58 protein-coding genes (2 of these 58 running past the window's edge) are annotated in these 54,140 nt (G+C 74.4%); 17 read left to right on the top strand and 41 right to left on the bottom strand.

The window, feature by feature from the left end:
* On the top strand, nt 1-36 hold the 3' portion of the coding sequence (locus FJR00_RS04985) for an HAD family hydrolase (protein WP_141337732.1). 786 nt of this gene lie to the left of the window's left edge; the window shows 36 of its 822 coding nt (coding positions 787-822); the start codon falls outside the window, past its left edge; the stop codon is at nt 34-36.
* A gap of 11 nt (nt 37-47) precedes the next feature.
* On the opposite strand, the gene FJR00_RS04980 is transcribed toward FJR00_RS04985, so the two are convergent.
* The 5 genes from FJR00_RS04980 to FJR00_RS04960 all read right to left on the bottom strand — a co-directional run bounded on the left by FJR00_RS04980 (nt 48) and on the right by FJR00_RS04960 (nt 6,308).
* Nucleotides 48-377 carry a rhodanese-like domain-containing protein gene (locus FJR00_RS04980; protein ID WP_083664087.1) on the bottom strand — a complete coding sequence of 110 codons (330 nt, stop codon included), beginning with the start codon at nt 375-377 and terminating at the stop codon, nt 48-50.
* A gap of 62 nt (nt 378-439) precedes the next feature.
* The gene (locus FJR00_RS04975; protein ID WP_141337731.1) at nt 440-1,300 is read right to left on the bottom strand and encodes an Fpg/Nei family DNA glycosylase; all 861 of its coding nucleotides are present in this window, start codon (nt 1,298-1,300) and stop codon (nt 440-442) included.
* Nucleotides 1,293-2,423 (bottom strand): App1 family protein, encoded by a 1,131-nt coding sequence (locus FJR00_RS04970; protein WP_141337730.1) that lies wholly within the window; start codon nt 2,421-2,423, stop codon nt 1,293-1,295. Before FJR00_RS04970 ends, FJR00_RS04975 begins: the two co-directional genes overlap by 8 nt.
* Nucleotides 2,424-2,485: 62 nt before the next feature.
* On the bottom strand, nt 2,486-4,258 hold the full coding sequence (locus tag FJR00_RS04965; RefSeq protein ID WP_141337729.1) for a peptidoglycan-binding domain-containing protein: 1,773 nt from the start codon (nt 4,256-4,258) through the stop codon (nt 2,486-2,488).
* A 265-nt stretch (nt 4,259-4,523) separates the two neighbouring features.
* Nucleotides 4,524-6,308: a bifunctional metallophosphatase/5'-nucleotidase gene (locus tag FJR00_RS04960; RefSeq protein WP_141337728.1), complete on the bottom strand. Its 1,785-nt coding sequence runs from the start codon at nt 6,306-6,308 to the stop codon at nt 4,524-4,526.
* Between the two features lie 252 nt (nt 6,309-6,560).
* Between FJR00_RS04960 and FJR00_RS04955 the strand changes: the two genes are divergently transcribed.
* Nucleotides 6,561-6,878 (top strand): hypothetical protein, encoded by a 318-nt coding sequence (locus tag FJR00_RS04955; RefSeq protein ID WP_141337727.1) that lies wholly within the window; start codon nt 6,561-6,563, stop codon nt 6,876-6,878.
* A 177-nt stretch (nt 6,879-7,055) separates the two neighbouring features.
* On the top strand, nt 7,056-8,084 hold the full coding sequence (locus tag FJR00_RS04950) for a MerR family transcriptional regulator (RefSeq protein WP_141337726.1): 1,029 nt from the start codon (nt 7,056-7,058) through the stop codon (nt 8,082-8,084).
* Between the two features lie 16 nt (nt 8,085-8,100).
* Here the strand turns inward: FJR00_RS04950 and FJR00_RS04945 are convergent, their stop codons facing one another.
* From FJR00_RS04945 to FJR00_RS04910, 8 genes are all read right to left on the bottom strand, one after another.
* Nucleotides 8,101-9,171 (bottom strand): NAD(P)H-binding protein, encoded by a 1,071-nt coding sequence (locus tag FJR00_RS04945; RefSeq protein ID WP_141337725.1) that lies wholly within the window; start codon nt 9,169-9,171, stop codon nt 8,101-8,103.
* Between the two features lie 34 nt (nt 9,172-9,205).
* Nucleotides 9,206-9,940, bottom strand: a complete 735-nt coding sequence (locus FJR00_RS04940) for a CPBP family intramembrane glutamic endopeptidase (RefSeq protein ID WP_141337724.1) — start codon at nt 9,938-9,940, stop codon at nt 9,206-9,208.
* Between the two features lie 7 nt (nt 9,941-9,947).
* Complete coding sequence (locus FJR00_RS04935) at nt 9,948-10,922, bottom strand: ABC transporter substrate-binding protein (RefSeq protein WP_141337723.1); 975 nt, start codon at nt 10,920-10,922, stop codon at nt 9,948-9,950.
* 64 nt (nt 10,923-10,986) lie between these two features.
* A complete protein-coding gene (locus tag FJR00_RS04930; protein ID WP_141337722.1) occupies nt 10,987-11,619 on the bottom strand; it encodes an HAD-IA family hydrolase in 633 nt (210 codons plus the stop codon).
* A gap of 13 nt (nt 11,620-11,632) precedes the next feature.
* On the bottom strand, nt 11,633-12,322 hold the full coding sequence (locus FJR00_RS04925; RefSeq protein ID WP_075957904.1) for an ABC transporter permease: 690 nt from the start codon (nt 12,320-12,322) through the stop codon (nt 11,633-11,635).
* Complete coding sequence (locus FJR00_RS04920; protein ID WP_141337721.1) at nt 12,319-12,960, bottom strand: ABC transporter permease; 642 nt, start codon at nt 12,958-12,960, stop codon at nt 12,319-12,321. Before FJR00_RS04920 ends, FJR00_RS04925 begins: the two co-directional genes overlap by 4 nt.
* Nucleotides 12,957-14,060: an ABC transporter ATP-binding protein gene (locus tag FJR00_RS04915; RefSeq protein WP_141337720.1), complete on the bottom strand. Its 1,104-nt coding sequence runs from the start codon at nt 14,058-14,060 to the stop codon at nt 12,957-12,959. The genes FJR00_RS04920 and FJR00_RS04915 overlap by 4 nt, the downstream gene beginning before the upstream one ends.
* Before the next feature lie 267 nt (nt 14,061-14,327).
* Nucleotides 14,328-15,512 (bottom strand): M14 family zinc carboxypeptidase, encoded by a 1,185-nt coding sequence (locus FJR00_RS04910; RefSeq protein WP_141337719.1) that lies wholly within the window; start codon nt 15,510-15,512, stop codon nt 14,328-14,330.
* Nucleotides 15,513-15,666: 154 nt separating this feature from the next.
* Here FJR00_RS04910 and FJR00_RS04905 point away from each other — a divergent pair, with 154 nt between their 5' ends.
* Both FJR00_RS04905 and ribA read left to right on the top strand, forming a co-directional pair.
* A complete protein-coding gene (locus FJR00_RS04905; RefSeq protein WP_141337718.1) occupies nt 15,667-16,374 on the top strand; it encodes an HAD family hydrolase in 708 nt (235 codons plus the stop codon).
* Between the two features lie 31 nt (nt 16,375-16,405).
* On the top strand, nt 16,406-17,896 hold the full coding sequence (ribA, locus tag FJR00_RS04900) for a GTP cyclohydrolase II (protein WP_238330307.1): 1,491 nt from the start codon (nt 16,406-16,408) through the stop codon (nt 17,894-17,896).
* Here ribA and FJR00_RS04895 read toward each other — a convergent pair.
* Genes FJR00_RS04895 through FJR00_RS04880 form a run of 4 tightly spaced genes read right to left on the bottom strand, consistent with a single transcriptional unit; the run spans nt 17,810 to nt 21,132 of the window.
* On the bottom strand, nt 17,810-18,583 hold the full coding sequence (locus tag FJR00_RS04895; RefSeq protein WP_141337717.1) for an SAM-dependent methyltransferase: 774 nt from the start codon (nt 18,581-18,583) through the stop codon (nt 17,810-17,812). The two genes, ribA and FJR00_RS04895, sit on opposite strands and share 87 nt — an antisense overlap.
* Entirely contained in the window at nt 18,580-19,737 is a 1,158-nt protein-coding gene (locus tag FJR00_RS04890; RefSeq protein ID WP_141337716.1) for a glycosyltransferase family 4 protein, read from the bottom strand. Before FJR00_RS04890 ends, FJR00_RS04895 begins: the two co-directional genes overlap by 4 nt.
* A complete protein-coding gene (locus FJR00_RS04885) occupies nt 19,734-20,117 on the bottom strand; it encodes a 6-pyruvoyl trahydropterin synthase family protein (protein WP_141337715.1) in 384 nt (127 codons plus the stop codon). The genes FJR00_RS04890 and FJR00_RS04885 overlap by 4 nt, the downstream gene beginning before the upstream one ends.
* A gap of 49 nt (nt 20,118-20,166) precedes the next feature.
* A complete protein-coding gene (locus FJR00_RS04880) occupies nt 20,167-21,132 on the bottom strand; it encodes a zinc-dependent alcohol dehydrogenase (protein WP_202876592.1) in 966 nt (321 codons plus the stop codon).
* A gap of 65 nt (nt 21,133-21,197) precedes the next feature.
* Between FJR00_RS04880 and FJR00_RS04875 the strand changes: the two genes are divergently transcribed.
* Entirely contained in the window at nt 21,198-21,749 is a 552-nt protein-coding gene (locus FJR00_RS04875; RefSeq protein ID WP_181409496.1) for a CDP-alcohol phosphatidyltransferase family protein, read from the top strand.
* Between the two features lie 180 nt (nt 21,750-21,929).
* Here the strand turns inward: FJR00_RS04875 and FJR00_RS04870 are convergent, their stop codons facing one another.
* The 7 genes from FJR00_RS04870 to FJR00_RS04840 are packed head-to-tail and all read right to left on the bottom strand — an operon-like array spanning nt 21,930 to nt 30,055.
* A complete protein-coding gene (locus FJR00_RS04870) occupies nt 21,930-22,568 on the bottom strand; it encodes a mycothiol transferase (protein WP_141337712.1) in 639 nt (212 codons plus the stop codon).
* A complete protein-coding gene (locus FJR00_RS04865; protein ID WP_141337711.1) occupies nt 22,528-24,903 on the bottom strand; it encodes a glycosyltransferase in 2,376 nt (791 codons plus the stop codon). The genes FJR00_RS04870 and FJR00_RS04865 overlap by 41 nt, the downstream gene beginning before the upstream one ends.
* On the bottom strand, nt 24,900-25,838 hold the full coding sequence (locus FJR00_RS04860; protein ID WP_141337710.1) for a WcbI family polysaccharide biosynthesis putative acetyltransferase: 939 nt from the start codon (nt 25,836-25,838) through the stop codon (nt 24,900-24,902). The genes FJR00_RS04865 and FJR00_RS04860 overlap by 4 nt, the downstream gene beginning before the upstream one ends.
* The gene (locus FJR00_RS15685) at nt 25,838-27,034 is read right to left on the bottom strand and encodes a glycosyltransferase (protein ID WP_238330304.1); all 1,197 of its coding nucleotides are present in this window, start codon (nt 27,032-27,034) and stop codon (nt 25,838-25,840) included. Before FJR00_RS15685 ends, FJR00_RS04860 begins: the two co-directional genes overlap by 1 nt.
* Nucleotides 27,034-27,894, bottom strand: coding sequence for a glycosyltransferase family 2 protein (locus FJR00_RS04850; RefSeq protein ID WP_141337709.1), 861 nt, complete (start codon nt 27,892-27,894; stop codon nt 27,034-27,036). Before FJR00_RS04850 ends, FJR00_RS15685 begins: the two co-directional genes overlap by 1 nt.
* On the bottom strand, nt 27,891-28,967 hold the full coding sequence (locus tag FJR00_RS04845) for a glycosyltransferase (RefSeq protein ID WP_141337708.1): 1,077 nt from the start codon (nt 28,965-28,967) through the stop codon (nt 27,891-27,893). The genes FJR00_RS04850 and FJR00_RS04845 overlap by 4 nt, the downstream gene beginning before the upstream one ends.
* Nucleotides 28,964-30,055 carry a glycosyltransferase gene (locus FJR00_RS04840; protein WP_202876591.1) on the bottom strand — a complete coding sequence of 364 codons (1,092 nt, stop codon included), beginning with the start codon at nt 30,053-30,055 and terminating at the stop codon, nt 28,964-28,966. The genes FJR00_RS04845 and FJR00_RS04840 overlap by 4 nt, the downstream gene beginning before the upstream one ends.
* A 192-nt stretch (nt 30,056-30,247) precedes the next feature.
* Here FJR00_RS04840 and FJR00_RS04835 point away from each other — a divergent pair, with 192 nt between their 5' ends.
* Entirely contained in the window at nt 30,248-31,246 is a 999-nt protein-coding gene (locus FJR00_RS04835) for an SDR family NAD(P)-dependent oxidoreductase (RefSeq protein ID WP_141337706.1), read from the top strand.
* A 12-nt stretch (nt 31,247-31,258) separates the two neighbouring features.
* On the opposite strand, the gene FJR00_RS04830 is transcribed toward FJR00_RS04835, so the two are convergent.
* The 3 genes from FJR00_RS04830 to heR form a co-directional block, all read right to left on the bottom strand.
* Nucleotides 31,259-31,531, bottom strand: coding sequence for a hypothetical protein (locus FJR00_RS04830; RefSeq protein ID WP_141337705.1), 273 nt, complete (start codon nt 31,529-31,531; stop codon nt 31,259-31,261).
* Nucleotides 31,532-31,597: 66 nt separating this feature from the next.
* On the bottom strand, nt 31,598-32,446 hold the full coding sequence (locus FJR00_RS04825; protein WP_141337704.1) for a TspO/MBR family protein: 849 nt from the start codon (nt 32,444-32,446) through the stop codon (nt 31,598-31,600).
* Between the two features lie 48 nt (nt 32,447-32,494).
* Nucleotides 32,495-33,283: a heliorhodopsin HeR gene (gene heR, locus FJR00_RS04820; RefSeq protein ID WP_141337703.1), complete on the bottom strand. Its 789-nt coding sequence runs from the start codon at nt 33,281-33,283 to the stop codon at nt 32,495-32,497.
* 157 nt (nt 33,284-33,440) lie between these two features.
* Here heR and FJR00_RS04815 point away from each other — a divergent pair, with 157 nt between their 5' ends.
* Both FJR00_RS04815 and FJR00_RS04810 read left to right on the top strand, forming a co-directional pair.
* Nucleotides 33,441-34,802: a cryptochrome/photolyase family protein gene (locus tag FJR00_RS04815; protein ID WP_141337702.1), complete on the top strand. Its 1,362-nt coding sequence runs from the start codon at nt 33,441-33,443 to the stop codon at nt 34,800-34,802.
* Between the two features lie 82 nt (nt 34,803-34,884).
* Nucleotides 34,885-35,187, top strand: a complete 303-nt coding sequence (locus FJR00_RS04810; RefSeq protein WP_141337701.1) for a putative quinol monooxygenase — start codon at nt 34,885-34,887, stop codon at nt 35,185-35,187.
* A 37-nt stretch (nt 35,188-35,224) separates the two neighbouring features.
* Here the strand turns inward: FJR00_RS04810 and FJR00_RS04805 are convergent, their stop codons facing one another.
* A complete protein-coding gene (locus FJR00_RS04805) occupies nt 35,225-36,142 on the bottom strand; it encodes an aminoglycoside phosphotransferase family protein (RefSeq protein ID WP_141337700.1) in 918 nt (305 codons plus the stop codon).
* 136 nt (nt 36,143-36,278) lie between these two features.
* On the opposite strand from FJR00_RS04805, the gene FJR00_RS04800 reads away from it, so the two are divergent.
* Complete coding sequence (locus FJR00_RS04800) at nt 36,279-37,694, top strand: GntP family permease (protein WP_141337699.1); 1,416 nt, start codon at nt 36,279-36,281, stop codon at nt 37,692-37,694.
* Nucleotides 37,694-38,200, top strand: a complete 507-nt coding sequence (locus tag FJR00_RS04795; protein WP_238330303.1) for a gluconokinase — start codon at nt 37,694-37,696, stop codon at nt 38,198-38,200. The genes FJR00_RS04800 and FJR00_RS04795 overlap by 1 nt, the downstream gene beginning before the upstream one ends.
* A gap of 67 nt (nt 38,201-38,267) precedes the next feature.
* Here the strand turns inward: FJR00_RS04795 and FJR00_RS04790 are convergent, their stop codons facing one another.
* From FJR00_RS04790 to FJR00_RS16495, 4 genes are all read right to left on the bottom strand, one after another.
* Complete coding sequence (locus FJR00_RS04790; protein WP_141337698.1) at nt 38,268-38,801, bottom strand: pyridoxamine 5'-phosphate oxidase family protein; 534 nt, start codon at nt 38,799-38,801, stop codon at nt 38,268-38,270.
* 3 nt (nt 38,802-38,804) lie between these two features.
* Nucleotides 38,805-39,542, bottom strand: coding sequence for a hypothetical protein (locus tag FJR00_RS04785; protein ID WP_141337697.1), 738 nt, complete (start codon nt 39,540-39,542; stop codon nt 38,805-38,807).
* Nucleotides 39,539-40,720 (bottom strand): zinc-dependent alcohol dehydrogenase, encoded by a 1,182-nt coding sequence (locus FJR00_RS04780; RefSeq protein ID WP_141337696.1) that lies wholly within the window; start codon nt 40,718-40,720, stop codon nt 39,539-39,541. Before FJR00_RS04780 ends, FJR00_RS04785 begins: the two co-directional genes overlap by 4 nt.
* A gap of 153 nt (nt 40,721-40,873) precedes the next feature.
* Nucleotides 40,874-41,008: a hypothetical protein gene (locus tag FJR00_RS16495; RefSeq protein WP_272949566.1), complete on the bottom strand. Its 135-nt coding sequence runs from the start codon at nt 41,006-41,008 to the stop codon at nt 40,874-40,876.
* Nucleotides 41,009-41,101: 93 nt separating this feature from the next.
* Here FJR00_RS16495 and FJR00_RS04775 point away from each other — a divergent pair, with 93 nt between their 5' ends.
* Complete coding sequence (locus tag FJR00_RS04775) at nt 41,102-41,758, top strand: helix-turn-helix transcriptional regulator (RefSeq protein WP_141337695.1); 657 nt, start codon at nt 41,102-41,104, stop codon at nt 41,756-41,758.
* 29 nt (nt 41,759-41,787) lie between these two features.
* On the opposite strand, the gene fdxA is transcribed toward FJR00_RS04775, so the two are convergent.
* A complete protein-coding gene (fdxA, locus tag FJR00_RS04770) occupies nt 41,788-42,129 on the bottom strand; it encodes a ferredoxin (protein ID WP_141337694.1) in 342 nt (113 codons plus the stop codon).
* Nucleotides 42,130-42,191: 62 nt separating this feature from the next.
* Here fdxA and FJR00_RS04765 point away from each other — a divergent pair, with 62 nt between their 5' ends.
* Complete coding sequence (locus tag FJR00_RS04765) at nt 42,192-42,971, top strand: thioredoxin domain-containing protein (protein ID WP_141337693.1); 780 nt, start codon at nt 42,192-42,194, stop codon at nt 42,969-42,971.
* 33 nt (nt 42,972-43,004) lie between these two features.
* Here FJR00_RS04765 and FJR00_RS04760 read toward each other — a convergent pair whose 3' ends face one another.
* Nucleotides 43,005-44,030 (bottom strand): DUF3253 domain-containing protein, encoded by a 1,026-nt coding sequence (locus FJR00_RS04760; RefSeq protein ID WP_141337692.1) that lies wholly within the window; start codon nt 44,028-44,030, stop codon nt 43,005-43,007.
* Between the two features lie 42 nt (nt 44,031-44,072).
* Nucleotides 44,073-44,660, bottom strand: coding sequence for a hypothetical protein (locus FJR00_RS04755; RefSeq protein WP_141337691.1), 588 nt, complete (start codon nt 44,658-44,660; stop codon nt 44,073-44,075).
* A 47-nt stretch (nt 44,661-44,707) separates the two neighbouring features.
* Between FJR00_RS04755 and FJR00_RS04750 the strand changes: the two genes are divergently transcribed.
* Nucleotides 44,708-45,283: a GNAT family N-acetyltransferase gene (locus tag FJR00_RS04750; protein ID WP_141337690.1), complete on the top strand. Its 576-nt coding sequence runs from the start codon at nt 44,708-44,710 to the stop codon at nt 45,281-45,283.
* On the opposite strand, the gene FJR00_RS04745 is transcribed toward FJR00_RS04750, so the two are convergent.
* The 3 genes from FJR00_RS04745 to FJR00_RS04735 are packed head-to-tail and all read right to left on the bottom strand — an operon-like array spanning nt 45,232 to nt 48,232.
* Complete coding sequence (locus tag FJR00_RS04745) at nt 45,232-46,668, bottom strand: bifunctional PIG-L family deacetylase/class I SAM-dependent methyltransferase (protein ID WP_141337689.1); 1,437 nt, start codon at nt 46,666-46,668, stop codon at nt 45,232-45,234. The genes FJR00_RS04750 and FJR00_RS04745 overlap by 52 nt on opposite strands.
* Complete coding sequence (locus tag FJR00_RS04740; RefSeq protein WP_141337688.1) at nt 46,665-47,714, bottom strand: acyl-CoA/acyl-ACP dehydrogenase; 1,050 nt, start codon at nt 47,712-47,714, stop codon at nt 46,665-46,667. The genes FJR00_RS04745 and FJR00_RS04740 overlap by 4 nt, the downstream gene beginning before the upstream one ends.
* Entirely contained in the window at nt 47,711-48,232 is a 522-nt protein-coding gene (locus FJR00_RS04735) for a DUF2867 domain-containing protein (protein WP_141337687.1), read from the bottom strand. The genes FJR00_RS04740 and FJR00_RS04735 overlap by 4 nt, the downstream gene beginning before the upstream one ends.
* Before the next feature lie 107 nt (nt 48,233-48,339).
* On the opposite strand from FJR00_RS04735, the gene FJR00_RS04730 reads away from it, so the two are divergent.
* From FJR00_RS04730 to FJR00_RS04720, 3 genes are all read left to right on the top strand, one after another.
* Nucleotides 48,340-48,813 (top strand): CinA family protein, encoded by a 474-nt coding sequence (locus FJR00_RS04730; RefSeq protein ID WP_141337686.1) that lies wholly within the window; start codon nt 48,340-48,342, stop codon nt 48,811-48,813.
* A 99-nt stretch (nt 48,814-48,912) separates the two neighbouring features.
* Nucleotides 48,913-50,079, top strand: a complete 1,167-nt coding sequence (locus tag FJR00_RS04725; protein WP_141337685.1) for a beta propeller repeat protein — start codon at nt 48,913-48,915, stop codon at nt 50,077-50,079.
* Nucleotides 50,080-50,205: 126 nt separating this feature from the next.
* Nucleotides 50,206-51,354, top strand: a complete 1,149-nt coding sequence (locus tag FJR00_RS04720; protein WP_181409492.1) for an acyltransferase family protein — start codon at nt 50,206-50,208, stop codon at nt 51,352-51,354.
* Between the two features lie 15 nt (nt 51,355-51,369).
* Here FJR00_RS04720 and FJR00_RS04715 read toward each other — a convergent pair whose 3' ends face one another.
* The 3 genes in view from FJR00_RS04715 to FJR00_RS04705 are tightly spaced (at most 3 nt apart) and all read right to left on the bottom strand, a layout consistent with a single transcriptional unit that may run on beyond the window.
* The gene (locus FJR00_RS04715; protein WP_141337683.1) at nt 51,370-51,852 is read right to left on the bottom strand and encodes a response regulator; all 483 of its coding nucleotides are present in this window, start codon (nt 51,850-51,852) and stop codon (nt 51,370-51,372) included.
* Nucleotides 51,849-53,798: an ATP-binding protein gene (locus tag FJR00_RS04710; protein WP_141337682.1), complete on the bottom strand. Its 1,950-nt coding sequence runs from the start codon at nt 53,796-53,798 to the stop codon at nt 51,849-51,851. Before FJR00_RS04710 ends, FJR00_RS04715 begins: the two co-directional genes overlap by 4 nt.
* A gap of 3 nt (nt 53,799-53,801) precedes the next feature.
* Nucleotides 53,802-54,140: the 3' end of an SLC13 family permease gene (locus FJR00_RS04705; protein ID WP_141337681.1), read on the bottom strand. 1,041 nt of this gene lie beyond the right edge of the window; only the last 339 of its 1,380 coding nucleotides appear in the window; the start codon falls outside the window, past its right edge; its stop codon occupies nt 53,802-53,804.

Below are 54,140 nucleotides of genomic sequence, written 5' to 3'. Positions count from 1 at the left end.
GGCTGGCAGGCCCGGATCTTCACCCCGCCGTCCTGACGGGCCCCCCGTCAGAGGACGGTGGGCTCCCCGTCGCCCTCGGCGGCCATCGCCTTGCCCTGACGCTTCCAGGCCTGCATGCCCCCGTCGACGTTGACCACGTCGAACCCCTGCATGACCAGCCACTGCACGGTACGGCCCGAGCGGCTGCCGGTGCGGCAGATGACGGGCAGCGACTCGTCGGTGATCGGCACCTCGTCCAGCCGCGCGGGCACGTCACCCATGGGCAGGTGGATGGCACCGGGCGCGTGCCCGGCGGCGAACTCGTCGTGCTCGCGCACGTCCACCACGAGGGCGTCGTCGGGGATCTCGTCGACGGAGACGGTGGGGATCTCGCTCATGTGGGCCATCCTCCCACCGCGACCGACCGGGCTCCACCGCAGCGGGAACCCCCCCCCCCCCGCTACCGCAGCAGCCGGGACATCCGCCGGTCGGCCAGCTCCTTGCCACCGGTCTGGCAGGTGGGGCAGTACTGCAGCGAACGGTCGGCGAAGGAGACCTCCCGCACCGTGTCCCCGCAGACGGGGCACGCCTCGCCCGTGCGCCCGTGGACGTTCATCCCGGCCCGCTTGGCGTCCTTGAGCTCGGCGGCGGGCCGCCCCTCCGCGGCCATCACCGCGGCGTTCAGCGTCGTGCGCAGCGCCTCGTAGAGCCGGGCCACCTCCTCCTCGGTGAGCGTGGCGGCGATCGCGAAGGGCGACAGCCGGGCAGCGTGAAGGACCTCGTCGGAGTAGGCGTTGCCCACGCCCGCCAGCACCGACTGGTCGCGCAGCAGCCCCTTGACCTGGGTGCGCCGGCCCTCGAGGAGCGCGGCGAACTGCTCGGGCCCGAAGTCGTCGGCCAGCGGGTCCGGCCCGAGGGAGGCGATGCCGGGGACCGCGGAGGGGTCGGGCACGACATACGCCGCCAGGCCCTTGCGCGTGCCCGCCTCGGTGAGGTCGAAGCCGGAGTCGTCGTCGAGCCGGACGCGCAGGGCGATCGGGGACTTCCCGGGGCGGACGCGGGTGGCGGGGACCTGCTCGTACCACCGCAGCCAGCCCGCCCGGGCCAGGTGGAAGACCAGGTGGGTGCCGTCGACGTCGAGGTCGACAAACTTGCCGTGCCGGTGCACCCCGTCGACCGGGCGGCCCACGAGCGAGTCCGGCGGCGGGTCGAAGGTCTTGAGCACCGCGATCGAGCCCAGCTCGACGTCGGTGACGACCCGGCCGACGGCACGACCGCCGAGGAAGTCCACGAGGGCCTGCACCTCGGGCAGCTCAGGCATCCTCGCCCTCCTCCACCTCGGCGTCCGGGACGGCGGCCAGCCCGCTGCCCGGGTCGGGCGTGGCCGGCCCGTCGACCTCCCGGCGGTGCTGGCGGGCCGCGACGAGCAGCTGGTGCAGGCCGTAGCCGTTGGGCGCCTTGAGCATCGGGGCCTTGGCCCGCTTGCCCAGCAGCTCGTCGGTGGCCACCGGCAGACCGCTGGAGAGCACCTGCTCGGCGGGGGTCAGCTCGCGGATGCAGATCGCCTCGACCGCGTCCGGGTGCTCGGCCGCCAGGGTGCCGTAGATGACGGGGTCGTGCTGGCCGTCGTCGCCGACGAGGATCCAGCGGATGTGCGGGAACTCCTCGACCAGCCGGCGCAGCTCGCGCTCCTTGTGCTCCTGCCCGGAGCGGAACCACCCGGTGTTCGTCGGCCCCCAGTCGGTCAGCAGCATCGGGCCCACGGGGTAGTCGTGCCGGCGCAGGAAGCGGGTCAGCGCCGGGGCGGTGTTCCAGGCGCCCGTGGACAGGTAGAACAGCGGCATCCGCGGGTCCTCGGCGACCAGCGCGCGGTACATCGAGCCCATCCCGGGCACCCGCTCGCGCACCATCTCCGAGCGGACGAAGGTGTTCCAGCCGGCGATGAGGATACGTGGAAGGTGGGTGATCATCACCGTGTCGTCGATGTCGCTGACCAGCCCCACCTCGGCCTCCGGGTCGACGACGTGGACGGACACCGTCACCGAGTCGCCGTTGGGCAGGGAGACGCTCGCGTCGTGCCAGCCCGGGGCCAGCCCGTGGCCGGGCACCTCGACGTCGACGTAGCCGCCCCGGTCGCTGGTTGTGGTGACCGTGGCCCGCCCCATCCGGACGACGACCTCGGCACCGACCTCGGGGGCGGTGAGGAAGACGCGCCAGCCCCGCTGGGCGATGTCGAGCAGCGAGTCCTGCGCGTGGGTCAGCGCGGTGCGTTCGTGCGGGTCGTGGCGCGACAGGACGACCCGGGCGAACACGCGGGCCCGCTCGGTGCTGGCGTAGCCGGTGTAGCCGAACAGCCGCTGCTGCCACCCGCGCTTCACCAGGGACGACCCGACCCGGGCGCGGACGGAGTCCTCCAGCCGGGCAGCGATGTGGGGGCGCGCCATGGGGATCAGACTAGCGGCGCCCACCGTCAGGTATGCGGCGCGCGTGCGCTTCGGCGCCTGCGTCAGTCGGCCGCGGCGACGGAGGCGTCGTGCTCGGCCGCCGCCTGCTCCTCGGCGGCGCGCTCGGCCTCCCGCCGCTCGCGGGCCGCCGCGGCACCGGGCGCACCCTCGACGGTGCCGGCCTCCAGGGCGACCTGCTCGACCGCGACCCAGGTGGGACCGTCGACGACGCCGGTGACCTCCAGGCCGGCCGCCTGCTGGACCTGCCGGACCGCCTCGGCGGTCATCGGGCCGAAGCTGCCGTCGGTCTCCAGGTCGAGCAGCCCCTGGAGCAGGGCCACGGCGCCCCCGGCGTGGTCGCCCTCGGGCCGGAGGGTGCCGTCCGGGTCGGCGACCCGGTCGAGGTCGCCCTGCTCCAGCTCCAGGTCCCGCACGGCGGAGGTCGGATGCGCGGTACGCTCGGCGGTCAGCCAGGTCAGCGGGGTGACCACGGCGGCGTCCTCGGCCCGGCGGTCGGCCTGGGCCTGCAGCACGGGCACGGTCGCCTCCCACTCGGCCAGCGCGGCCGCGGTGATCGGGCCGAAACTGCCGTCCGTCTCGACGCCGAGGAACTCCTGGAGGACCGTGACGGCCTCGCCGGTGTCGCCCTGGGCGAGGGTGGTGCGCAGGTGGGGCGTGAAGGCCGTGGTCTGCCAGTCGGCCCGCTCGGGGGGTCGGACCGTCGCGGGCAGCTCGCCCAGCTCCCAGCCGAGCAGCGCGGCGTAGGTGAAGTCGTCGGCGATGCCGGTCACGGGCAGGTCGTGCTCGGTCTGCCAGGCGATGAGCTCGGTCCGGGTGCGGTCGTCGAGCACGCCGCTGACCGGGAGCCCGAGCTGCTCCTGGAGCATCGCCACGCCGCCGCCGGACTCCCCGGGGCGCACGCGCTGCATACCCGTGGCCGGCGCCGCCGTCAGCGCACCCTGCTCGCACGCGGTGACGCGGGGCAGCTGGTGCAGCGGGGCGTACTGTCCCGGGACCACGTCGCACGGGCCCAGGTCGGGCTCGGTCACGGCGACGCCCGTCCACCACGAGGTGCGCATCTGGGCACCGTCCCAGGTGAACGAGAAGTGGATGTGGTCGGTGTGCGGGGTGCCGGTGTAGAACTGCCATCCGCGGCCGTCGCCGTGCCAGATGAGGCCGTTCCAGATGAGGTACTCCAGGCCGAACCGGTCGGCCATCTCGCCGTCGTTGTCGGTGAGCCACACGATGACCGAGTCGGCGATCTGCCGGTCGGCCGGGTCGAAGGCGTTGAGCGGCCAGTCCAGGCCGCGGCCGTCGTGGTGGAAGCTGGCGTAGTCGATGCAGGGCCGGGAGCCGAACCACGTGGGCCGGTCGTAGTGGCCGGTCACGAGCAGCGCGAAGGCGACCACCCCGGGGCGGTCGACCGGGTCGCAGGAGACCTGCTGGGCGAACGGACCGCGCTCGTCGACCTCGACCGGCAGCGCCTCGTTGACCGGCGGCTGCGGGACCACGGCCGGGTCGGCCGGGACCGGGGAGAAGACGGCCGGCCCGCCCGCGTTGCCGTTGGGCACGTAGCCGGTGGCCGTGGGCGGCGGGGAGACGGGCGCCGGAGCGGGGGCGGGTTCCGTGGTGCCCTGGTCGGCAGGCGGCGCGGTGGCTACGCCGGGATCCGCCGGCTGGGCGGGGGCACCGCCCTGGGGATCCACGGGCACGGGCTCGGGGTTGGCCAGGGCCGGCGAACCCCCGAGGGCCAGGGCGCCGGCGAGCAGGGCCGTCGCACTCCACCGGGCGGCTGCGGCCACCGTGCTCCGGCGGGATCCCCCTGCTGCTGACATCGCTGCTCTGCTTCCTGTCACCACTGACGACCTGCACGAGACCCGTCACGGGGGCCCGCGTCGAGGCAACTCTATGCCGCCGTCGGCCCGCTGACCAGAGGGTTCGCACCCTCTTTGCCCTCCTGTGACCAACCAGTCACCGGCGCGAGTCCCACCTGCCACATGGGCCCCATCCAGGGGTCGCCGGAGACGGCGGACGGGCCACCCCCGAGGGGATGGCCCGTCCGTCGTCGTGCGTTACTTCGGCCGGCGGCCGCTCAGCGGGTCACAGCCCGTTGACGCGGTCCTCCGGTGCCTCGAGGTCGGGGTGGGCCTCGAGGTAGGCGACCAGGTTTGCCAGGTCCTCCGGACCGCCGGCGACCAGGGTGCCCTCGGTGAAGGCGGTGAACGAGTCCCCACCCTCCGCCAGGAAGTTGAGGGTGCCCACACGGTAGGTGGCATCGAGGTCGATCGGTTCACCGTGCAGATACATCGAGCCCTCAACGACGGACATGGTGTCGGGGTTCCAGGTGTAGCTGAACCCTTCGGAGACCCCGAGGGCCAGCATGGGTCGCGTCCCGCGGTCGTCGATCGGCTGGTACTGCTGGTTGAGGACCTCCTCGATCTGGGCACCGGTCATCTCCAGCGTGACCAGAAGGTTGCCGAAGGGGGCCACGTCGTAGGCCTCCGCGTAGGTGATCTCCCCGGGGGCCTCGCCCGCGCTGATCTCGTCGACGAGGAGCTCGCTGCGAACTCCTCCGACGTTCATGAACGCGACGTCCGACTCGGCGTCCTGGGTGCCCCAGAGGATGACGTCGGCGATGAGGTCCGCCATCGGCGTCTCAGTCGCACGGCTGCTGTTGGAGTCGCCTGTGATGTCCTCGGCCACCGTCCCCACCACCTGCGCGGCGAAGACGTCGGAGAGGGCCATCCACTTGTCCACGATCGACTGAATGGCCGGGTCACCCACCCCCTCGAGGTCGACGACGTGGTTCGTGGCGTCGACCGAGTCCCGGACCACGTCGCCGCTTCGACGGTCGACCTGCAGGTCGATCTCGGTCAGGACGCGCGCGTAGTCGCCCGAACTCGTCACCGGACGGAGAACGCCGTCCGGGTCGGGCAGGTCGCAGATGTAGGCGGCGTGGGTGTGCCCGGTGAGCAGCCCGTCCACGGCCGGAGTCACTGCCTCGTTGATGTCGAGCACCGCACCAGAGAGACCGTCGCAGCCTGCGTTCACGGACTCCGTCGTGATGACATCCGGGTAATCCCCGGCGTAACCACCCTCGTGCATGGTGACGAAGATGGCGTCGATTCCCTGGGCCTGCAGCTCCTCGGCGTAGGCGTTGATGGTCTCGGCCTCGTCGAGGAAGTCGACGGCGGCGACCCCGGAAGGGGAGACCAGGGCAGGCGTGGTGGACGTGACGATCCCGATGAAGGCGACCTCCACACCCTGGATGCGCTCGACGTGGTAGGGGGGCAGGATGGTCTCCCCGGAGTCCTTCCAGACGACGTTGGCTGCGAGGTACGGGAAGTCCGCGCCCTGGTAGGGGGTCTCGAGGTACTGCCCGTCCTCCGGGTGGTTGCCACCGTGCACCATGCGCATGAGCTCGTCGACCCCCTCGTCGAACTCGTGGTTGCCCACGGAGGCCGCGTCGAGACCCAGCTCGTTCAGGACGTCGATGGTCGGCTCGTCGTGGAACAGGCCGGACTCGAAGGTGGATCCTCCGATGTTGTCGCCGGACGAGACGGTCACCGAGTTGCGGTCGCCGGCCTCGGCCCGCAGCTCGTACGTCAGGGCCCCGAGCTGGGGGGCGTGCTGGATCCGGCCGTGGAAGTCGCTGGTGTGCAGCAGTTGCACGTCGACCATCTGGCCGGGGGGCGTGCCCTTCTTGCCGTTGTTGCTGCCCGGGCCCTTGTTGGGGTTGTCGGCCTTGTCGTGCCCCTTGGCCTTGCCGTGGGGGGCGGTGTGGGCCTTCTCGTTGGCCTTGTCGCTGGGCGCTGCGACCGCGGTGGCGCCGACCATGGAGGTGGCCGTCACCGCGGCGAGCGCGAGGGCGAGAGTTCGCTTCATTGCTGGATCTTCTCCCTGATGCTGTTCGTGGGGGACCGTCGCACGGTACCCCGTCCCCGAGCCAACGACGACCGTACCCGCCGACCGCCCGCTTGTCTTCCCCCTGCGTTCATCCGGGCGACACCGACGGTTCCCGGCCTGGGGCCACAGCCATTGAACCGTCTTTAGACAAACACTTGACAAACCTTCGTGGACAGGTTCATTCTGGGATCACCGGGTCGACGCCGACCCCCACACACCAGGAGGAACCCCATGAAGAAGATCGCCGGCCTTGCCACCGCCACCGCCCTCGCCCTCACCGCCCTGGCGGCGCCCGCCGCCAGCGCCGCCCCCGCGGGCAAGCCCGACACCGCCTGCATGCAGGCCGGGATCGCCACCCTCAAGGAGGTGGGCCTGTTCTCCACCGTGGCCAAGGAGGGCTTGCCCATCGCGGCGGCCGTCTCCGTGGGCGTCACCGTCCGTGAGGGCGCCGACATCTCGGGCCTGCCCGAGGTCCTGCCCCTGTCGGTCGTCCTCGCCGACCACCGCGCCGGCGACGACAGCCTCTTCGTCTACCCCTGGTGCAACTGACGCCTGGTACCGATCCCCGCACGGTCCGCGCCCAGGGCCCGGAGCACCATGCTCCGGGCCCTCGGTGCGTCCGCCCCGCACGACCGACCTGACTGTCCAGCCTCCGTCCAACCCTCGGGCTAGGCTGGGGCACCACCACCCCGCAGGTCGACCCCGGAACCGAACCCAGGAGGTGCCATGACGGTCCGCTACACGGTCAAGCAGGTCAGCGGACTCACCGGCGTCGCGGCCGACCGGCTCCGTGCGTGGGAGCGCCGCTACGGCGTCGTCGAGCCCGGGCGCAGCGAGTCGCGCTACCGCCTCTACGACGACGTCGACGTGGCCCGCCTCCGCAAGATGGCCGAGCTGGTCCAGGCCGGCACCCCGGCCTCCCTCGCCGCCGAGCAGGTCCGCGACCTCCGCGCCATCACCGGCCGCGACGGCACCGTCTCCCTCGTCCGCGCAGGCTCCCCCGGCCGCGGCGGCGAACAGTCCTCCGGTCGCGACGAGGCCGCACACCCCGACGACGGGCAGACTTCGACCCCGACGTCCGACGACGGCGCGTCCCGCCGTGACGGCTGGGTCACCCTGGACCTGTCCTCGACCGGCCTGCCCCCGGTCGAGGCGCTCATCCCGCCCGCGCGCTCCCTCGACCGCATCAGCCTGGACCGGACGCTCGACCAGGCGTTCTCCGTCGGCTCCTTCGAGCTCGTCTTCGAGCGCTGGCTGACCCCGGCGCTGGCCCGCCTGGGCAAGGCCTGGGCGGACGGCCTCATCGACGTGGGCGGCGAGCACTTCGTCAGCGCCGCCGTCCACCGGCGGCTGAGCAGGGCCTTCGAGGCGGCCGGCCCACAGGACGGCGGACCCGTCGTCATCGTCGGCCTGCCTCCCGGCGCCATGCACGAGCTCGGCTCTCTCGCCCTGGCCACGTGCCTGCGCCGCCTGGGCGCCGACGTGCGCTACCTCGGCCGCGACCTGCCGGTCACCAGCTGGACGCACGCGGTCGAGCAGCTGCGGCCGGCGGCGGTCACCGTGTCGGTCCCGGTCGCCAGCGACGACGCGAGCGCCCGGGTCCTCGTCGAGGTGCTCGCCCGCACCCCGGACCCGCCGGCGATCTACGTCGGCGGCCGCGGCTGCGGGACGGACTGGCCCGAGGAGCTCGGCGCGACCCGTCTCGAGGGCGGCGTCGTCGAGGCCGCTCGTTCGATGGTCGCCGAGCTGCGCTGAGCCGCCGGCCCCGGCGTCACCTCCGCCGGGCGAGCACCTTCCCGAGGGCGAGCAGCCCCATACCCGCCCCGACCCCGGCCGCGACCTTCGGGCCGATCTCGCGGACCGGGTCCGGCGAGGCGTCGGCCATCGCCAGCCGCACCGCCTCGCGGTAGGGCGTGCGGCCGCCCTCGGGCTCGCCGACCAGCTCGAGGATGTCGTCCTCCTTGCAGACCACCTCGTGCACGAGCGAGCCGACCAGCGGCTTGCCCACCCCCGCAGACACCGGGGTCACCAGGCCGACCCAGTGCCCCGCCAGCCACGGCGTCAGCACCGGCAGCGTGACGATGAACCGCCGCCGCATCCCGTTGACCTGCGCGAACGCCTGCATCATCTCCTCGTAGGTCAGCACGTCGGGCCCGCCGATGTCGAAGGTCCGGTCGACGTCCGCCGGCAGGGAGGCCGCGCCGACGAGGTAGTGCAGGACGTCGTCGATCGCGATCGGCTGGATGCGGTTGTGCAGCCACTTCGGCGCGACCATGGCCGGCAGCCGACCGGTGAGGTAGCGCAGCATCTGGAAGCTCACCGACCCCTCGCCGATGACCACGGCCGCCTGCAGCACGGCGGTCGGGACGCCGGAGTCGAGCAGGATCTCACCGACCTCGACCCGCGAGGCCAGGTGCGAGGACAGCTCGCCGTCGGGGTGCAGGCCGGAGAGGTAGACCAGCCGCGAGACGCCCGCCGTCAGCGCCGCCGAGGCGAACGTGCGGGCCATCCGCCGGTCCCGCTCACGGAAGTCGCCCTCCCCGTCCATCGAGTGGAGCAGGTAGTAGGCGACCGCCACCCCCTCCATCGCCCGGCCCACGTCGTCGGCGTCCTGGGCGTCGCCCTCGACGACCTCGACCCGGTCGGCCCAGTCCTCGGTCAGCCGGGCGGCCGAGCGGGTCAGCACGCGGACGCGGTAGCCGGCGTCGAGCAGCCGCGGCACGAGCAGGCCGCCGATGTAGCCGGTCGCCCCCGTGACGAGCGCGAGGGAGCCGGGTCCGGGCGGTCCGCCGAGCAGGTCGGCGTCGAGGTCGGTCGGGGCGGGTGCGGCGGGCTCGGTCATCGGGACTCCAGGTGGGAGGAGGGGGTATGCGGTGTCAGCGCAGCAGGGACATCAGGGGTGGCAGGAGGAGCAGCATGCCGGCGGACCAGGTGATGTGGGTGATGATCGGGGCCAGCACGCCGCCGGTGACCCGGCGCTGGAGGGAGCACACGACCCCGATGAGCACGGCGGCGAGGACGAGGAGGGGCACGCCGACGGCGACCGTCACCACGGCATACACGACGACGTTGCCGACGACCGCCCAGTGCCGGGGCAGGGCGGCGTAGAGGGCACCGCGGAAGAAGAGTTCCTCGGCGACCCCGTTGAAGACGGTGATGACCAGGACCACCCACAGCACCCCGGCGCGGGCGTGGTCGAGCAGGCCCTCCACGGGCTCGGCGAGCAGCGGGACCCGTGAGACGAGCAGCGCCCCGGCGAGGAAGAACGCCAGCAGCAGCAGGCCGAGGGCGATGGGCTGGACGACCGGGACGACGTAGCGGGTGCCCTCGCGGGTGTTGGCGCGGCCGCGGCGCAGCGGGCCCGAGGCGAAGGCTCCCCCGGCCCACACGACCGCGAGGACCGCCGTGCCGTAGTAGAACGTCGGGTCGCCCGGGGGCAGCGACAACGACCACCACAGCAGGACGGCGCCGACGGCCAGGGTGAGGACGACGACCACGCGGCGGCGCCGGACGACCTCCGGCGGGTCCTCGGACCGGCCGGGGACCGGCTTGACCAGCGCCGCCTCGACGAAGTCGCGGAGCTCGTCGACGACCTCACGAACCGGGTTCACCGTCGGGTCAGAGGTTCTCGTCGAGGAACTCGCGGGCCACCTCGGCCGGGTCCTGGCCCTCGGTGACGACCTGGACCATCATCTCGGTGAGGTTCTCGGTCGTCAGCGCGTCGGAGACCTCGTTGAGCGCCTCCTCGACCGTGCCGTTGACCTTCTCGGTGCTGATGAGCGGCACGACGTTCTGCGCGGCGAAGAGCGACTCGGGGTCCTCGAGCACGACGAGGTCGTTCTCCTCGATCGCCGGGTCGGTGGTGAAGATGTTGGCCACGTCGACCTGGCCGTTGACCAGGGACTGGACGGTCAGGGTGGCCCCGGCCGACAGCGAGCGGAACTGTGCGAACTCCAGCCCGTAGACCTCACGCAGGCCGTCGACGCCGTTGGGCCGCGACTCGAACTCCGGCGGCCCGCCGAGCACCAGGTCCCCGGCGTGCGGCTCGAGGTCGGCGATGGAGGTCAGCCCGAGCTCGTCGGCGGTCTCGCTGGTGACGACGAGGGAGTCCTTGTCCTCGGCCTCGCTGATCTGCAGCAGCTGCAGGCCCTCGGGGAGGTTCTCCTGCGCCTCGGCGAGGACCTCCTCGGAGGAGGTCACGGTGATCTCCGGGTTGAGGTAGGTGGCCAGGCCGCCGGTGTACTCCGGGATGAGGTCGATCGACCCGTCCTCCAGGCCGGCCATGTAGGTCTCGCGGCTGCCGATGTTGAGCGTGGTGGACACCTCGACGCCGGCGTCGGAGAGCGCGGCGGCGTAGATCTCCGCGAGCAGGACGTTCTCGGGGAAGTTGGCCGAGCCGACGACAACCTCACCGACGTCGCCACCCCCCGCGGCCCCGTCGTCCGTCGAGCCGTCGTCGTCGGTCGACCCGCCGTCCTCGGCCGAGCCCTCGCTCTCGGAGGTCTCGGCGTCCAGCGGGTCTCCGCCGCCGCCGCAGGCGCTCAGCGGGACCAGGGCGGCGACGGTCAGGGCAAGGATCGAGCTGCGCTTCATCAGGGTTCCTCCCCGGTGGTGGATGTCGGGAACCAGCCTGCCACAGCAGGCTCCGCGCGGCTCCTCAGGCGGGGAGCCCCAGGAGCCCGAGGACCTCGCGCAGGTCGGTGATCCGGCGGGCGTCCGGGGCGTCCAGCGGGATCTCGGGCGTCTCCAGCAGCACGCCGGGGACCCCGGCCGCGAGCGCCGCCGCCACGTCGCCGGGACGGTCGCCGACGGCCAGGACGTCGTCGGCGTCGAGCCCGTGGCGGCGCAGCAGCTCCAGCGGCATCTCCGGGTCGGGCTTGCGGGCGAAGCCGTCGGGGGCGCAGACCATGTCGTCCACGTCCAGGCCGAGGGTGCGCAGCAGCTGGGTCGCGCTCTCCCGGTCGCGGTGGGTCGCGACGAGGTTGAGCCCGCCGGCCGCCGTCACCGCGGCCAGCACCTCGTGCGCCCCGGCCACGGCCGGAGGCGGGTCGGTGCGCCAGGTCTCCTTGGTCCTCTCGTATGCCGTGCGCAGCCGGGTCTCGGGGACGCCGTGCCGGCGGGCCAGCGTCTCGATCGCGTGGCCGCTGGAGACGCGGGTGAGCCCGGCGACCTCGCGCAGCTCGTCCTCGCCCACCGCGTCCTCGCCGTGGACGGCGACGGCCAGCGCCCGGTCGACGTCGGGGTAGCTGTCGACGAGGGTGCCGCCGAGGTCCCAGATGACAGATCTCATGGGGCCATTGTGGCTATCCGGCGGAGGCGTGGCGCAGCCCCGGCGAGACGGCGGCCCGCTGGACGAGCGCCAGGACCTGGTCGACCAGGAGCGCCAGGGCGGCGACGGCGATCGAGCCGCCGGCCATCATCGCGTAGTCGCGGCTGGCCTGGCCGTCGATGAGGAACCGGCCCAGCCCGCCCAGCCCCACGATCGCGGCGATGGTGGCCGTGCCGATGATCTGCAGCATCGCCGACCGCAGCCCGGACATGATGAGCGGCAGCGCGCCGGGCACCTCGACCTGGCGGAGCACCTGGGCGCCGGTCATCCCCATCCCGCGGGCTGCGTCCCGGGCCGCCGGGTCGGTGGCCTGGACGCCGGCGTAGGTGCCCGACAGGATCGGCGGGATCGCCAGGAGCACGAGGACGATGAGCGCGGGCGCCTCGTAGGCCCACTCCCCGCGCAGACGGGGCAGGAGGAGCAGCACGGCGATGAACAGCACACCGAGCGAGGGGATGGCCCGGAAGGCGCCGGTGAGGTTGACGGCCAGCCAGCGCAGCCGCCCGGTGTGCCCGACCCACAGGCCGATCGGGACGGCGACGGCCGCGGCCGCCAGGAGGGCGAGGAAGGAGTAGCGCAGGTGGGCCAGCGACTGGGCGAGGATGCCGCCCTGGCCGGTCCAGTTCGCCGGGTCCAGGAGCCACTGGAAGGTCTGGCCGATCATGCGCCCGCCCCGCTCCGCAGCCAGGGGGTCAGCACTTTGGACAGACCGGCGATCGCCGCGTCGAGGGTCACCGCCAGCACCACGCAGGCGAGCACCCCGACGACGATCGGGCCCATGGCGTTGCGGTTGAACCCGTCGGTGAACAGCATCCCCAGCTGGCTGACGCCGATGAGGGCGGCGATGGAGACGATCGAGACGTTGCTGACCGCGGCGACCCGCAGGCCCGCGGTGATGACCGGCACCGCCAGCGGCAGGTCGACCGACACGACCCGGCGCAGCTCGCCGTAGCCCATCGCGGTCGCGGCCTGACGCACGTGCCCCGGCACCGAGCCGAACCCGTCGGCGACCGTGCGGGTCAGCAGGGCGACCGTGTAGAGGGTCATCGCGACCAGCACGTTGGCGTCGTCGAGGATCCGGGTGCCCAGGATCAGCGGCAGCATGATGAACAGCGCCAGCGAGGGGATCGTGTAGAGCAGCGAGGTGCCGGCCACGACAGGGGTCTGCAGCCAGCGGCTGCGCGCGGCCAGCCACCCCAGGGGCAGGCTGACGAGCAGCCCGAGCAGCAGCGGCACCCCCGCCAGGTAGAGATGGCGCAGCGTGAGCTGGCCCAGCGTCTCCCAGGCGACGCCGCCGATCACGGGGTCTCCCCCGGCCTGCCCGGCGGGGTGGCCACGTGGCCCTCCCGGCGCATGGCGGCCAGCACCTCGTCGGCGGTCACCGTGCCCACCAGGTGCCCGTCCTCGACGACCACGCCGCGGCCGCTCGGCGAGGACAGCGCCGCGTCCAGCAGCGTCCGGGCGCTCGCGCCGGCCTCGGCGACGGTGCCGAACCGCCGGACCTTCTCGGCCGGCACCGGACCGCCCCAGCCGGCGACGTCGACCCAGCCCTGCGGCATACCCTCCTCGTCGGCGACCAGCACCCAGCCGGACCCGGCCGCTACGCTCTCGCCCACGCGCACCGTCCGCTCCTGCCGCACGGGCACGTCGGGGGCGGCGAAGCTCAGCGCCCGGTAGCCGCGGTCCTTGCCGACGAAGTCCGCGACGAAGTCGTCGGCCGGCTCGGCCAGCAGCTCGGCCGGGGAGGCGAACTGGGCCAGGTGCCCGCCGTAGCCCATCACCGCGATCTTGTCGCCCAGCGTGAGCGCCTCGTCGATGTCGTGGGTGACCATGACGATCGTGATCCCCAGGTCCTGCTGCAGGCGGCGGACCTCGGCCTGCAGGTCGCCGCGGACGATCGGGTCGACCGCGCTGAACGGCTCGTCCATGAGCACCACGGTGGGGTCGCCGGCGAGCGCCCGGGCGACCCCGACGCGCTGCTGCTGGCCGCCGGAGAGCTGCGCGGGGTAGCGCTTGGCCTGGTCCTGGGTGAGGCCGACCTTCTCGATCGCCTCGATCGCCGCCGCGCGCGCCTTCCCGCGGTCCCAGCCGAGCAGCCGCGGCACGGTCATGACGTTGGCCAGCACGGTGCGGTGGGGGAAGAGGCCGGCGTGCTGGATGACGTAGCCGATGTGCCGCCGCAGCTGGGCCGCCGGTCGCCGCGAGATGTCCTCGCCCTCGAGCAGGATCCGCCCCGAGGTGGGCTCGACCATCCGGTTGATCATCCGCAGGCTCGTGGTCTTGCCGCAGCCGGACGGCCCGACGAGGACGGTGATCCCGCCGCGCGGCACCTCCAGCGACAGGTCGTCGACGGCGACGGTGCCGTCGGCATACCTCTTGGTGACGTCCTCGAACCGGATCATGGGGTCAGACGCTATCGGCTGGGTCGCCCTCCGGCCTCCCGGCGTGTCGCGCACTGTGCAGCCGGCCGCTCGGGCGTCTGCCACCCCCGTCCCGGCGTGTCGCGCACCGTGCAGCCACCGCTGCGGCGTGTCGCGCGCTGGGGCACGGTTCTTGCACAGGCCGTCCCGGCGTGTCACGCACAGGATGCCGTCCGGCCAGCCGAGACAACGAGCAGGACCCGCGCCGCACAGCAGCAACGCGGGTCCTGCTCCAGTCGGTCCGACCGGTCAGTTGCTCGGACGCCGGTCGTCGGGGGCCTCGAAGACCCGGGTCGGGATCTCCTCGTAGTCGTCCGGGTCGAGGTCCGCGATCGAGCCGTCGGCGACCGCCGTGACCAGGCCCTTGAGCCCGATCTCGACCTGCTTGGTCAGGAAGCCGTTGCGCTTCTGCCCGTCGTACTGCGTCTGGCTCGACGTCTCGAAGAGCACGGTGGCGCTGCCGCGGAGGGCGAAGGACCCCAGCGCGGTGCCCGGCAGGTTGATGTCCTGCGGGTAGAGCGTCAGGTGGCCGAGGCCGGAGTTCCCCTGACCCTGGAGCGCGTCGTAGACCGCCACGTTGGCACGTCGGGAGGCGTCGTAGTCGAACTCCGGCCAGTCGCCGAACTCGGTCGGGTCCGCGATGAACCGGCCCGAGATCGACAGCGGCGACATGTTGTTCGTCCCCTCCTGCGAGTAGCAGGACCACTGGTTGTGCAGGTCGACGAAGTAGTCGACGGTCCCGAACTCGTCCTCCAGGCCTCCATAGACGTCGCGGACGGTCTGCGCCTCGGGGGTGATGTACCACCCGGTGTCGGCGCTGCTCCCCGGGAAGTCCTCCGGCTGGGGCACGTAGTCCAGATCGGGGTTGAAGTCGCGGTTGACGTCGAAGCCAGGGACCGACTCCCGGTAGTTCCAGGCAGGCTCCACGCCCTCCAGCTGCGGGAAGGCTGCGAGCACGTCGTCCCAGCTCATGGCGTTCTGCCGGGTGTCGTTCTCACCGCCGTCCACGTTGAGCCGGGGGATGGCCACGATCGTGACGTTCTCCCGGATCATCGCGGCCTCCGCGGTGTTGCCGCCGAACTCCTTCAGCAGGCTGAGCAGCGCCTCGGTGCCGTGGTTCTCGTTGCCGTGGATCTGGCTCTGGACCAGGATCACGGTGTCGCCCGTGCCGACCCTGGCCTGGTAGATCTCCCTGCCCTCGTTGCTGTAGCCGGCGACCTCGACGTCTACGGCCCCCTTCGAGGTGCGCTCGATCCGGTCCAGCTCCTTGCTCAGCTGGTCGTGGTTCACGAAGGCGTCGTTGTTGTTCCCCGGCTCGAGCCCGCAGTGCGAGTTGACCGGGACGGCCGTGGCTGCCAGGGGCGCTGCTGCGGCGGCGGCACCCACGAGGGCGACGGCGGACAGGCTGGCGGTGAGCGACGTGCGGTGTCTCATCGGGTCTCCTTCGACGATGGTGGGGTCCGACCAACCCATCGGCTACCCGCGCGTAGCTCAAGAGCTCTTGGCCGAACCTTGACCGGATCCGAACGCCCCCTTGACCCCGTTGCGCACCGGCCCGGCACGGACCCGCCCGTCTAGTCTCGACGGGGTGACGAACCCCCAGAACGACCGTGCTCGGGCCCTCGTCGACGGCGCCGACGTGCTGCTCGTCGACTTCGACGGGCCCCTCGCCCGGATCTTCCCCGGCACCACCTGGCTGGAGGTGTCGGCGGACCTGCGCCGGTATGCCGTGGAGCGCGCCGGTGCCCACCTCGCCCCGGTGCTGGGGGACGAGCCGGACCACGTGCAGGTGCTGCGGATGATCGGCGAGCACGCGCCGCAGGTCGCTGGCGACGCCGCCGACGTGGTGACCCGGCTCGAGCTCGAGGCCGCGCGGACGGCCCCGCTCCAGCCGGGGGCCCTGGAGTTCCTCGACGAGGCGCTGGCCCGGTCGGCCCGTGTCTTCGTCGTCACCAACAACGACCCGGGCGTCGTCGCCGCCGTGCTCGACCGGCACGTCCCGGGGCTGACCGCCCGGCTCCACGGGGTGCACGGCCGCACGGCCGGCCGCACCGACGACCTCAAGCCCGCCCCCGACCTGCTCCTGCGGGCGCTGGCCCAGGTTCCGGTGCAGCTGCCCTCCGTCTTCCTCGGCGACTCGGTCACCGACGTCCTGGCCGGCGCCGCCGCCGGGGTCCCGGTCGTCGGCGTGGCCCAGGACGCGCAGCGACGCGCCGACCTCCTGGCGGCCGGCGCCCGGGCCGTGGTCGCCGACCTGGGGGAGCTGCTGCATACCCCGGGGGCCGGTCCGGCGTGAGCCGCCCCCGGCCTCGCGAGATACTGGCGGGATGTCGATGGATCCCGTCTCCGAGGACCGCTTCGCCATGATCGAGCGCATGGCGGACACCGTGCTGCCCACCCGGCACGGGACCTTCCGGATGACGGCCTACCGGGACGACACCGGCGAGGAGCACGTCGTCGTCAGCGTCGGCATCCACGACGACGACCCCGTGGACGCCCCGGCCCCGCTCGTGCGCGTCCACTCCGAGTGCCTCACCGGGGACGCCCTGGGCTCGCGGCGGTGCGACTGCGGCGAGCAGCTCCAGCACGCGCTGCACCTCATCGCGCAGGAGGGCCGCGGCGCGGTGGTCTACGTCCGCGGGCACGAGGGGCGCGGCATCGGCCTGGCCGAGAAGCTGCGTGCCTACGAGCTGCAGGACGCCGGGGTCGACACCGTCGACGCCAACCTGCGCCTCGGGCACCCGGCCGACGCCCGGACCTACGACCAGTCCGCCGCGATGCTCGCCGACCTCGGCGTGCGGTCGGTGCGCCTCCTGTCGTCCAACCCGGCCAAGGAGCAGGCGCTGACCGGCCTCGGCATCACCATCGAGGAGCGGCGGCCGCTCATCGTGCCGACCCGGCCGGAGAACCAGCGCTACCTGGAGACCAAGCGCGAGCGGATGGGCCACGACCGGGACGCCCTCGACGAGTGGGAGCTGCTGCGGGCCGGCCGGGTGCCCTCGGACGGGGTGCTGGCCGACCGCTACGGTCCACTGGTCGCCGGCGGCCGCCCGGAGCCCCTGGTGCTCGCGCAGCTCGGGCAGAGCATCGACGGGTTCATCGCCAGCCGGACCGGCGACGCGGAGTACGTCACCGGCGACGCCGACCGCGAGCACCTGCACCGCCTGCGCGCGCTCGTGGACGCCGTCGTCGTGGGCGCCGCGACCGTGGCCGCGGACGACGCCCGGCTCACCGTCCGCGCGGTCCCCGGCGACAACCCCGTCCGGGTCGTGCTCGACCCGCGGGGCGTCCTGCCGCGGGACACCGCCACCCTCACCGACGGCGCCGCCCGGACCCTGTGGGTGGTCGGGCCGAAGGTCGCGGTCCCCGACGGGCTCGCCGACCACGTCGAGGTCGTTCGCTGGGAGGACGACGGCCCGATGGCGCCCCACCAGGTCCTGGAGCTGCTCGCCGCCCGCGGGCTGACCCGGGTGCTCGTCGAGGGGGGCGGCCGGCTGGTCTCGGCGTTCGTCGAGGCGGGTGCCGTCGACCGGCTCTTCCTCACCACGGCCCCCGTGCTCATCGGGGACGGCGTCCCCGGCCTGCGGGTCGGCGGGACCGACCGGCTGGCCGACGCGCTGCGGCCGGCCGCCCGTCGGTGGGTGCTGGGCGAGGACGTCGTCACCGAGTTCGTGCTGAGGGACGGCGCGACCAACGCACCCGAGGGCGGGGCCACGGGGCGGGGCTGGGCCTCACGCCCCCCGCTGCGCTCCGTCGGCCCAGTCCCGGCCGAGGACGAGCAGGTCCACGTGGTCGACCAGGACCCGCAGGGCGCCTGACTCCATCTGCGCCGCACGCCGGGCCTGCCACTCGCGCAGCACCTCGGCGGACGCAGGCTCCTGCCCGGCGGCGTCCTCGACCCGCTCCTCGAGCCAGCGCGCCAGCAGCTCGCGGTGCCGGCCGTCCGGCCCCGGACGGCCGTCCCGCCGCTGGTGGTCGTCGAACGCCCGCGCGAGCACGTCGTCGACCGGGTCGGGCGGCTCCCAGCGCACCTGCCCGGTGACCGACAGCGACAGCAGCGCGATCCCTCCCGTCGCGACGACGCAATCGGCGAGGGCGGCCAGGTCGGCTGTCGTCAGCACGTCGAGCACGGCGTTGGCCACCACGACCGCGGCAGGGCCGACCGGGGCCCCGAGCCCCGCCACCTCCGCGGGCAGGTCCGTCAGCCCGCAGTGGATGCGGCGCGCGCCGTCGTGCCGGGGGTGGTCCAGCAGCTCCCGGTCGTGGTCGACGCAGACCCACTCCTGCTCGACCGGCAGCCGCGGCGACAGGTACCTCCGGTTCGCCCCCGTCCCGGCCCCGACGTCGACGACCCGCACCGGCCCCTGGTCGCGGTCCGGTCCGCGCAGGTGGGCGACCAGCCGCTCCAGCAGGTCGGTCGCCCCCCGGTCCCGCGCCTCCGCGTCGGCGGCCCACCGCAGGTCCAGCCAGTCGGGGCTGGCCCGCTGCGCCGGCTCGGTCGTCATCGCCCCAGTCTGGCGAGTGCGGCGTCCATCCGCTCGGCGGTCCGGTCCCACCCGCGCAGCCGCCCCCGGCGCGACACCGCCGCCTCGCGCCACGTCCGTCGCAGGTCCGCGCCGGTCAGCCACTCCCGCAGCACCTCCGCCAGCGGCTCCGGCCCGGCGACCTCGACGGCCGTCCCGGGAGCACCGCCCGCCGGCGGGTGCCCCGCCACGCCTGCCTCCCCCGCCAGCGCCTCGACCGCGCCCGTCCCGGCCGCCACCACCGTGGGTATGCCGTGCGCGTGCGCCTCGACCACGACCATCCCGTAGGTCTCGCTCCTCGAGGGGTGCACGAGCAGGTCGGTCGCCGCCCACGTGCGCTCCAGCGCCTCGCCGGTCATCGGCCCGGGCCAGTCGACCCGGTCGGCCAGCCCGAGCCCCTCGGCCAGCCGGAGCAGCCGGTCCAGCTGCTCGGGGTCGGGGGCGGGGCCGACGCACCTCGCGGTCCACGGCAGGTCGCGCACCCGGGCCAACGCCTCGAGCAGCACGCCGTGGTTCTTTCCCGGCGTGACCGCCCCCAGGGTCAGCAGCTGCGGACCGCGCGGCGGCGGCGTGCCCCCGGCGAGCGGGGCCGGCTCCGCGCCGGGCTCGGCGACCGCCACCTGCTCCAGCCCGTAGCGTCCCCGCAGGTCCTCCGCCGCGAAGCGGCTCGTCGCCACGACCGCGCCGGCGGCCCGCAGCGCCCGGGCCTCCGACCGGTCCATCGCCGCGGCGTCCTCCCCGCTCGCCCCGGCCCCCTCCGAGAGCACGGCGTGCACGAGCACCGTCGTCGGCCGTCGGGCGGCGCACCGCTCCACGACCTCCGGCGCCGCGCACCCGACCAGCCCGTCGAGCAGCACGGGCCCACCGCCCTCCTCGCTGTCGTGACACATCGGTCGTCGGGACGACCGATGGGTCACCGGAGCGGAGGGAGCCCCAAGCAGCACGTCCGCCAGCCCCGCCAGGTCCTCCTCCGTCGGCCGCGGCCACGACCCGGGCACCGCCTCCACGTGCACCTCGCGACCCCGGGCCCGCCACACGGCGGCGAGGAGCGCGTCATACCGGTCCCCGCCGCTGGGCTCCCCCGCCGGCCGCGCGGGCACGACGAAGGTCAGCGACGCCGCATGCCCCGGGCTCACCCCGTCAGGCTCCGGCGGTAGCTCGCCCACGCGTCCGGGTGCTCCCGCAGCGTCACCGTCAGCGCCTCGGGCCCGGTCGTGCCGACGGCCTCGGCCAGCCGGTCGGCCACCCACCGGGCCATCACCTCGGTCGTGGTGAGCATCCCGGCGAACTCCGCCATCTCGTCGAGGTTGCCGTAGGCGATCCGCCCCAGCACGCCCTTGAGCGCCTCGGTCGCCGCGCCAATGTCCATCACCACCCCGTGCTCGTCGAGGTCGGGCCGCTCGAAGGTCGCCTCGACGACGTAGGTCACCCCGTGCAACCCCTGCGCCGGGCCGAAGAACGGGTCGGGCAGCGAGTGGGCCAGCATGACGTGGTCGCGGACGGTGAGGGTGAACAACGCGGGCTCCTAGCGGTCGGGGGTCGGGGGGTATGCCGTGCGCGCGGGCTCAGGGGTAGGACACCAGGTGGCACAGGCCGGGGGCCCCGTCGGCCAGCCGGTCCATGAGGGCGGGCAGCTCGTCCAGCGGCGTCGGCCCGGCGAGCAGCGCGTCGAGCCGTTCGTCGGTCGCGGCCCGGACCGCCACCTGCCGCCGGTCGGCGTGGTCGCGCCGGGCGGCCCGGTGCGGGCTGACCCGGCTGACCTGGCTGGCGCGGACCGAGAGGCGGCGGGCGTGGAAGTCGGCGCCGAGGTCGACGGCGACGGTCCGGTCGCCGTACCAGGACAGCTCGACGACCTCCCCCTCGTCGCCGAGCAGCTCCAGCGACCGCTGCAGGCCGGCGGACGTGGCGGAGATGTGGAGGACGAGGTCGCAGTCGCCGGACGCCTCCTCCGGCGTCACGCCGACGGCGCCCAGGCCGGCCGCGAGCGCCCGCCGCTCCGGGTCCGGGTCGACGAGCTCGAGCCGGGTCAGCGGCATCCGGCCCAGCAGCGCGGTCACGCAGGCCCCGACCATGCCGCCGCCGACGACGGCGACCCGGTCGCCGTAGAGCGGCCGCCCGTCCCACAGCGCGTTGACGGCCGTCTCCAGGGTGCCGAGCAGGACGGCCCGCCGGTCCGGCAGGTCGTCGGGCAGGGGGGTGAGGGCCGTGACGGGCACGACATACCGGTCCTGGTGGGGGTGCAGGCAGAAGACGCGCAGTCCGACCCAGTCCGGCTCCCCGTCCTCGACGACGCCGACGGAGAGGTAGCCGTACTTGACCGGCCCGGGCAGGTCGCCTACCTGGAACGGCGCCCGCATCCGCTCCGCGACGGCCTCGGGCACGCCGCCGCGGTGCACGAGCAGCTCGGTCCCCCGGCTGACGGCGGACAGCGTCGCCCGCACCAGCGCCTCGCCCGGCCCCGGCGGGGCGAGCTGCTCCGTGCGGACCTCGCCGTGACCCGGCGGGACCGTCCAGTACGCCCGTGCCTCCATGTCCGCCATTGTGGCTGGTCGTCGCGGGCCGCGCCGGGCGGACGGCCCCCGGTAGCGTGCCGGAGGTGACCCGGCCCGCCGACCTGATCACCGCCGGACGTGGCGTGCTGGTGCTCGTCCTCGCGGTGGTCGTCCTGCGCGGGTTCGTCGACGGCGACGCGTGGGCGGGGGGCGACGGGCGGGACGCGTGGGCGTGGACGCTGGTGGCGCTGGCCGTGCCGGCCTGGGCGCTGGACGCCCTCGACGGGTATGTCGCGCGCCGGACCGGGTCGGTCACCGACCGTGGGGCGCGGCTGGACTCGGGCGTCGACGGGCTGCTCGTACTGGTCCTGTCGGTGGCGGTCGTCCCGCTCGCGCCGTGGGCGCTGGTCGGCGGGCTGCTGCTCCCGGTCTTCCTCGCGGTGCAGGTCGTCCGTCCGGCGTGGCGGCGCCCGCTGCCGCCACGGCCGTGGCGGCGGATCGCGGGCGGGACGACGACGGGGACGCTCGTGATCGGCATGGCCCCGGTGTGGCCCGAGGTGCTGGTGCAGGTGGCGGTCGCCCTGGCCGTGGTGCTCGTGACGTGGTCGTTCACGGTGGACGTCCGGTGGCTGGAGCGGCAGGTGGTGGGGGCGTGAGAGGCCCGTCGGCCGGGCTGCCGCGGCAAGTGTCGACGTCCGGTCCTGACGCGCCGTCGGGCGAGACCCCCGGAACACCGGTGAGCCCCCGGATATTTGGGGGGTCTCGCCGCAGCAAGGGGGGTCTCACGTCAGCGCCCCGCCAGGCCCCGTGCTCCGCCGGCGTGCGTCGGCGCTCGCTCAGGTCAGCCAGGACGGCGGGGGCGACCAGTCGGGCGGCGGGTCCTCGCCGACCCGGCCGTCGAGGGCCTCCCGGAGAAGGTCGGCGTGGCCGGTGTGCCGGCCGTACTCCTCGAGCAGGTCGAACAGCAGCCGGCGCAGGCTGACCGTGACGTCGTCCCCGCCGAAGGCCACGGCCCGGTCCAGCCCGCCGTCGGCGACGGCCGCCCGGAAGCGTTCCCGGGCGCGGGCGACCTCCTCGTCGTAGAGCCGGTAGAGCTCCTCAGGCGGGTCGTCGGCCGCGGTCGTGAAGGTCCAGCCGGGGTCGCCCTCCCAGTCGGCCTCGGCCCACGGACTGCCCGGGTTGGAGCCGTCCAGCCGGAAGGTCGACCCGGTCGCCTCGACGCTGGCCAGGTGCTTGAGCAGCCCGCCCATGGTCAGCTGGGAGGCGCCGGTCCGGGACGCGAGCGCCGCGGCGTCGAGCCCGTCGGCCTTCCAGCGGAAAATCATCCGCATCCGGTCCAGGCTGCCGAGCAGGTGGCCCGCCTCGTCGCCGGTCAGCGGCGGCTCCCAGGGCGGGTCGTCGCTCGTGCGTCCGTCGTCGGCCACCCGTCGGTCCTCAGCCGTCGGTGCGTCCGTCCTGCCTGCGTCGTCGCTCATCGTTCAGCCTCCGTTGGCGCCAGTGCTCGACCACGACGTCCCGTGGCACGGGCCTGCTCCAGTCTGCTCCCAGAGCGACCGGACGGGAACCCCTCGCGGCGAGCCGGGTGGCCGCGACGCTGACGGGTCCCGGCGGGTCCTCCGGCGCCGTCGCACCCCCCGCCATCCCGGCCACCACGGACGTCAGCTCCTCCGGCCAGCGCCCCCACGGCAGCCGCAGCACCTCCACCGGCTCACGCACGACGACCTGGGCACGGGCACGAGCCAGGACGTCGTGCCCCGGCAGGCCGACGTGCACCCGCGGATCGGCCGGCACGTGCTTGCCGCCCCGCACCCAGACCCCCACGTCCCCGTGGTCCAGCAGCGTCTCGACGACGACCTCCACCTGGCCCGGGGTCCAGCCCGTCGCCTCCACGAGCGCCACCACGTCGGGGCAGGGGTGCGTCCAGCCGCGGCCGCGGACGAGCGGGTGCGGCAGCAGGGGGGCCAGACGGCCGGTCTCGGCGTTCTTCGTGCGGGCCAGGTGCTCGGCCTCCTCGCCCTCCCGGCCCTTGAGGTCGGGCCCGTCGTGCCAGGCGACGGCTTCCGGCACGTGGGCGAGGTCGGCGCCGGCGAGCCAGGCGCGCCAGGCCAGCTCCCAGTCCTCGCCGCCGTATCCCTTGAGCCGTTCGTCGAACCCGCCCAGGACGTCCCACAGCGCCCGGTCGACCGCCATCACCGCCGAGATGATCCAGCGGAACCCGCCGTCGTCGGCCTCCGCCAGGTCCGCGGTCGCGGCGAACCCCTGCGCCAGCCACTCCGGCTCGGGCAGCTCGTCCTGCGGCGGCCATGTCACGGAGCCGTCCGCCCGGGTCAGGGTGGCGTGCCGGCGGTGGCCGACGGCCAGGGTGGAACCCGTTGTGCGGCAGGCTTTCTGGAGGGCCGCAACGGTCCCGGTCGCCGGCACGGTGTCGCCGTCGACGAAGACGACCACCCGCCCCGCGGCGTGCCGGGCACCCAGGTTCCTCGCCGCCCCCGCGCGGAAGCCGTCCCGCCCCTGCCGGACGACCCGCACGGGCCACCGCCCGGCCGTCACCACCGTCCCGCCCCCGCCGGTCTCAGCGTCGGCCCTGGTCCCGCGCACCGTGGGCGGCTCGGGCGACCCGTCGTCGGCCACGACGACCTCGAGGCCGCCGGCGACCCCCTCCTGCGCGTCGAGCTGGGCCAGGATGACGTCGAGCATCGCCTGACCGCGGTAGTAGGGCACGACCACCGACACCGCCGGACGGTCGACGACGGCGTGCAGCAGCGCCGCCGCCTCGTCCTCGTCCGGCCCGAGCACGACGTCGTCGCCGAGCCAGGTCGAGGCCGGGTCGTGGGCCGCCTCCCGCAGCGCGGCGACGAGCTCCGCGTGCGTCGGCCCGACCAGTCGCACGGCGCCGGGCATCCGCTCGGCCAGCTCCCGGGTGTAGCGGGACGCCACGACGACCGGTCGCCGCCCCGCGGCCAGCCAGCTGTTGATCGACCCGGAGGCCGACAGGTGGCGGTGCGCGGCCACGGGGATGCCGGCGCCGGCCAGCGCTGCGGGCAGGTCGGCGTCGTCGACCCACCCCGTCGCCGACCACCGGGTGCCGGCCGCGGCGGCCCGGCCGGCGAGCTGGTCGACGAGGTCGTCGTGGCCGGCAGAGACCCCGCCGATGTTCACGGCGTCCAGCCCGGCCTCGGCCGCGGCGTCGACCACCTCCTCGACCCCCTTGCCGGGGTAGAGGAACCCCAGCGTGGCCACGGTCGGGGGCGAGGACGGGGCCGGTCTCGCGGGCGAGGCACCGCGCACCACCGGCAGGGGTATGACGTGGGTCCGGTCGAGCAGCGCCCGTGCCCGGGGGCCGGGGAAGGCGTGCCGCAGGACGGCGGCGAGCAGGAGCTCCTCGTGGCGGCTGGCGACCACGACGTCGTCGGCGTCGGCGCAGAGGGCCGCGTAGAGCTCGCTGCGCGGACCGCGGTGGCGACCGTCGGAGGCCTGCGGCAGGTCGTGCAGGACGACGGTGACGCGGACGGCACCGGCGGTCACCCGTCGCCAGGCGGCCAGGGCGTCCTCGCGGCGGGCGGCCAGCACCCGGTCGGTGACCTGGACGACGACCCGCCGGTCCCGCAGCCGTGCCGGGTCGACTTCCGCCAGCAGGTCGGCGCGGACGAGGTCGGTCCTGGCCCGGGTCGCCGCCCGGATCCGCAGCCCGTGCAGCACCACCCCGTGGGCGTCCGGCCCGGGCACGACGTGGACGACCGGCGGCACCTCCACCGGCACCTCCGAGTGGTCGTCGGTCCCGTCGGACGCGGGCGAGGGCCCGGCGCTCACTCCTCCCAGCCCCACGCGGTGAGCAGGGCGGCGTACTTGCCCATCCCCGTCTCCACGACGAGGGGGTGCTCGGCGTAGAACGCCGCGTGCTCCTCGTCCACCTCCTCGTCCGGCACGGTGCGCCCGCCGACGACCCAGGCGCTGCGGGCGTGCACCACGTCCAGGCCCAGGGCGTCCAGCACCACCGGCGACAACGGCGTCTGCACCGACGCCAGCAGGACCCGCCCCGGGTCGACCACCTGCGGGACGCCGCCCTCCTGCCGGTCCAGCACCCCGTCCTCGACGAGACGGTCGAGCACCCGCTGGGCCAGCACGAGCAGCACCGGGTTGCCCGGATGGTCGACCGTCCAGCCGGCCTCGGCGCCGGCCGCCTCGACGGCGTCGCTGATCACGAGCGAGCCCTGCTCGCGCTCCCGTCGCCGCAGCTCCTCCTGCCCGGCCCGGGCCCGGGCCACGACCAGCTCGTGCGTCGGCTCCCACGGGCCGTCCCAGCCGGCGGCCCGGCCGATCCGCCGCACGTCCTGGTAGGGCACGAGCGGCGGGTCGTCGATCCCCTCCCCGCGGACGAGCACCTGCTGGGGGAAGAGCCTGCGGGAGAAGTAGTTCGGCAGCGCCACCAGCCGGGCGTCCCCCGACCGGGCGTCGACCTGGGCGGTGCCGACCGGCATACCCCGGTAGTCGTCCTGGACCGCCTGGGCGAGCACGACGTCGGCCCAGTCCAGCACCCGCTGCAGGTGCGGCAGGTCCTCCTCCTCGAGCTCGTGCACCGGGGGCACGCGGACCGTGTCGAGCGCGTCCGCCGTCCCCAGCGCCACGCGGAGCGCCTCGGCCTGGCAGTTGCCGTGGACCAGCACCCGCGGGCGTCCAGTGCCGGGCAGCTCCTCGAGCCCGTAGAACGCGCCGTAGTGGCGCCGCCGCCCCTCGTCCTGCCCCATCAGCGTCTCCTCGGTCCGTCCTCCCGGGCGGCCCCGGCCCACGGCCCGTCGACCACGCGCGCACCGCCGGCCCGCTCCCGGATGACCTGACGGTAGACCTCCGTGTGCCGGGCCGCCAGCAGCCGCCGCTGGTCGAACCGGTCCTTCGAGGAGATCGCCTGCGGCCGACGGTCCCTGGCGACCTCGAGCAGGTCGTGCAGCCGGTCGACCGAGGGGGGCTCGTCGGGCCGGCCCCAGGCCAGCACCCCGCCCTGCTCGAGCAGGTGGCCGACGTCCGGTGCCAGCACCCAGGTGCCCACGTCGCGGCAGGCCTCGACCCAGCCGGAGTGGGTCGCCCAGGCGTAGGTCAGCACCGAGACGTCGATGCAGCGCAGGTAGTCCCACAGCTGCGGGTCGCTCATCCGCGGCTGCACGTGGACCTCGACGACCGGGTCGTCCTCCAGCGTCCGCAGCGCGTCGGCCACCCGCGGGTCGTAGCGGCCGAAGTCCTCGTCGAGCAGCTCGGAGTGGGCGTGCACGTGCAGCCGCGCGCCCTCCACCCGGCGGACCGCCTCCCGCAACGGGTCGATGACCGGCACCGGGTCGAGGTTGGTGCGCAGGCTCTTCAGGTGCAGCCCGACGCGGAACCCCTCGTGCCGGGGCCGGGGTGCCCCGACGAGCGGCAGCGGCACGACGTGCGGGTGGCGGACCACCTGCGGCCGCCGGCCCCAGCGCCGCTCGACGACGTCGGCGGCCCCCTCGGTGAGGGTCAGCAGGGCGTCCGCCGCGGGCACGAGCACGTCGAGCTGCTCGTGGTAGCTGGTCTGGTCGCGCAGGTGCGGGTGCGAGATGTCGTGCACGGTGAGCACCAGCGGCACCCGGGTCCGGCGCAGGGCGGCCAGCCACTCCACGAGCTCCTCGACCGTCTTCGACTCGGTGCCGAAGTGCACGTGGACGACGTCGAACTCCCCGGCGTGCTCGAGCACCCAGGCGGCGTCCAGGCCCGGGTGCGGCCACCACACGCCCGGCGCGGCCCCGGGCACCGGCGGGTCCGGCAGCAGGACGAACCCCTGCTCGGCCACCGGGTCGGGGTCGAGCAGGTGCTGGACGTAGCTGTGGTCCGACGGCACCGACAGCACGCGCACGGGCCGGCCGCCACCGCCGGGGGGTCCGACGGCCTCGACGGGCCCGAGCGCGGCGGCCGTCCGCCGCGGCATCACCGCGTCACCTCCCAGCGGCCCCCGGCCCCGACGTGCGCCAGCCCGCGCTCCTCGAACGCCGTCAGCCACCCCTCCATCGGCCACCACCCCCACCGGTCGTGGAAGACGCCGGCGTTGCGCACGACCGCCTCCAGGTGCTGCACCGGCGGGGAGGTGCTCTCGTGGTGCTGGTGGTATGCCGTCGCGCCGCCCACCCAGGTCAGGCTCCCCCCGGCCGCGGCGACGGCCTGGGCGAAGTCGGTGTCCTCGCCGCCGTAGCCGACGTAGTCGGCGCAGAAGCCGCCGGCCGCCCGGAAGTCCTGGGGCGTCATCGCGAACGACAGCGACCAGAACATCCGCAGGTCGTCCTCGCGCAGCGTCTCGCCGGGCCCGAGCAGCACCCGGTCCTCGCGGTGGCGGCCGCGCTCGGACAGCCGGTCCAGGTCCAGCTCCTCGCCCGGCCCAAGCGGCGGCAGGTAGGCCACGTCGCCGCACCAGATCGCCGGGGACGGCGGACGGTCGGGTCCGAGCGCGTGGGCCTCGTAGGTGCCGACGAGGTCCGGGCCGGGGATGCAGTCGACGTCGAGGAGGACCAGCAGGTCGGCCCCCAGCTCCTCCGCGCGGGCCGCGGCGGCGTTGCGGGCCTGCGCCAGGGGCAGGCCGAGCTCGCCGACGTCCACGGGCACGACCTCGGTCCGCCAGGGGCCGGTGAGTCCCTCGACCCGGCCGGCGGTGATGTCGTCGTCGCCCATGGCGGCGATGACGTGCAGGTCCGGCAGCCGGCGGGACCGTGCCAGGCCGGCGACCTGGCCGCGGAGGTGGTCGTGGCGGCCGGCGACGATGGTGAGCACGGCGACGCGTGCCGAGGGGGACGTCATGCCGGTCCTTCCGTCGACCCCTGCGGTGGCGGCGTGACCTCGAGCGAGAACCGGTCGGCCAGCCCGTCCAGGTGGGCGGCCGCGGCGAGGGCCCCGTCGCCGCCCCACCGCTGCCAGCCGGCGCCGCCGGTCGCCAGGGCCTCCTCCAGCAGGCCGGGCCACTCCTGCGCCGACGGCCAGCCGACCCCGGTGGCGGCGATGCCCATCCGGGCGACCGCGCGGACCGTCGCCTCCTGCTCGGCGTGCGGCCGGGGCTGGGCGAGGACGACGGCCGGGCGGCGGAGCAGGGCCACGTCGGCGACCGACCCCTGCCCGGCGTGGCAGACGACGACGTCGGCGGTGCGCAGCTCGGCGGCGAGGTCGTCCGCGGCGGGCAGCCGGCCCCCGCGGAAGGTCCACCGCCAGCCGGGCGTGGCCCGCTGGGCCTCGGCGTACCCGCCCTGGTCGGGGTCGTCGCCGCCGGTCCCCCAGAGGACGAGGACGTCGCGGGGCCCGGAGGCGCCCGCGCCGGCGGCGCGCGACGGCATACCTCCCGGGTCGTCCCCGGCGCCGAGGTCGAGCGCGCTGATCCCCCCGACGTGCCAGGTCTTGTCGGTCCAGGCCTGCGGCCACCCGTTGTCCGGGTGGGCCTGCGCGGGCCAGGGCGCCAGCAGCGCCTCGGCGACGTCGTAGGCCAGGCGGTGCGGGCGGTCGGTGCGGTCGCCGGGCATGGCGCCGACGACGACCGGCACCCCGCAGAGCCGGACGAGCAGGGTGACCTCGACGGAGACGTCGACGACGACCAGTGCCGGCCGCTCCTCCTCGATCCAGTCGGCGATCACCCGGTGCCGGGCCCGCAGCCCGGGGTGGTGGCGCGGGACCCAGTGCAGGACACCGCCTGCGGTGACGTCGGCCCCCTCCGGGTCGGTCACCGGCGGGTCGTCGTCCCGGGGCAGCGCGACCCAGGCGCCGTCCCACTCCGGCGGCCGCGGGCCCGACCCCAGGCCGACGACGTCGTGCTGCGTGCGCCGGGCCACCGCGGCCGCCCGGCGCACGTGGCCGGACCCCTGATGGTGGACGTAGTAGCCGATCACGCGATCTCCGCCACCCGCAGCGCGCGCTCGTAGACCTCCAGGTAGCCGTCCACCATCGCGGCCATCCCCAGGTGGTCCTCGGCGTAGCGGCGGCACCGCTCGCGGGGGATCTCCAGCACCCGCGGCAGGGCGGCGGCGGCCCGGCCGACCAGCCGGTCGTCGGGCACGACGAGCGCGCCGACCTCGTCGCGGACGATCTCGCGCAGCCCTCCGCGGGAGAGCCCAAGCACCGGGGTCCCGCAGGCGAGCGCCTCGGCGGCGACCAGGCCGTAGGGCTCGTCCCAGTCGGGGGTGACCAGGGCCGCCGCGCTGCCGCCGACGAGGTCGACGAGCTCGGTGTCGTGCAGGTGGCCGGCGTACTCGACGCCGTCGCCGAGCATCGGCATCAGCCGCTCCCGGGCGTAGCGGGCGTCGGACAGCGGCCCGGCGAGCACGAGCGGCATGCCCGCGGCCCGGGCGATCTCGACCGCCGTGTGCGGGGCCTTCTCCGGGGTGATCCGACCGGTCCACACGAGCCGGTCGCCGCCGGGGCCGGGCGTCCACTCGTCGGTGTCGACGCCGTTGCGCACGACCTCGGCCTCGACGGCGTGCCGCCACGCCCGGGCGGTGTGCGCGCTGACGGCGGTGACGTGCGGCATCCGGCCGACGCCCCGCGCGGCGGACCGGCCGGCGACCTGGAGCGCCGACTCCAGCCAGGGGGTCGGCGGGGTGTGCAGGGTCAGCACGGTCGGCACCCGCAGCGTGGGCGCCATGGCCGTGGGCAGGTAGTGCAGCGCGTGCACGTGGACGACGTCGACGTCGGTGCGCGCCGCCAGGTCGAGCATGAGCGCCAGGTAGGCGTGGTGGCGCTGCAGGTTGCCCTCGTCGGGCATCGAGACGTCGGCCCTGGCGGCCTCGCTCAGCTCGATGGTCTCCGGCTCGAGGTAGTCCACCCCGTCGATCGGCTCGCTGCCCGCCGCGGCGAAGACGCTCACCCGGTGGCCGCGGGCCACGAGGGCCCGCACGAGGTGCCAGGTCACCGACTCCAGCCCGCCGGCGAACGGCCGGGCGAGGGCGAAGCGGGTGTGCGCCACGACGACGACGTGCACCGGCACTCCTTCCCTGCGCCCCGATCGGTCCCTCCCCTGACCACCCCGGGCGCAAACGACGAGGAGGTCGTCCTCGCACCCTAGGGCGGGGTGGGGGCCCCCGCCACCCCTGCAGGGGTGAGGGGGGGTATGACGTGCGCCACCGGTCCGCGCCCGGTCGCGGGACGGCCGACAGGCTCCTACCGTCGAGGGATGGAACCCACGTCAGCCCGTCCTGTCGCCCTGGTCGCCGGCGCGTCCCGAGGGCTGGGCCTGCTCGTCGCCGAGAACCTCGCCGAGCAGGGCCACGACGTCGCGGTCTGCGCGCGCAACCTCGAGGAGACGCGGCGGGGTGCGCAGCAGGCGGAGTCGGAGGCCCGGTCGGCGCAGGGGGCGGGCGCCGGGCGGGTCGTCCCCTACGCCTGCGACGTCTCCGACCGCGAGGGGGTGCAGGCGCTGGTCCGGCAGGTCGAGCAGGACCTCGGGCCAGTCGAGGTGCTGATCCACGTCGCGGGCATCATCCAGGTAGGACCGGCCGAGACGATGACCTTCGGGCACTTCGACGACGCGGTGGGGGTCATGCTCATGGGTCCGGTCAACACCGTCTGGTCGGTGCTGCCGGGGATGCGCGAGCGCGGCCACGGCCGGATCGGGGTGGTGACGAGCATCGGCGGGAAGGTGTCGCCGCCGCACCTCCTGCCCTACGCCACGGCCAAGTTCGGCGCGGTGGGCTTCACCGAGGGGCTGTCGTCCGAGCTGCAGGGCACCGGGGTCACCGCGACGACGATCGTGCCCGGTCTCATGCGCACCGGGTCCCACGAGAACGCGCTGTTCACCGGTGACCGGGCGGCGGAGTTCGCCTGGTTCGGCCCGGCGGCCTCGCTGCCGCTGCTGACGATGGACGCGCGCCGGGCCGCCCGCACGATGGTCGACGGCGTGCTGGCCGGTCGTCCGCACGTCGTGCTGACGCCGATGGCCAAGATCGGCATCCGGGTGCACGGCCTGATGCCGTCGACGACGGTGCGGGTGATGGGGCTGGCCAACCGGCTCCTGCCCGGCGCACCGCCGGAGCAGGACGCGTCGCGGCCGGTCAAGGGTCGTGTCGCCGCCCGCCAGCTGAGCACCGGGGTCGTCGACAAGCTCACGGTGCTGGGGCAACGCGCGGCCGAGCGGCTCAACCAGCGCGGCCCGGGGGCGTCCACGACCGAGTGAGCAGCGACCCGCTCACGACGGGAACGAGAACCCGGACCACAGCAGGCCAAGGGCCAGCACGGCCGCGGCGGCGGTCGCGGTCCAGAACGCGACCCGGCCGCCCCGCACCCAGAACAGGACCAGCACCAGGAGGACGACCGCCACGGGCACGAGGAGCGCTCCGCCAAGCGCCAGACCGAGGCCGTCGAACTTCTCCCCAGAGGTCTGCAGGTCGCTCCAGACCAGCATCAGCCCGGCGACGAGGGGCGGCAGGGTGGACACCGCCGCGACGACCGAGACCACCACGGCCCACCGCGGCGACCACCCCCGCTCCGACGGCCGACCGGCTTCACGCCCAGGGCCGGTCACGGGTCAGGCCGCCACGCGGGTCCGGCCAGGGTCCGTTCCCTTCTTCACAATGAGCACGACGGCCAGGGCGGCCACCCCGACGGCGGCCACGGCGGCGGCGAGCCCGACCGTGGTCGACTCCGGCTCGGCGGTGAGCCGGCCGGCGGCCACCCAGGCCAGGCCCCAGACGACGGCGGCCGCCAGGCCCCCGGCGAAGATGCGCTGGCCGGTCCGGGCGAGCAGCCAGGCGGCGAGAACGACGACGACGGCGATCACGGCCGCGGTGACCAGCTCGGAGGTCGTGCCGGTCTCCGGGACGCCCAGGTCGACGAGGAAGAGCGCGACGTTGGCGCAGGTGGCCACGCAGATCCAGCCGAGGTAGAGCCCATGCGTGGCCGACACGGTCAGGTCGGCACCCCACCCCTCGCGCGGCAGGTGCGCCGTGGCGCGCAGGACCAGGCCAAGGCTGACAACGATGCCGGCCATGACGACCACGGACAGCCAGATCAGGTCGGCCTGGACGACGAGCAGCCACAGGCCGTTGAGCGCGATCGCGATCCCGGCCGGGATGCGGGTGCGCGCCGCCCACCGCGACCGTGCGGTCGACGGCAGCCACTGCCACACGACGTAGGCCGCCAGGCCCAGGTAGATCACCGACCAGATCGAGAACGCCGGGCCCATCGGGGCGATGAGGGTGGCGCTGTCGGAGAACAGGCCGTCGCCCTGCTGCTCGACCCCGCCGCCGATGACGCCGGTCCCGAACAGGCTGCCGACGATCCAGACCACCGCCGCGACGGTCACCCACCAGCGGTCGCGCGTCAGCGTGGCCGGGGGCTCGGCGAGGCGCGGGTCCTGGGCTCGGTCGGTGTCCATGGGACCCACGCTAGTGCCGGCCGGTCGGCTCTCAGGTCGTGCCGCCGCTCAACCCATGAGCGTGCCGACGAAGATCTGCCAGGCCAGCGCCGACTTCGCGGTCAGGCTGAGCACGATGTATGCAGTCTCGCCGGTCAGGTAGTCCCGGAACCGGCCGACCGGCTTGTACTGCAGCCACTGGACCAGCGCGAAGACGTTGAAGAAGAGGAACAGCGAGACGATGATCCCGTAGACGAACCCGGGCGGCTCGGCCCCGCTCGTCGACCCGGGCGCGATCGTGTAGACCACCACCCCGATCCACGGCACGGCCCCGGCGAAGCAGCCGAAGACGAACGGCAGCCACCCGCCGTCGCCGGGCTGGTGGTACTTCTCCTGCAGCCAGCCGAAGAGGATCATCGAGGCGTTCACGCCGAAGAGCGCCAGCAGCGCCACCACGTCGGAGATCCCCACCAGCTGGGCGATGATGACGATCATCAACGAGCTGGACAGGGAGTACTCCACCCACCGGAAGTAGTTGTGCCCCTGCGCCAGCCCGGCCCGGTAGCGCTCGAAGACCCCCGGCGAGGCGACGATGACGTGGAAGACCGCCGACAGCGCCAGGAACGCCGCGATCGCCAGGGCGGTCGGCACGTCCCACAGGGTGACCTGGTCCCCGGGCGGGGTGCCGGGCGGCCCGGACAGGTAGGTCGCGGTGACCGGAAGGGTGAAGTCCGTCGCCAGGACCACCACGGCCACCGCCTGAGCTGCGTGCACCACCGCGGCGATCCAGTTGAACGTGCGCAGCCGCGCGTAGCGCGACGGGTCGTCCTGGGTCCTGCTGGTCTGGGTGCTGCTCACGGGCTCTCCGTCTCGTCGACCCGGTCTGGGATCCCAACGTACTGCCCGCAGCAGCAGCCCCGGGCACCGCCCGACCCGGCGTGACCGGTCGTGGCCCCTGGAGGGGCCACAGGTCGTCACGCGCGTGGGCCGGTCGGCGCCCACCTAGACTCGCGCCATGTCCAGCCTGCTCTGGCTCCGGCGCGACCTCCGCCTGGGCGACCACCCCGCCCTGCTGAGGGCGCGCGAGGACGCCGACGGCGACCTGACCGTCCTGTTCGTCGTCGACCCGGCGCTGTGGGCCAGGGTCGGGCCGGTGCGCACCGCCTGGCTGGCCGCCACCCTGAGGGCGCTCGACGAGGACCTCGACGGCCGGCTCACCCTCCGCGTCGGCGACCCGGCCGAGGTCGTGCCGGCCGTCGCCCGGGAGACCGCCGCCACCGGCGTGCACGTGACCCGGGAGACCACCCCCTACGGCGTCCGTCGCGACCAGCAGGTCCAGGACGCCCTGCCCGGCGACGTGGACTGGGTCGAGACCGGCACGCCCTACGCCGTCGGGCCCGGCCTCGTCCGCAACGGCTCGGGCGACCCCTACAAGGTGTTCACCCCGTTCTCCAAGGCCTGGCGCGCGCACGGGTGGCCCGCGCCCGCGGCATACCCCGAAGGCCTCGAGCCGACCGACCTCGGACGGGACGCCGACGCCGACCGGCTCGTCGAGGAGGCGCTGGCCGCCGACGACGTGCCCGAGCTGCCGCCGGCCGGCGAGCGCGCGGCGCTCGCGCGGTGGGCGGAGTTCGTCGCCGACGACCTGGCCGGCTACGAGCGGGGGCGCGACCGGCCGGCCGAGGAGTCCACGAGCTTCATGTCGCCCTACCTCAAGGTCGGCGCCGTCCACCCCCGGACGCTGCTGGCCGACCTGGCAGGGCGGGGCGGGGCGAGCGTCGAGCGGTTCGTGGGCGAGCTCGCGTGGCGGGAGTTCTACGCCGACGTGCTGCACCACCAGCCGCGGACCGGGTGGGCGGACCTGCGGGAGGAGCTGGCAGGGCTGCGCTACGACGACCCCGAGGACGCGATCGAGGCCTGGCAGCAGGGGCGGACCGGCTACCCGATCGTCGACGCGGGGATGCGGCAGCTGCTGGCGACGGGCTGGATGCACAACCGGGTGCGGATGATCACCGCCAGCTTCCTCACCAAGGACCTGCACGTGTGGTGGCCGGTCGGCGCCCGGTGGTTCCTGGACCGGCTCCTCGACGGCGACCTGGCGTCCAACAACCACAACTGGCAGTGGGTCGCCGGCACCGGGACCGACGCCGCGCCCTACTTCCGCGTGTTCAACCCGGTGCTGCAGGGCGAGAAGTTCGACCCGCGCGGGGAGTACGTCCGCCGCTGGGTGCCCGAGCTGGCGCACCTGCCGGGCAAGGCGGTGCACCAGCCGTGGGACCACGAGGACGGCTACGCCCACGGCTACCCGCGCCGGATCGTCGACCACGCCGAGGAGCGCAAGGAGGCGCTGGCGAGGTACAAGGCGGCGCGGGGCTGAGCCGGGCGGCTGAGCCGCGCGCGTTCACCGGCGTCCGCCGAGGGGGTATGCAGCCGCGCCTCCTGTCCGTAGGTTGGCCACCATGACCTTCGCGAACGTGGGGACGCTCGGCGTGCAGCCGGGCAAGGCCGAGGAGCTCGTGGCGATCCTGACCCGGCGCAACCCGGAGATGGAGCAGGCGGGCTGCCTGGTCTACGAGGTGGGGGTGAGCCAGGAGGAGCCGGACACCGTCTGCGTCGTGGAGCTGTGGGAGTCGACCGAGGCGCACCGGGCCTCGCTGCAGCTGCCGTCGGTGCAGGCGGCGATCGGCGAGGCGCGGCCGTTGCTGACGGGTGAGATGGGCGGATACCGGTTCGAGGTGGCGGGCTCGCCGCTGCGGGACTGAGGCGTCGCCGGCGCGCAGCCGGAGGAGGCCGCTGCGCCTAGTCTGCGAACGCCTTCGCCAGGGCGATCATCCGCGACCTGAACTCCTCCGCCCGCTCCGAACCGCCCGCCGTCTGCACGGCGTTGAGGACCAGCCGCACGAACGTCCAGGCCCGCACTCGATCAGGATCCAGCCCGGCCGCCTCGCCGACGACGGCGGCCCGCAGCTGCACGTGGGCCCGCAGGTTGTGCGCCCGCGCCAGCTCGTCCGGGCGGTTCCAGACGACGGGGGCGACGGCATACGCCCACTCCCCCGCGACGGGCTTGGGGTCGATCGCGAGCCAGTCCCCACGGGCGGGGTCGAGCGGGGCGAGGACGTTGAGGTCGTGCAGGTCCTCGTGGACCAGGCGCGGGGCGGGGGCGTCGGCGAGCAGGTCGGGCAGGGCCGCGAGCGCCTGCTCGGTGAAACGGCGCGGGACGAGCGGGGTCGGCTCCGCCAGCTGCTCGCGCCACCGGACCGCCCGCCCCTGCAGCGTGTCGAGCTGGGGCGTGGCCGGGCGGTCGAGCCGGGTGAACAGCCCGCCGACCACCTCGCAGGCGTCGAGGAACGGAAGGGCGGTCAGGTCGCGGTCGCCGTCGAGCCGCTCCAGGAGCAAGGCGTATGACGCGGGGGCGGCGGCCAGGAGCCGCACCGCCCCGTCCCAGTCCCACAGCCGCAGCGCCAGGTGCTCGTGCCGGGCCTCGGGGTGGGGCCAGGTGAGCTTGAGGGCGGCCTGCTCCCGGCCCCGCCGGACCGGGAGCACGAGGGCGTTCTCCCCGTGCCACGGGTCGCCGTCGACGGTGAGGTCCCACCGGTCGAGGTGGTCGTCCACCAGGCGTGGCAGTCGGCCGAGCCAGGTGTCTCCGTCCGGGTCGCCGGGGGCGTCGGGGGCACGGCCGGTCACGGCACGGCGGAAGCTGTCGGGGAGATGGAGCATCGGGAGTCACGGTAGGTGGGCGACCTCAGGCCACGGTCGCCGGCCCGGACGGCGATGCGCGCGCGGTCCGAGGCGACTGGTCCTACAGTGACGGGAGGGTCTGCTGTGGACTCTGCCCATCGACGAGGAGGTCGCCATGGAAGCCATCGAACCGGCATACGGAGCCGGTGTCCTGCTCCTGATCGCAGCCGTGGCCGTCGCGCTGCTGCTGTTCCTCATCATGAAGGTCAAGATCCACGCCTTCGTGGCCCTGGTCGCGGTCAGCCTGCTGACGGCGGTCGCCGCGGGCATCCCGCTGGCGGACGTGCCCGCGGCCCTGATGAGCGGCTTCAGCGGCACCCTGGGATCGGTCGCGCTGCTCGTGGCGTTCGGCGTGATGCTGGGCCGGCTGCTGGAGTACACCGGCGGCGCCCAGGTGCTGGCCGACACCCTCATCAACCGGTTCGGCGAGAAGCGCGCCCCGCTGGCACTGGGCATCGCCGCCCTCATCTTCGGCTTCCCGATCTTCTTCGACGCCGGCCTGGTCGTCTTCCTGCCGATCATCTTCACCGTGGCGCGACGCTTCGGCGGCTCCATCCTCAAGTACGGACTGCCGACCGCCGGCGCCTTCGCCGCGATGCACGCCATCGTCCCGCCGCACCCGGGCCCGGTCGCCGCCGCCGACCTCATGGGCGGCGACATCGGCATCACGCTGCTGCTGGGCATCCCGGTCGCCATCATCGCCTGGTTCGTCGGTGCCTACCTGGTCGGGACCAGGCTGGGCGACCGGTTCGACGTCGACATCCCCGACCTGCTCTTCGGCGAGGAGAACGCCGGTGTCGACGAGACGGCGGACGGCTCGGGCGGCAGCACCGCTGTCCGGACCAAGGTCCCGGCGTTCGGGGTCGTCCTCGGCCTGCTCCTCCTGCCCTTCCTGCTCATCGCGCTGAACACCGTGGTCGGCACCCTGCGCACCGGCGGTCAGATCGCCGACGACGCCGCCTGGGCCAGCGGTCTGCAGCTCATCGGCCAGACCCCGGTCGCGCTCCTCATCACGGTCATCGCCGCGGTCGTCGTGCTCTCCCCCGGGCGGTTCACCATCCCGGCGGCCACCAAGCTCATGGACGAGGCGCTCGGCCCGATCGCGGCGATCATCCTCATCACCGGTGCCGGCGGCATGTTCGGCGGCGTGCTGCGCGCCAGCGGCATCGGCCAGGCGCTCACCGAGTCGCTGTCCGACGTCGGCCTGCCGCTCATCCTGCAGGCCTTCCTCATCGCGACCGCCCTCCGCGTGGCCCAGGGCTCGGCCACCGTGGCCCTGACCACGACCGCGGGCCTCATCTCTGCCCAGGTCGCCGCCGAGGGCCTGTCCGACGTCAAGATCGCGCTGCTGGTCTTCGCCGTGGCCGCCGGGGCCACCGTGCTCTCGCACGTCAACGACTCCGGCTTCTGGCTGGTCAGCCGGTTCTTCGGGATGGACGAGAAGACCACGCTGAAGACGTGGACGGTCATGGAGACCACGCTCGGTCTGGCCGTGTTCGTGCTCGCCGCGCTGCTGTGGCTCGTGCTGTAGTGGCCGCCCCGCGGCACGTCGTGGTGATGGGCGTGACCAGCACCGGCAAGACGACCATCGGCGAGGCCGTCGCCGAACGGCTGGACGGAGTCTTCGTCGAGGGCGACAGCTATCACCCCCGGGCCAACGTCGAGAAGATGTCGGCGGGGATCCCCCTCGACGACGACGACCGCCGGCCCTGGCTGAAGGCCCTGGCCGATCGCATCCGCGAGCTCGACGAGAAGGGCGAGATCTCGGTCACCGGGTGCTCGGCCCTGAAGCGGATGTACCGCGACTGGCTGCGCGAGAGCGGTGCGGACCTCTTCTTCGTGCACCTGCACGGCGACCAGGAGGTCCTGCTCGAGCGGATGGAGAAGCGGGAGCACTTCATGCCGCCCTCGCTGCTGCAGTCGCAGTTCGACACCCTGGAGATGCTCGAGGAGGACGAGCAGGGCGCGCTCGTCGACGTCGGCGGGACGGTCGACGAGGTCGTCGCGGAGTCGATGCGGGTGATCCGGGAGGGCTGAGGCCCCTCGTCCGGACGTCCCTCCACCCCGATCACCCGGGCCATCTCGAAGGTCTCGCCCGCACCCGTCAGGGCAGCTCCACCACGGTGGCGCCCTCGTCGTCGTCCTTCTTGCCGGTCACGGCCTTGACCGTGCCGACGACGGTGCCGACGAGCGACTCGCCACCCCAGCACTCCGCCGTGTCGCCGTCCACGCGCAGCACGACGTTGTCCGGGTTCTCCGGCCCGCCGTCCATGAACGCCGAGGCGCCCTTGTTCCACAGCTTCTCGACGAGGGCGCGGTCGCGCACGACCGTCGCGTGCCCGGCGAGGGAGACCCACGCCTTCATCGACGAGTAGGCCACGTTGACCTGCGGGTTGGCCTCCACGTCGCGCACGACGGCGCTGCTGTCGCGCACGAGGAAGATCACGTCGCCGTCCTCCTCGGCCACCTGCGTCGACAGCGGACGGCTGGTCAGCCGCCCGTGCGAGGAGCTGGAGTCCACCGTCGTCAGCATGGCGATGTCCATGCTCTCGATGAGCTCGTGGACCTTGCGCACCTCGTCGGGGTCGTCGCTGACGTTCACCGGGTCGGCGGGGCTGCTGTCGTGGTGCTCGGTCATGTCCTACTCCTTCGGTTCGACGGTCCTGGCCTCGACCTGCTGGCTCGCGGCGTACGCAGGGTCGCGCAGCCGCGCCCACAGCGGGTGCGTCCAGGCCCCGGCGGGTGGGTGCCCGACGGGGTCGTGCCGCCGGGCGCAGTCCCGGTCGGTCCAGGTGATCTCCAGCCGGCCGCGCTCGTGCCAGGGCCGCCCGGGGGCGGCCACGAGGAGCCGGTATGCCGTGGGCGGGTCGTCCACGTCCTCGCCCCGGTCGGGGGCGGGCTCGGGCGGCCGGGCGTCGTCCGCAGGGTCCAGCCGCAGCAGCAGCGGACCGCGCTCCGTGCTCAGCGGCAGCAGCGTCGTCACCGGCCCGTGGTCGTGCCGGTCGCGCACGGTGAGCACGTGCCGGCCCACCGTCCCGGTGCCGGTGGAGGCGAGCAGGACGTCGCCGGACGCCGGCCCGTCGACCCGCAGGGCCAGCCCCTCGAGGTCCCGCCCCTCCCGCTTCCCGGTCGCCCGCGACCAGCGGACGAGGCAGGGGTGCGGGCCGGGGTCGTCGAGCAGCACGACGCCGCTGCGCGGACCGGGCGTGACCGTGATGGCGCCCGTGCCGCATACCCCGACCGGGTGGAGGGCGCGGGTCCCGCGCAGCCGCGCGGTCAGCCCGAAGGCGGCGGCGACCACCGCTCCCCCTGCCCGGCCCACCGTCTCGGCCGCCAGGTTGGCCGGTGTCGACACGCGCTCGCGATGCGCACCGGTCACGGCTGGAGGACCACCTTGATGCAGCCGTCCGCCTTGTCGTTGAACGTCTTGTACATCTCCGGGGCCTGCTCCAGCGGCACGCGGTGAGTGGCGAGGTTCTCCAGGTCGAGGACGTCCTCGGCGCCGCTGACCAGGTCGTAGAGCTCGTCGGTCCAGTGCTTGACGTGGCACTGGCCCATCCGCACCTGCACGCCCTTGTCGAAGAGCTGCATCATCGGCATCGGGTCGGCCATGCCGCCGTAGACGCCGCTGATCGAGACCGTCCCGCCGCGACGGACCGCGTCGATCGCGGTGTGCAGCGCGGCCAGCCGGTCGACGCCGGCGGTCTCGATGGCCTTGCGGGCGATCGGCTTGGGGAGGCGCTTGGCCGCACCGACGGCGGCGCCGAGGAACGGGCTGCCGTGCGCCTCCATGCCGACGGCGTCGATGACGCTGTCCGGCCCCCGCCCGTCGGTCAGCTCGCGCAGGGCGTCGCCGACGTCCTTGACCGAGCTGAGGTCGACGACCTCCGCGCCGAACCCGCGGGCCAGCTCGTTGCGCTCGGGGACCCGGTCGACGCCGACCACGCGGATACCCTTGTGCCGGGCCGACCGCACGGCCAGCTGCCCGACCGGGCCGAGCCCGAGCACGGCGAGGGTCCCGCCCTCGGGCACGTCGGCATACTCCAGGGCCTGCCAGGCGGTGGGCAGGATGTCGGAGAGGTAGAGCACCCGCTCGTCGGGCAGGTCGGAGTCGACCTTGATCGGCAGGAAGTCGGCGAACGGCACGCGCACCAGCTCGGCCTGCCCGCCGGGGACCGCCCCGTAGAGCGAGGTGTAGCCGAACAGGCTGGCGCCCTTGCCCTGGTCGTAGTTCTGCGTGGTCTCGCACTGGGCGTACAGGCCGCGCTCGCACATCCAGCAGCGGCCGCAGGAGATGTTGAAGGGGATGACGACCCGGTCGCCGACCTGCAGGTTCTCCACGGCGCTGCCGACCTGCTCGACGACGCCCATGAACTCGTGGCCGAGGATGTCGCCGGGCGTGAGGTAGGCGGCCAGCACGTTGTAGAGGTGCAGGTCCGAGCCGCAGATCGCCGTCGAGGTCACGCGGACGACGGCGTCGGTCGGCTGCTCGATGACGGGGTCGGGCACGTCCTTGACCTCGACGTCCTGAAGTCCTTGCCAGGTGAGTGCTCGCATGAGGCCCACGCTAGGACGGGTATGCCGTTCCGGCACCTCGGAAGGCCGGTAGGGAGCGGGGAACCGGCTCGGTCGCCAGCCTGCGGCGGCCCCGAGTCGCCGCCGACGTCGAAGCGTCGACCTGTCGAAGCAGCGGGATGGTCGACCGACAGGTCACGCCAGATCGAGATCAGCCTTGACCTGGTCCCAGGGAATCGTCCCCTCCTCGGCGATCTCTGCACGCGCGGCCCTGGCCGCCTCGACGTCAGCGAGATCCTCAGCCATCTCGACGGCGGACTGTTCGCTCATGATGACCATCGTGCCTCACGGGTGACGGACGGTGTCGTGACGCGGGATTGTGCTCGGACACCCAAGCAGGTTTCCCCCACGTATGCTGGACAAATGCCGAGCCAGGAGCCGTCCCCCACCGCGCGTGGCCGGGCCGGCGAGCGCCGGGCCAGCATCCTGGAGGCGCTGCGGGGGACCCGGCACGGGCTGGGGGTCAAGGACCTCGCCGGACTGACCGGGCTGCACGACAACACGGTCCGCTTCCACCTCGACCAGCTGGTCGCCGACGGGCTGGTCGACAAGCAACCGGGGGTGACCGACCGGCCGGGGCGGCCACCGCTGACGTACGTCGCCCGGCAGGAGCCGGACGAGGCGCGGGACAACTACGCGCTAATCGCCCGGGTGCTGGGGAACGCGCTGGCCGGGTCGACCGGGGACGCGGCGCAGGTGGCGCGGGAGTCGGGCCGGGCGTGGGGGCGGGCCGAGGGCGGACGGACGCAGGACTGGGACACGGCGCTGGACCGCCTCGTCGCGGTGCAGCAGGCGGAGAGCTTCTCGCCGGAGCTGGTGGAGGACGCGGACGGGACGGCGCTGCGGGTGCACCACTGCCCGTTCCTGGCGCTCTCCCGCGAGGACCGCACGCTGCCCTGCTCGGTGCACCTCGGGCTCATCGAGGGGGCGCTCGGTGACGCGGGGGTCGTCGACCGGCTGGAGCCGTTCGTCACGCCGTCGCTCTGCGTCGCGCACCTGGCGCCGGCCGACGGCGCCTGAGCCGGGCCGGCGACGAGGCAGCCTGGCGCTCACTCCTGCGGCGGAGCCTGCGCCACCAGCGGCGTGTCGACGCCGAGCGCACCCATCTTGGCCGCACCGCCCGGCGACCCGAGCGGCTCGTCCCGCCCGGGCAGCGCCTCGAAGAAGAAGTCGGCGTTGTCCTGCAGGTAGGGCGTGAACTCCGCCGGCAGGTCGTCCTCGTAGTAGATCGCCTCCACCGGGCACACCGGTTCGCAGGCGCCGCAGTCGACGCACTCGTCGGGGTGGATGTAGAGCGCCCGCTCCCCCTCGTAGATGCAGTCGACCGGGCACTCCTCGACGCAGGCCCGGTCGACGACGTCGATGCAGGGCTGGGCGATGACGTAGGTCATGGGCGGCCTCCTCGGCTCTCGGGGTCTTCCTTTTACACGAATTCTACTGTAGAAATAGACCTATGACCACGACCCAGACCTGGCTCCCGCACCTGTTCCACCGGCGGCACAACACGATGCCGCGGGTCCCGATGCCGCCGGTCGAGCCACGGACCGACGTCCCCGAGGCTCCCGACCCCGGTGAGGCCCCGCTGCTGCTGGCCGACCTCACCTCGCCGTGGGCCTACCTGGCGCACCTGCGGCTCGACTCCGACGCCGGCGGGGACGAGGGCGAGGGCGAGGGCGAGGACCACCCGACCGACGGCGCCGCCTGGTGGGCCGTCGAGAGCACCACGACCATCCCCCTGAGCGGCCTGCGCACCGACGGACCCGACCGCGACCGGCTGCGCGAGGAGCTGGCCGCGGTCCGCGACCTGGCCCTCGACGGCGAGGAGATCCCCGACGACGTCCCCGCCGTGCTGCCGCACCCGCGCCCGGTGGCCGCGGCCTACGCCGAGGCCGTCACCCTCGGCCGCGGCCCGCAGGCGCTCGACCTGCTGCTGCGGGCCTACTGGCAGGACGGCCTCGACGTCGGCGACCCCGAGGTGCTGCGCCGGCTCATGCCCCGGGTCCTCGTCGACGACCTCGCCCCCTGCACCGGCGACCCTCGCCGGGAGTGGGGCTACGTCGTCTCCCCCGCCCGCGAGCCGCTCTCCGACGCGGCCTTCCACCTCATGGGCCGGTGGCAGCAGCGCTGGGTCGACCTGGGCCGTCCCGGACCGCTCGCCCTCGTCGACGGCCGCCGCACCCGCACCGGTGCCGACGTGCTGGGCGGCACGACCGAGCAGCAGCTGGCCGCCTGAACCGAGGACCGCCCCGGAAACGACCGGCCCGGCTCAGACCTCGACCGGCCCTCGCAGCTCCTCCGGCACCAGCCCCACCCGCACCGGCCCCGGCGTGGTCCGCCCGTCGACCGGCACGCCCTTCTGCGTGACCACGACGACCCCCTCGTCGGCCAGCGTGCACGCCACCGCGCGGGCCACGTGCGTCAGCGCCCGCCGCCTGGTCGGGTCGACCGCACCGGCCGCCTCGGACGGGCAGAGCGTCTTGGCCGGCCCCCGCTCCTGGGCCAGCCGCAGGATCTCGGTCCGCAGCCGCTCCTCGAGCTCCTCGGTCGCGCCGAACGTCGCCACCGCGTCGTCCAGCCGCCGCAGGAACCGGGCGAACCCCTTGCCCGCCCGTCCCCGCCGTCGTGACGAGGTGACCACGCGCGTGCGGTCGGTGCTCGTCCACGGCATACCCCCGTCCCGCACCGCCCGCACGAGCTGCACGTCTTCGCCGTCGTCGAGCGCGGGGAACCCGCCGACCCGGTCGTACGCCGATAGCCGCACCCCCAGGTTCGCCCCGTGGATCCCCAGGTGGCCCTCGGCGAGGTGGTGCTGCGCGTGCCAGAGCCGGGCGGACTCGGAGCCGTCCTCGCGCGGCTCGACGGTGCCGAGCACCAGGTCCAGACCGCGGTCGGCCAGGTCGCGCTGCGCGCGGAGCCAGGTATGCGGCACACGCGAGTCCGCGTCCGTGCTCGCCACCCATACGGTCGCCGGGTCGAGGTCGGCCAGGGTGCCGTGGGAGCGGCCGGCCTCGACGCCGTTCGCGCGGGCTCCGCCCAGGGTCGCGGCGTCGCTGCCCTGGACCACCCACCGGACGTCGGGGTGCGCGCCGACGACCTCGGCGACCCGCTCGGCCGTGCCGTCGGTGCACCGGTGGAGGACGACGGACACGACGACCGGCTGGTCGACCTCGGCGGCCGCTGCGGCGACGCTGGTCAGACAGCCGGCGATCTCGTCCTGCTCGTCCCGGGCCGGCACGACGACGAGGACCGCGGCGAGCGCAGGTCGGTCGTCGGTCTCGTTCCGCGGGCGCACGGGGGAATCCTCACACGGGTTGTCGGAGGGCGCTCTCTGCGGCTAGTCGGTCGGAGCCTCGGTGTCCTTCACCGCGTCGAGACCCACCGAGAACTGGTACGTGGACCCGGGCAGTGCCGTGCCGAGAAGCTCGACGTAGCCGGGGCTGTCCACCACCAGTTCCACCTCGGACCGTGAGCTGCCGGGGACCGTGATCGTCCCGCCGTCGACCAGGCCTTCCGGGGAGAGGAAGTCGCCCGCGTTCTGGTAGAACTCGATGCGGACCTGCGCGTCGTCCTCATGATCGTTGACGACCGTGACGGTGGTGGGACGTCCGACGACTACCTGGGTGGGAGCGTCGAAGTGCAGGTCGACGTCTTCCGGGCCTGGGACCTTGTCGATGGGGAGTTCTTCGAGGCCCGGATCCGACACAGGAGACCCCGTGGCAGGGATTTCGTCGTCGACGTGCTGCGTGGGACCGTCGGTGTCCGTGACGGGACCTCCTGCGGTCGACGGCGGCTCACCTGCTGACCCGCACCCGGCGAGGACGGCCAGCAGCAGCACGGGGGCTGCCTTAGTTGTTGACGGCATCGTGAGCAGCCTGGGCCATCCGCTTGAGGGCATCGACGGCCCGGCCTCGTGCGTCTCCATCCCGACCAGTCTGGTCACCCGGGGCGCTCGTGGCTACCGTCGTGAGGATGACCCGCGGCCTGTCCGACCTCACCTGGCCCCGGCGGACCGAGCGCCTGCTCCTGCGTCCGCCGCAGCGGGCAGACCTGCCGGCGGTCCTGGCCTACCGGTCCGACCCGGAGGTGGCGCGCTGGCTGACGGCGGTCGCCACCGAAGAGGAGGAGATCAGCGGCCGCTTCCTCGTCAGCGGGACGGCCCTCGTCGTCGAGCGGGACCGGGAGGTCGTCGGCGACGTCATGCTGCAGGTCGGCGACGGCTGGGCGCAGCGCGAGGTCGCCGACCGGGCCCGCCGCACCCAGGCCGAGCTCGGCTGGGTGGTCGCCCCTGCGCACCAGGGGCAGGGGTATGCCGTCGAGGCGGTCCGCGAGCTCGTCACCATCGCCTTCGCGCTGGGTGTGCGCCGTGTCGAGGCCGGATCCTTCGCCGAGAACGTCGTCTCGCGCCGGGTCATGGAGAAGGTGGGCCTGCGCCAGGAGGGCCACTTCGTGCGGGAGTCGTTGCACCGGGACGGCACCTGGCGCGACGGGGTGACCTACGCCCTGCTGGCCGACGAGTGGGACGGGTCGGCGGGCCGACGCACCTGATCTCGCAGGGGTGCTCCGCGGAGCACCCCCGTCGCCGACCACACGGTCAGCACAAAGTCCTCCTCCACGAGGTGGCTGCGACGTTGCAGGCCAACGTTCGTCATCGCCTCACCCACGAGCCCGTGCACCTCGTCACCGGTCAGCGGCCACCCGACGATCTCGTGCCGCCAGTGGCAGGCCAGCGCGGTCGCCCGGTCCGACCCGGCCACGAGCTCCCCCACCCGCCGCGCCAGCTCGCGCAGCCGCCCGGGTGAGAGGAAGTAGCCCACCTCCGACAGCACCACGAGCTCCACGCTCTCCTCGCGAAGTGCCTCCTCGAACCGCCCCCACTCCTCCGGCAGCGACGCCTGGACCGTCCGCAGCCGCTCGGCTCCCTCGACCCGGCCCAGCGCCTCCGCCGACTCGTCCACCGCCACGACCGCGTCGCACCGCCCGAGCAGGTCCCCGGCGAGCGCGCCGACGGAGCACCCGACCTCCACGCCCACGGCATACCTCTCGTGCGGCAGCGCCGCCAGGGTGAGGCCGCGCTTGCGGCGCTCGTACCAGCTCGTCCGCACCTCCCACGGGTCATCCTCGCGGGCGTGCAGGTCCTCGAACGGGCTGCTCTCCCCCGGCTCGGCGACCAGCAGCGTCTCCCACGGGCGGGCGAAGTGGGCCAGCATCTCGGGCCGCAGCAGCACCTCGTCCCCGGGCCGGTCGGACAGCGGCTCGACCTGGGACCGGTGCCCGGCGACCGCCCGCGCCTTGCGGCCGCGTGCCCCGTCGGACAGGTCCACGCGACGGGCCGACCCCCACGGCAGCGCGTCGGGGCCCTCCCAGTGCCACAGCCAGACCGGGTACTCCAGCAGCCGCGCGTCCGTGCGCCAGGCCGCGGCGGCGGCCGACCGGGCGGCGGCCTCGTGGTCGGGGTGCCCGTCGGCGCGGTACGGCGCGAGCAGCACGCTCTCCCCCGGCCGCGTCAGCCGCACGAGCGCGGCGGTGAGCTCGTCCTGCTCGTCGGCCAGCCCACCGTCGGTGAGCCCGAGCAGGTGCAGGCGGGCGTGCGGGGCGAGCTCAGTGATGACCTCACGGGCCTCGGCGCGGCGGATCCGGGCGAGGTCGGCGGGCGTGTGCGTCGGCGAGCGCGGGTGGGAGGCCTGCCCGTCGGTGGCGACGACGACGTCGAGGTCCACGTCCGCGGGCAGCCCGGCGAGCAGCCCGCCGACCCCGAGGGTCTCGTCGTCGGGGTGGGCGGCGACCACGAGCAGGTGGGTGGTCCCGGTCAGGTCGAGGGGTATGACGTCGCGCCACCGGGGGTCCTCGGCCCACCGGGCCTCGTCGGTCGGCGGGTCTCCGGATGGGGTGAGCCCCGAGGCGCCAGGGGCGTCCTTGATCCCGTCGTTCATGCCCACGCCACCGGCATCCCGTCGGCGACGGCCTGCCCGACGAGCGCTGCGTCGCGCTCGGCCTTGTGCTGGCGCAGGTAGAGCTGCAGGTCGGCCACCCGGGCGGCGTGCTCCTCCTCGCCGGTCAGCGGACCGGGGCCGAGCGCGTGGGCGGCGGCGGTGAGGACGGTCTCGCAGGCGTCGTGGACGACGGAGCGGACGCGGACGCAGCGGGGCCAGGCGTGCTCGCCCTCGACCAGGCCGGCGTCGACGGCGCTCGACGCCTCGGTGAGCACGGCCGCGGCGGCGGTCAGGGCCATGTCGGCCTTCCCGAGGAGAGATAGGCCGATCTGGTCGGGCTCGCGCTCGGTGGCGGCCGTGCGCATCCGTCGGGTCAGGCCCATCGCGCCGCCGAGCCAGCAGGCGGCGACGCCCAGGCCGCCCCAGGCGAAGCCGGGACGGGTGAGGTACCACCCCGGGTCGCCCACCGGCACGCCCGGGACGTCGGTCAGCCGCAGTCCCGTGGAGCGGACCCGAGGCAGTCCGCGGGCGACCCACGGCTCGTCAACCAGCTCCACGCCGGGGTGGGACAGGTCGACGGCGACGAGGATGCGGCGCTCGTCGTCGACCCAGGCGGTGACGAGGGCGGAGTCGACGTGCTCGGCCAGGGAGCACCAGGGCTTGCGGCCGGAGAGGACGAGGCGGCCCTCGTCCCCGGGCCGGGCCTCCAGCCGCGCGCCCGGCCCCTCGGCCGCGTAGACGCCCCACGTGCCCGAGGCGGGCGGCACGGCATACCCCGCGTCGGCGGCCTGGGCGAGGATGGCGACGGCGTCGAGGTGCGGCTCGAGGGTGCGGGCGACGGTGAGGTCGACGGCGGCCAGCTCGGCGAGGCCGCGCCACAACTCGGCGGTGCGGCCGGTGCCGGGCAGCGGCAGCCGCTCGGTCGCCCGGTCGGCGAGCGCAAGCGCCGCGACGGGGTCGCCGGCGGCGGCGCGGGCGTCCTCGAGCAGGGCGGTCAGGCCGGGGTCGTCGGGGGCCTGCGGGGACCAGGGGTCGAGACCGATCACGGACCCATCGTGCCGTCCGCCCGGGCCCGGCGCTCGGCCTCCCCGGCCATCCGGACGAGCATCGCGCGGAAGATGACCTTGTGGGCCGGCAGCTCGACCCACCAGAAGGTCTGCCCCAGGCGGCCGTCGGGGCGGAACTCGAGCCGTTGGACCAGCCTCGACCGGTCGGTGTCCGGACCCTGGGAGTCGTGCACCTCGTAGGTCATCCGCGCGGTCCCCGGCATCCGCTGCTCCGACACGAGCGTCAGGCTGCGGCCGGGCTCGACCGTCTCGACCCGCCAGCCGTCGACGGGGTCGTCGACACGCAGCTCCCGGTCGGGACGCCCGCGGTTGCCCGGCCCGCCCACGACCCGGTCGAGCACGCCACGGACCTGCCAGAGGCGGTTCGCGGCGTACCAGCCCGGGTCCCCGCCGAGGTCGGCGACGCACGTCCAGGTGGTGGTGGCCGGTGCGTCGACGGCGCGCTCCCTGCGCTCGCGGAAGGCGCCGTCCGCGTCGGGGGTCAGACCGGCCCTCACCGGGCACCGCCTCGGGCGGGGCGGCGCAGGCGGTGGGTCGGGGTGGGGTCCACGCTGCGAGGCTACTGCGGTGGCGGACGGGGCGGGCGCTGGATCATCATGAGGCCATGAGCGACCCCACCGCCCCCGTCAGGGACATCGCCCAGCTCGCCCGGCAGCACGGCTTCAGGATCGGCGCGGCCGAGTCGCTGACCGGCGGCACCATCTCCTCCGCGCTGGCGCAGGGCGAGGGCGCCGCGGACTGGTACCACGGCACCGTCGTCAGTTACCACGAGAAGGTGAAGTTCGACCTGCTCGGTGTGACGCCCGGCCCGGTCATCACCGAGCGCTGCGCGATCGAGATGGCCCAGGGCGCGACCCGGGTGCTCGAGGCCGACGCGGTCGTGTCGACCACCGGCGCCGGCGGCCCGGACGAGGAGGAGGGTCACCCGCCGGGCACGGTCTACGTCGGGGTGATGGTCCGCGGCGAGGTCACCTGCTCCAAGCTGGAGCTGGGCGGGGACCCCGAGGAGATCGTGCAAGAGGCAACCCAGCGGTCGCTGGAGCTGCTGCTGGAGCAGCTGCGCGCAGCCACCGGCTGAGACCCCGCAAAGCCCCTTGCCGCGGCACGCCCACGGCGGAACACTGGGACGGGCCGTCCGGCACCGACGAGCGGACGGTCCGCGACGAAGGGGCCTGCCATGTCCGACGGAGCCATACACCTGCTGGTCGGGACGACCAAGGGTGCGTTCGTCCTCGACGGGGACGTCGACCGCACCCGCTGGTCGGTCCGGGGACCCTACTGCGGGGGGTGGACGATCAACCACGTCGTCGGCGACCCGGCCACCGGGACGCTGTGGGCCGGGGGCGGCGGCGACTGGTCCGGCGCCGGGGTCTGGCGCTCCCCCGACCTCGGCCGGACCTGGGAGCCGACCAAGCTGACCACCGGCGAGCTGGACAGGTGGGCGGCGGAGGAGCCGGACTTCGCGGAGTCGCTGGGATGGACCGACCAGGTGGCGCCGTTCGGCGAGGACTTCTCCCAGGTCTGGTCGCTGGGCCGCGCGGGCGACCGGCTCTACGCGGGGACCAAGCCGGCGAGCCTGCTCGTGAGCGACGACGACGGCGGGACGTGGGCCAAGGTCAAGGGCCTGACCGACCACCCGTCCGCCCAGGAGTGGAGCCCCGGCGCCGCCGGCCTGGTCCTGCACACCATCGTGGCCGACCCGCAGGACCCCGAGCGGATGTGGGTGGGGATCTCCGCCGCCGGGGTCTTCGCCACCGAGGACGGCGGCGTGACGTGGGAGCGGCGCAACGACCTGGCCGACCCCGCCGACGGCGAGGGCAACAGCCACCCGGCAGCGGCCTCGGACGGGCACACGGGGTTCTGCGTGCACCACCTCGAGCGGGCCGCCGGGCAGGACGGCCTGCTCTACCAGCAGAACCACCACGGCGTCTGGCGCTCGGAGGACGGCGGCCTCAGCTGGCGAGACGTCACCGCGGGCCTGCCGTCGACGTTCGGCTTCCCGCTCCAGGTCCACCCCCGCGACGGGCGGACCCTCTGGACGGTCCCCCTCAACGGCGACACCGAGGGCCGCTACCCGCCCGACGCGGCCGCCGCCGTCTGGCGTTCGCGCGACGGCGGAGGGTCGTGGGAGGCGCTGCGGGACGGGCTGCCCCAGGAGGCCTGCTTCTTCACCGTCCTGCGCCAGGGCATGACCGGCGACCGCCGCGACCCTGCCGGGGTCTACTTCGGGACCAACACCGGCTCGGTGTTCGCCAGCCACGACGAAGGGGACACCTGGACGGAGGTCGCTCGGCACCTGCCGACCGTCCTGGCCGTCGAGGTCCTCGAGCCCGAGGGCCGCTAGGCAAGTCGCGACCGCAGGACACGGTCAGCCCGAACGTCTCCACACCCGGCTGGGCACCCGCACCCGTCAGTGTGTTGTCTGAGCGGTCCTGCGACACCCGACAGGTACCGTTCTCCCGTGCAGGGGTTGGCAGTCGGCGAGAAGCCGGGGTTTGAGCAAAGGGCCCGCATCCCGTCCGTCGACGGCCTGCGCGCCCTCGCCTTCACGCTTGTGTTCCTGTTCCACTCCTGGGAGTTCGCCGGCCGGCCGCGCATCCCCGTCGTGACAGACATCGTCGCCCAGAACACCCGTCCCGATCTGTTCGTGGTGCTCACCGGATTCGCCCTCTACCTACCCTTCGCCCTCGACCCCTCACGGCACGGTCGGTTTCGCACGGGCGCCTACGTGGAACGTCGCATCAAACGCATCGTCCTGCCCTACTACGCTGCTCTCGCTCTGGCGCTGGTCCTGCCCTACGTGCTGAAGGTCATCTACTCCTTGCTGGGGCAGGCTCCGAATCCGACCGATCCGGTGGCTTGGGGAGACGTCGCCTCCCACCTGACCTTCACCCACATGTTTTTCCCGGAGTACTGGGCCGGCATCAACGGCAGCCTGTGGACCATGTCTTTGGAGATGCAGCTCTACCTCCTGTTCCCCGTCGTGGTCCTGCTCGTGGCCCGTTGGGGGCTGTGGGCACTCGTCCCGCTTAGTGCCGTGTCTGTCCTCTGGCACGTCGTTACCCCCTTTGGGGATCAATGGCCAGAGGACTTTCTGTGGGGGGCGACCGCCATCGGGCGGCTGACTGAGTTCATGGCTGGCATGGTGGCGGCCGTCATCGTCATGCGTCTACGGCACCGGCTGACACGGAGGTGGCTCTTGGCGGCGCTGGTCGTCTTCGTGCTCGGGTATGCCGTGGCGACCGGGTCGTTGACAGGTGGACGGATCCCTGTCCGCGAGGTCGGACTCTCCGTCGCCTTCGGTGGTCTGATCGTCCTCGCCATCGGGGCCAAGCCGGTCGAAGCCTTCTTCGGTTCACGGCCGGTCGCCCGCCTCGGCTACATGGCCTACAGCATGTTCCTCGTCCACCAGCCGATCGTCTACTACTTCTCGGAGGGTCTGGAACGCGTCCTCGGCGTCCCGGAAGGTCACGGGGAGCTCGCCCTCCTCTGGTCCGTGGGCTTCGCGGTCGTCTTCGTCGTCGGGTGGCTCTTCTTCCGCTTCATCGAGGAGCCGTGCATCCGCTGGAGCAAGGCGGTCGCCAAGCGACCTGCATCGGCGGCTAGTACCCCTCTTTGAGAAGCAGACCCCCGCTCAGCCCGACCGTCTCCGCACCAGCTCCATCGCCCTGACCTGGTCCAGCACCGACAGGTACGGCAGCGGGTCCACCCGGGTCCGCTCGACCACGTCCGTCAGCTGCTCCCGGACCACCCGCCGCAGCTCCTCGGCGTCCCACGGCTTGGCCACGTAGTGGTCCAGCCCCGCCTCGTTGACCGCCCGGATCGTGTCCGCCTGGTCGGCCTGCCCGGTGACGAGCACGGTCGCCACGTGCGCGGTCTCCTCCGCGCCAGCCAGCTCGACGAGGAAGTCGACCCCGCTCGTCCCCGGCAGCCGGTGGTCGGCGAGGACGACGGCCAGCAGGTCCCCGTCGGCGGCCACCTCGGCGATCACGGCCCGGGCGTCGGGCACGTCCTGGGCCGGCTCGACGCGCACGTGCGCAGCCAGCGGCTCCAGGTCGCGCTCCAGCGCCTCGCGCACGTCCGGTTCGTCCTCCAGGACGAGCACCACGAGCTTCATCGCTGCTCCTTCTCCTCGGTGGGGCCAGGGGGTATGCCGTCGCGCCCCGCGGGCGCACCGGCCCCGGTCGTGGGGGCTCCGGCGGCGGTCGTGCCGGGACCGGTCCGCAGGGCCGGCAGCTCGACGGTGAAGACGGTACGGCCCGGCTCGGACTCCAGCCCGATCGTGCCGCCGTGCTGGACGACGATGCTCCGGGAGATGCCCAGCCCGAGGCCGAGCCCGGAGCGGACGACCCCGTGCTTGGTGGTGAACCGGGGCTCGAAGATCCGCCCCTGCAGGGAGGGCGGCACACCGGGGCCGTCGTCCTCGACCTCGACCACCACCCCGCCGTCCTCCGTCCGCCGCGCCCGGACGGTGATCCGGCCGGACCCGTCGAGCGCGTCGGCGGCGTTGGCGAGCAGGTTGGCCCACACCTGGGCGAGGCGCCCCGGCCGGCTGCCCACCGGTGGCAGGTCGTCGTCGCACCGGACGTCGACCGTCAGTCCGGCCAGCCGGTGCTCGACGAGCCCCAGCGCGTCCCGGACCGTGGCCGCGAGGTCGGTCGCCTCGAGCGGGGCTCCGGGGTCGTCGGGCCGGGCGTGCACCCGCAGGTCCTCGACCAGCCGGCCGACGTGGTCGGCCGCGGTCCGCAGCGACCGCATCGTCGCCCCGATCCCCGCGGCGGCCTCGACCCGGGCCAGCTCCTCGGGCGGCCCGGTCAGCACCGTCCTCGCCCGGGTCGGGTCGGTCACCCCCGCGGCCACCAGCCGGCGCACCTGCGACGGCGTCGCCCCCGTGGCCCGGGCGAGCTCACGCCGCAACGACCTCTCGTCGCCGGCCGACACCGCCTCGCGGGTCTCGGCCGCCTCGAAGGCGGCCCGGACCACGTCGTCCTCGCCGCCCCCCAGCAGCACGCGCAGGTCGGCCGACAGGTGCTCCACGCCGCGGGTCACCGCCGCGATCGGGTTGCTCAGCTCGTGGGCCACCCCTGCGGTCGTCTCGCCGAGCGTGGCCATCCGGGCCTGCTCGACCAGTCCCGCCCGGGCGGCCTCCAGCTCGCGCAGCGTGCGCTGCAGCTCGGTGGCCAGCTCGGCCTTCTCGACGTGCAGCCGCTCGGCCCGCCGCAGCCGGGCCGACAGGGCCCGCACGGTCAGGGCCGTCAGCGCGGTGCCGACCCGCGGCTCCCCCGTCAGCGCGCGGTCCAGCTGCTCCACGGTCAGCGGCACGACCTCGCAGTCGGTCGTCGTCCGCGCGGTCACCGTCGCCGCCTGCGGCCCGGTGAGGGCGAACAACCCGATGAGCGGCCCAGTCGAGGCGTGGTGCAGGGTCAGCGCACCGACCCCCGTGTTCACCGACAGGGCGACCCGGCCGCTGAGGACGAGGAAGAGCTGGCCGACGTCGTCGTCCTCGATCGTCAGCCGCACGTGCGGCGGCAGCTGCAGCCGGGGCCGGGGGCCGAGCACCGACTCGACGGCCTCGAGCAGCTCGGCGGCCGCGGAGTCCGGGTCCTGCTGGAGGTGGCGCAGCAGCCCGCTGGCCCGCGGCTCCGGCTCGGGCGGCCGGTCCTGGGCTACCTCCTCCGCCCGCCCCCCGCGGCGGCGCACCCACCGGGCGAGCTGCGCGTCGGCATACCGGCGCAGGTTGCCTGGCGTCCACGGGGCCATGACGACCCCGCTGAGGTGGCCCGCGTCGAGGGTGCGGGCGAGGTCGGGCAGCTCGAGGCGTTCGGTGACGACGAGCACGCGGGGGCGGGGGTGGCCCAGGGCACCGAGCACGCGGGCGACGGTGGCGTCGGCGTCAGCGCGACCGACGACGACCACGGCCAGGCCGACCGGCCCGGCGGAGCGCACGGCCGGTTCGGCGAGGGCGCCGGGCGCCGGCACGCGCACGGCGTCCAGCTCGGCCGCGGCCGCCTCGGCGACCGGGCCGGTGCCGACGACGACGGTGCGCGGCGCGGGGGCGGCCACGGCTCAGCCGATCCCGAGGACGCGCCACCACAGCGGCATGACGAGGACCGCGAGCAGCACGCCGAGCACGCCGACGACCAGGCCGGTGACGACCATCTGCGGGGTCTGCACGGTGCCGGTGGCGTAGGCGATCGCGTTGGGCGGGGTGGAGATCGGCAGCATCATCGCCAGGCTGCAGGAGAGCGCGACGACGAGGGCGACGGTGACGAGGTCCTGGTCGACGGTCAGGGCCAGCGGCAGCGCGATCGGGATGAGCAGGTTGGCGGTGGCCGAGTTGGAGATGACGTTGGACAGCCCCCAGGCCAGGCCGGCGAGGGTGAGCAGCAGGAGCGCGCCGGGCAG

It is taken from the genome of Ornithinimicrobium kibberense, from assembly GCF_006519705.1.
GTDB classification, from domain to species: domain Bacteria; phylum Actinomycetota; class Actinomycetes; order Actinomycetales; family Dermatophilaceae; genus Ornithinicoccus; species Ornithinicoccus kibberensis.
This window is presented reverse-complemented; position numbering and strand designations above follow the sequence as displayed.

Bases quoted from the DNA above. Each gene is read 5' to 3' on its own strand.
- fdxA (WP_141337694.1), bottom strand. From the start codon at position 42,129: ATGACCTACGTCATCGCCCAGCCCTGCATCGACGTCGTCGACCGGGCC.
- ribA (WP_238330307.1), top strand. From the start codon at position 16,406: ATGTCGATGGATCCCGTCTCCGAGGACCGCTTCGCCATGATCGAGCGC.
- FJR00_RS04895 (WP_141337717.1), bottom strand. From the start codon at position 18,583: ATGACGACCGAGCCGGCGCAGCGGGCCAGCCCCGACTGGCTGGACCTG.
- FJR00_RS15685 (WP_238330304.1), bottom strand. From the start codon at position 27,034: ATGCCGCGGCGGACGGCCGCCGCGCTCGGGCCCGTCGAGGCCGTCGGA.
- FJR00_RS04925 (WP_075957904.1), bottom strand. From the start codon at position 12,322: ATGATCGGCCAGACCTTCCAGTGGCTCCTGGACCCGGCGAACTGGACC.
- FJR00_RS04730 (WP_141337686.1), top strand. From the start codon at position 48,340: ATGAGCGACCCCACCGCCCCCGTCAGGGACATCGCCCAGCTCGCCCGG.
- FJR00_RS04955 (WP_141337727.1), top strand. From the start codon at position 6,561: ATGAAGAAGATCGCCGGCCTTGCCACCGCCACCGCCCTCGCCCTCACC.
- FJR00_RS04750 (WP_141337690.1), top strand. From the start codon at position 44,708: ATGACCCGCGGCCTGTCCGACCTCACCTGGCCCCGGCGGACCGAGCGC.
- FJR00_RS04915 (WP_141337720.1), bottom strand. From the start codon at position 14,060: ATGATCCGGTTCGAGGACGTCACCAAGAGGTATGCCGACGGCACCGTC.
- FJR00_RS04745 (WP_141337689.1), bottom strand. From the start codon at position 46,668: ATGAACGACGGGATCAAGGACGCCCCTGGCGCCTCGGGGCTCACCCCA.
- FJR00_RS04930 (WP_141337722.1), bottom strand. From the start codon at position 11,619: ATGAGATCTGTCATCTGGGACCTCGGCGGCACCCTCGTCGACAGCTAC.
- FJR00_RS04775 (WP_141337695.1), top strand. From the start codon at position 41,102: ATGCCGAGCCAGGAGCCGTCCCCCACCGCGCGTGGCCGGGCCGGCGAG.
- FJR00_RS04965 (WP_141337729.1), bottom strand. From the start codon at position 4,258: ATGTCAGCAGCAGGGGGATCCCGCCGGAGCACGGTGGCCGCAGCCGCC.
- FJR00_RS04910 (WP_141337719.1), bottom strand. From the start codon at position 15,512: ATGAGACACCGCACGTCGCTCACCGCCAGCCTGTCCGCCGTCGCCCTC.
- FJR00_RS04765 (WP_141337693.1), top strand. From the start codon at position 42,192: ATGACCACGACCCAGACCTGGCTCCCGCACCTGTTCCACCGGCGGCAC.
- FJR00_RS16495 (WP_272949566.1), bottom strand. From the start codon at position 41,008: ATGAGCGAACAGTCCGCCGTCGAGATGGCTGAGGATCTCGCTGACGTC.
- FJR00_RS04835 (WP_141337706.1), top strand. From the start codon at position 30,248: ATGGAACCCACGTCAGCCCGTCCTGTCGCCCTGGTCGCCGGCGCGTCC.
- FJR00_RS04715 (WP_141337683.1), bottom strand. From the start codon at position 51,852: ATGAAGCTCGTGGTGCTCGTCCTGGAGGACGAACCGGACGTGCGCGAG.
- FJR00_RS04800 (WP_141337699.1), top strand. From the start codon at position 36,279: ATGGAAGCCATCGAACCGGCATACGGAGCCGGTGTCCTGCTCCTGATC.
- FJR00_RS04780 (WP_141337696.1), bottom strand. From the start codon at position 40,720: ATGCGAGCACTCACCTGGCAAGGACTTCAGGACGTCGAGGTCAAGGAC.
- FJR00_RS04860 (WP_141337710.1), bottom strand. From the start codon at position 25,838: ATGGGGCAGGACGAGGGGCGGCGGCGCCACTACGGCGCGTTCTACGGG.
- FJR00_RS04980 (WP_083664087.1), bottom strand. From the start codon at position 377: ATGAGCGAGATCCCCACCGTCTCCGTCGACGAGATCCCCGACGACGCC.
- FJR00_RS04870 (WP_141337712.1), bottom strand. From the start codon at position 22,568: ATGAGCGACGACGCAGGCAGGACGGACGCACCGACGGCTGAGGACCGA.
- FJR00_RS04970 (WP_141337730.1), bottom strand. From the start codon at position 2,423: ATGGCGCGCCCCCACATCGCTGCCCGGCTGGAGGACTCCGTCCGCGCC.
- FJR00_RS04935 (WP_141337723.1), bottom strand. From the start codon at position 10,922: ATGAAGCGCAGCTCGATCCTTGCCCTGACCGTCGCCGCCCTGGTCCCG.
- FJR00_RS04975 (WP_141337731.1), bottom strand. From the start codon at position 1,300: ATGCCTGAGCTGCCCGAGGTGCAGGCCCTCGTGGACTTCCTCGGCGGT.
- FJR00_RS04825 (WP_141337704.1), bottom strand. From the start codon at position 32,446: ATGGACACCGACCGAGCCCAGGACCCGCGCCTCGCCGAGCCCCCGGCC.
- FJR00_RS04945 (WP_141337725.1), bottom strand. From the start codon at position 9,171: ATGACCGAGCCCGCCGCACCCGCCCCGACCGACCTCGACGCCGACCTG.
- FJR00_RS04850 (WP_141337709.1), bottom strand. From the start codon at position 27,894: ATGACGTCCCCCTCGGCACGCGTCGCCGTGCTCACCATCGTCGCCGGC.
- FJR00_RS04960 (WP_141337728.1), bottom strand. From the start codon at position 6,308: ATGAAGCGAACTCTCGCCCTCGCGCTCGCCGCGGTGACGGCCACCTCC.
- FJR00_RS04755 (WP_141337691.1), bottom strand. From the start codon at position 44,660: ATGGAGACGCACGAGGCCGGGCCGTCGATGCCCTCAAGCGGATGGCCC.
- FJR00_RS04880 (WP_202876592.1), bottom strand. From the start codon at position 21,132: ATGGAGGCACGGGCGTACTGGACGGTCCCGCCGGGTCACGGCGAGGTC.
- FJR00_RS04725 (WP_141337685.1), top strand. From the start codon at position 48,913: ATGTCCGACGGAGCCATACACCTGCTGGTCGGGACGACCAAGGGTGCG.
- FJR00_RS04815 (WP_141337702.1), top strand. From the start codon at position 33,441: ATGTCCAGCCTGCTCTGGCTCCGGCGCGACCTCCGCCTGGGCGACCAC.
- FJR00_RS04790 (WP_141337698.1), bottom strand. From the start codon at position 38,801: ATGACCGAGCACCACGACAGCAGCCCCGCCGACCCGGTGAACGTCAGC.
- FJR00_RS04810 (WP_141337701.1), top strand. From the start codon at position 34,885: ATGACCTTCGCGAACGTGGGGACGCTCGGCGTGCAGCCGGGCAAGGCC.
- FJR00_RS04805 (WP_141337700.1), bottom strand. From the start codon at position 36,142: ATGCTCCATCTCCCCGACAGCTTCCGCCGTGCCGTGACCGGCCGTGCC.
- FJR00_RS04950 (WP_141337726.1), top strand. From the start codon at position 7,056: ATGACGGTCCGCTACACGGTCAAGCAGGTCAGCGGACTCACCGGCGTC.